This window comes from Aestuariimicrobium soli (assembly GCF_051192575.1).
Classification (GTDB): domain Bacteria; phylum Actinomycetota; class Actinomycetes; order Propionibacteriales; family Propionibacteriaceae; genus Aestuariimicrobium; species Aestuariimicrobium soli.
The window spans coordinates 55,755-110,317 of the sequence record NZ_JBPJSQ010000003.1; the positions used below are offsets into that span (position 1 = coordinate 55,755).

Sequence of the window (54,563 nt, forward strand, 5' to 3'; positions counted from 1 at the left end):
GCCTGCGCACCCACTCCCAGACCTCGGGCTGGTCGTTGACCGCCCAGGACGTCTACAACAACGTGGTGCGCACCTGCGTCGAGGCGATGGCCGCGACCCAGGGCCACACCCAGTCGCTGCACACCAACGCGTTGGACGAGGCCATCGCCCTGCCGACCGACTTCTCGGCGCGCATCGCCCGCAACACCCAGCTGTTCCTGCAGCAGGAGTCGAACACCACCAAGGTGATCGACCCGTGGGCCGGGTCGGCGTACGTCGAGAAGCTCACCCTCGAGCTGGCCCGCAAGGCGTGGGCGCACATCGAGGAGGTCGAGGCCGCCGGTGGCATGGCCAAGGCGATCGAGGCGGGCATCCCCAAGATGCGCATCGAGGAGGCGGCAGCCCGCACCCAGGCCCGCATCGACTCCGGGCGCCAGCCCGTGATCGGGGTCAACAAGTACCGCCTCGACTCCGAGGATCCGCTGGAGGTGCTGAAGGTCGACAACGCGTCGGTGCGGGCCGCCCAGATCGCCAAGCTGGAGCGCCTGCGGGCGAACCGGGACGAGGCCGCCACCCAGGCCGCGCTGGAGCGCATCACCTGGGCCGCCGCGAACCCCGACCCCAGCGACCCCGACAGGAACCTGTTGAAGCTGTCGATCGACGCCGCCCGGGCCCAGGCCTCGGTGGGCGAGATCTCGTCGGCCATGGAGAAGGTCTTCGACCGCTACACCGCGCAGATCCGTACGATCAGTGGCGTGTACTCCAAGGAATCCTCCGACACCCCGGCGGTGCAGCGCACCCGCGAGCTGGTCGAGGAGTTCGAGGCCGAGGAGGGCCGTCGTCCGCGCATCCTGGTGGCCAAGATGGGCCAGGACGGGCACGACCGTGGCCAGAAGGTGATCGCCACGGCCTTCGCCGACCTCGGCTTCGACGTCGACGTGGGCCCGCTGTTCCAGACCCCCGAGGAGGTCGCCCGGCAGGCCGTCGAGAGTGACGTGCACGTCGTGGGTGTCTCCTCGCTGGCGGCCGGACACCTGACCCTGGTGCCGGCGCTGCGGTCGGAGCTCGACAAGCTGGGTCGCGAGGACATGATGATCGTGGTCGGTGGGGTGATTCCCGAGCAGGACTTCGCCGAACTGCGTGCCCACGGGGCCGACGACATCTTCCCGCCCGGCACGGTGATCCCCGAGTCGGCGGAGCGACTGTTGACCGAGTTGCGGGAGCGGCTCGGCAGGCTGGGCTGAGCCGGCGATGGCGCGCAGGATCGACGTCGACGGCCTCACCGCGGGGGTGATCGCGGGGTCGCGGGCGCACCTGGCGAGGGCCATCACCCTGGTGGAGTCGACGCTGCCGGCGCACCGGGAGGCCGCCCGCGACCTGCTGGCGCGGGTGGCCGACAGCCCCCACACACGTGTCGGAGCCGCTCCCGCGGACGAGAGCGGCTCCGACACCCTTCAGTCGATCAGGGCCCAGTCGATCAGGGTCGGTGTCTCGGGGGTGCCCGGGGCAGGCAAGTCGACCTTCATCAACGCCCTGGGCCTGCGGCTGATCGACCGCGGGCACCGGGTGGCCGTGCTGGCCGTCGACCCGTCGTCGCCGACCACCGGCGGATCGGTGTTGGGCGACCGCACGCGCATGGGCGCACTGACGATGCACGAGGCGGCGTTCGTCCGCCCTTCGCCCACGGCCAACCATCTCGGCGGTGTGGCGAGGGCGACGCGCGAGGCGATGTTGCTGGTCGAGGCGGCCGGGTACGACGTGGTGATCGTCGAGACCGTCGGGGTGGGGCAGTCGGAGGTTGCGGTCGCCGACATGGTCGACACATTCCTGATGCTGGCTTTGGCCCGGTCGGGCGACCAGCTGCAGGGCATCAAGCGAGGCATCCTCGAGTTGGCCGACGTGATCGCGGTCAACAAGGCCGATGGTGACAACGCGGGCGAGGCGCGGGTGACGGCCCGCGAGCTCGCCATCGCGATGAAGCTCATCTCGGGCGACTCGCTCAAGCGGAGGGTGCCGGTGCTGACCTGTTCGGCTGTCGAGCGCGTGGGCCTTGATGAGGTGTGGGACGAGGTGCTCGCCCATCGGGAGTGGCGGGGGGAGCAGCCGGGTGGTCTGGTGGGGTTCCGCGCCGGTCAGCAGGAGCGGTGGATGTGGTCGATGGTGGAGGCGACGTTGCTGGACTCGTTGAAGGGTGACCCGGAGGTCAGGCGGTTGGCGTCGTCGTTGAGGTCGGGGTTGGCGTCGCACCGGGTGTCGGCGTTGGAGGGGGCCGCGCAGGTGCTGGAGGCATTTGCGAGGGCCGTTCCCGAGCAGTCGTGGGCCCCCCGCGACTGACTCAGGTCTCGTCGGTGATGATCAGCGATTGCTCGTGTTGTTTGGTGCGGTAGGCACTTCGTCCCATCACCTGGGTGGCGACGGGTGCGGTCACCAGCTGCAGCATTGCGGTGAGGGCGAGCATGAGGGTGGCCGAGGTGGTGCGCAGAATCAGGGCCAGTCCGATGCACAGCAGCACCAATCCCAGCGTCTGCGGTTTCGACGCGGCGTGCATGCGGTTGAGCACGTCGGGCAGGCGCACCAGCCCGATGGCGGCCACCAGGCACAGCAGGGCGCCAAGCACGATCAGCACGGCCCCGCCGATGTCGGCGGCACCCGACCAAGCGTTCAGTGTGATCATCGGATGCCCCGTTCCCGGCTGATCTCGGCGTCGGGTGAGGAGTCGAAGACCTCTTGCCGACCGGCGACGAACCGGGCCATCGAGACGGTGCCCGAGAAGGCCACGAGGGCCAGCACCAGAATGACCGGGATCGTGTAGGGGTGGCGGTTCACGGCGGCCTCGATGACCAGGCCGCCGACCACCGTGGCGATCAGCACGTCGGTCGCCACCACCCGGTTCGCGGCCCCGGGGCCACGGACGATCCTGACCACGGTCAGCACCGCGGCCACGGTGAACATCACCCCGGCGATCCACAACAGCACGGTCATGGGGCCCGCCCTTCCTCGGCCAACGCCCGTCGTTCCTCGTTCGACCCGAAAGCCCGGATCACCCGCGCCTCAGTCAGCTGCACGCCCAGTCTGGCCTTCTCGATGGCCGCCGGTGAGGAGGCATCGAAGACGTGCACCAGCAGGCCGTGGTCGTCGGAGTCGATCACGATCGAGCCGGGCACCAGCGTGGTCAACTCCGCGGTGATCGAACTGACGAACTGGCTCGAGGTGCGCAGGGGCACCCGGATCATGGCGTTGCGGGTGGGCCGCCGGAACGCCAGCACCTTCACCGCCACCGACACCGAGGCGGTCAGCAATCCCTGCACCGTGTGGGCCGCCAGGATCAGGAATGAGATCGGCCGGAAGTGCTCCAGCTCCTCCACCTCGGGCAGGGGAAAGGTGAGCTGCACGACCAACGCGGCCAGCAACCCGAACACCGCGGTGCCGAGGTTGATGCTGCCCCACAGCATGATCCAGACGGCCGTGAGGCCCAGCGTGGTCGACACATTCACTCGCCGCCGCAGCGGCATGCGTTCCATCATCGTGCGCCCCCGGTCACTTCAGGCCCTCCTTGACCGCGGTCACGTAGCGACCGTCGACCATGTCGCGGGCCGCCCGCTGGGCGTAGGCCGTCAGCGGTCCGGCGAGGAAGGTGAGCGCCACCGTGATGGCCACGATCAGCGAGGCGCCGGCGATCCAGATGCGCGGAATGGTGCGCAGGCTCGGGCGCAGCGCCACCCGACGCCCGGACTCCTCGTCATCGGGCAGGGGTCGCCAGAACACCCGGTTCCACACCCTGGTGACCGCCATCAGGGTGAGCAGGCTGGTCACCACCGAGGCGACCACCGCCAGAATCGCCAGCGGGCTCCCCTGCGCGAAGGCGGCCTGGATCAACGAGACCTTGCCCAGGAACCCCGAGAAGGGCGGGATGCCCCCCAGGTTCAGCGCTGGCACCAGGTACAGCACTGCCAGCACGGGCACGGCGGACAGCCCGCCGAGCGTGCGCATCGAGGTCGATCCGCCGACGCGCTCGATCAGCCCGACGACGATGAACAGTGCCGTCTGGATGAGAATGTGGTGGGCCACGTAGAAGATGGCCCCGGCCAGGCCCGCCTCGGTACCCAGCGCGATGCCGATCAGCATGTAACCGATGTGGCTGACCAGGGTGAACGACAGCAACCGCTTGATCTCCCCCTGGGCCAACGCGCCGAGGATGCCGATCACCAGCGACAGGATCGCCGCGATCAGCAGCAGCTCGGTGAGATGGCTGTCGGGGAACAACAGGAACTGCAGCCGGATGATGGCGTACACGCCCACTTTCGTCAGCAGGCCAGCGAAAACGGCCGTGACGCTGGCGGGGGCGATCGGGTACGAGTCCGGCAGCCAGGTCGACAGCGGGAAGACGGCTGCTTTGATCGAGAACACCACCAGCAGCAACAGTTGGATGGTCAGCTGCAGGCTCGCGGGCAGCGCGCCCAGCCGTTCCGACAGCTGCGCCAGGTTCACGGTGCCGGTCGCGCCGTAGACCACGGCGATGGCGATCAGGAACAGCGTGGACGACAGGATGCCGATCACCATGTAGGTCGCGCCGGCGTGCACCCGCTCGCGGGTGGCCCCTAGCATCAGCAGCACGTAGCTGGCGAACAGCAACATCTCGAATCCGACGAACAGGTTGAACAGGTCGCCGGCGAGGAAGGCGTTCGACACGCCCGCCGTGAGCACCAGATAGGTGGGGTGGAAGATCGAGACCGGCACCCCGTCGGGTGAGTCGGTGACGTCGCGCCGCGACGGGAAGATGACCACGATCGAGGTGACGATGCTCGACACCAGCACCATCAGGGCCGACAACCGGTCGGCCACCAGGGCGATGCCCAGGAAGCTGTCCCAGGCCCCCACCCACAGCACGATCGGTCCGTTGCGGTCGGCCGCGAACACCAGGGTCAGCGCGACCGCGACCACCAAGGTGAGGGCGACACCCGAGACGATGCGTTGCAGGTTCGGACGACGGGCCGCCGCCAAGGTGATGCCGGCCGCCACCAGGGGCAGGATCACCGGCACCGGCACGAGGTTGGTCAGGTCCATCAGGGTGCCTCCCCGGAGGTTGCATCGGACTCACGGGGATTCTCGGTGGCGTGAGCGGGCTCGTCCTCGGCGGCTTCGAGGCCACCGGTTTCGGTGTCGAGCGGCAGCTCGTCCGTCTCGTGCTGCGTGTACGACTCGCTGGTGAGGTCGCGGTCGGCCCGCCGGCGGACGATGCGGTCCTCGACGTCGTCGGCCACCTCGTCGTGCCCCTCCAACTGGAACGAGCGGTACGACATCGCCAACAGGAAGGCCGACGTGGCCAGCGTGATCACGATCGCGGTCAGCACCATCGCCTGCGGCAGCGGGTCGCTGATGCGGTACTTGGGCTCGCCGACGATCGGGGCCAGCCCGGCGGGCCCGGAGACCACCAGGTAGAGCAGGCTGACGCCGTTGGAGGCGAGCATGATGCCGGCCAGGATGCGCATCAGCGAGCGCTCGAGCATGAGGTAGAAGCCGCAGGCGAGCAGGGCGCCACCGGCGACGGCGAGCACGAGGCTGGGGGTCATCGGCTCTGCTCCCTCGTGAGCCCGGGGGTGCCCCGGTCGGAGGCGTACTGAGGCACCGGGGCCACGTTCTTCTCCGAGTGCAGGTCGATGCCGCTGCCCAACGAGCGGACGAAGTCGAGCATGGCGCCGATCACCAACAACCACACACCGATGTCGAAGATCAGCGTGGTCACCAGCTTCACCGTGCCCAGCGGACCGAGGGCCACCTCGATGGCGTACGACTCGCCGATGCGTCCCCCGATCAGTACCGGCCAGACGACACCGATGACCGCGGTCACCATGCCGCCACCGAGCAGCTTGCCGGGGTCGAGCGGCACCGCCTCCTCGAGCTCGGCGCGGCCGCCGGCGAGGTAGCGGATGGCCAGCGCGATGCCGGCGACCAGGGCACCGGCGAAGCCGCCGCCGGGCAGGTTGTGGCCGACCATCAGCAGGTACACCGAGACCAGCATCATCACGGGGAAGAGCAGCCGCGTCATCATCTCGAGCAGGGGGCTGGCGCGGTGCTCGTCCAACAACTGCGCGCCACGCAACCAGGTGCGTCGTTGGCTGGCGGGTGTCTGCGGGAGCATCGAGGCGGACGAGACCCGGCGGCGGACGAAGATCAGGCTGGTGACGCCGGTGGCGGCCGCGAGCAGCACCGAGATCTCGCCCAGGGTGTCCCAGGCACGGATGTCGACCAGGGTGACGTTGACGATGTTGTGGCCGTAGCCGAAGTCGTAGGCGCTCTCGTAGAAGCTCTCCGAGACCGGCGGGGCCGTGCGGGACTGCAGGGCGACCATCGCCGCAACCGCGGCGAGCGTGCCGACGGCGATCGCGATCAGCGCGCGCACGTAGCGGGTGGCCTTGAGCGGACGATCGGTGAAGTACTTGGGCAGCCGCCGCAGCACCAGCACCAGCAGCACCAGGAAGACGGTCTCGGTGAGCGCCTGGGTGAGGGCGAGGTCGGGGGCGCCGTGCAGCAGGAACAACAGGGCCGTGCCGTAGCCGGTGATCGACAGCAGCATGAACGTCTTCAGGCGACCGCGGGCGGCGGTGGCCAGCAGGGCCGCGACCATCATCAGGGCAGCCACGGCTGCCTGGGCGATCGAGTCGAACCAGCGCACTTGCCCCAGGGTCAGTCCGCCGGCCAGCAGGGCGACGCCGGGCAGGGCCACGAAGACCACCAGGATCGCCCCGATGTGCAGGGGCAGGGAGCCGGTTTGGACTCGTCCGGTCACCTCGACGGCCAGCCGGTCGATGCCCAGCATGGTGGCCGTGTAGCCCAACTCGCAGACGTCGTCGGGGTTGGGCTCCTTGCGGGACGATCGCTGGGTCAGGTGCAGCCCGATACCGGCGGCGATGGCGACCAGCGAGATCACCAGCGGCGCCGAGAAGCCGTGCCACAGCGCCAGGTGGGGGGCCTCGTGGCCGGGTGCGAGGGCGACATGGGCGTGCAGCAGTTCGCTGACCTGGTGGCCGGCGAAGGCCAGACCGAGGGTGGCCGCGGTGAGCACCAGCCCGGGAACGGTGAGGGGTCCGCGACGGCCGTCGACCGTGGCCTCGCCGGGGCGGCCGAAGAAGACGCCGATCACGAAGCGCAGCGCGTAGGCCACGGTCAGGGCGGCGCCGACCCCGATGCCCGCGAGGGCGATCCACCCGACCACCGTGATGCCCGGCTCGCGGGTGGCGTCGAGTGCGGCGCCGAGGGCCGCCTCCTTGGCGAGGAAGCCCAGGGTGATCGGCAGCCCCGACATCGACGCCGCCGCGATGATCGCGACGACTCCGGTGAGCGGAAGGGAGCGGAACAGGCCCCCGAGTGCGCGCAGGTCGCGGGTGTGCGTCAGCCGATCGACGATGCCGACCACCATGAAGAGGGTCGCCTTGAAGATGGCGTGGCCGGCGAGCAGGGCCAGCCCCGCCTGCAGCCCGGCCTGGGTGCCGAGCCCGATGGTGGTGACCAACAGCCCCAGTTGGCTGACGGTGCCGTGGGCGAGCAGCACCTTGATGTCGAGCTGGCGCAGCGCCCGCCACGCGCCGAGCAGCATGGTGACCACGCCGAGCACGACGAGCACCGGCCGCCACCAACTGAGGTCGGCGAACGCCGGGGTGAACACGGCGATCAGGAAGATGCCGGCCTTCACCATGGCGGCGGCGTGCAGGAAGGCCGACACGGGGGTGGGTGCCGCCATCGCTCCCGGCAACCAGAACTGGAACGGCACGATCGCCGATTTGGTGACCGCGCCGACCACGATCAGGGCGGCGGCCCAACCGGCCGCGACGCTCGTGGGGGCATCCGCCAAGGTGGCCGACAGCGAGAACGTGCCGGTGACCGAGCGCAGCAGCAGCACCCCGGTCATCATCGCCAGCCCTCCGAAGGTGGTGACGATGAGCGCCGTCATGGCGGCGCGTCGTGAGGTGGACGAGTGGTGGTTCAGGCCGACCAGCAGGTAGGAGAAGATGGTCGTCAACTCCCAGCCGACGGTCATCACGATCAGATCGTCCGCCAGTACCAACAGCAGCATGCTGGCGGCGAAACCGGTGAGCAGACCGACGGTGCGCGAGGCGAGGGTCTCGGAGTCGAAGTACCAGGCGGCGTAGGCGAAGATCAGGCCGCCGACACCGGTGACCACCATCGCCAACAGCCAACTGACCGAGGTCAGACGCAGGTCGATGGCGATGCCCAGGGTGGGGATCCATTCGAGGCGCTCGGTGCGCACGTGGCCGTGGGCGACGTCGGAGTACTGCAGGCCGAACCACACCGCCGAGGCCAGGCTGACGGCTGCGGGCAGCAGGAAGACGAGTCGTCCGATGCGCTGGCTCACCAAGGTCGCGACGACAGCCACGAGGGCGAAAACCGTCACGACGAGCAGCACGGGCGGGTCCTCTCAAGGTCGGGCAACCGGGAAACCGGCCTGAGGAGGTGCCAGTCTATCGGGTGGTGCCCGGGAACGGCAGGGCTTATCTCAGATGTGAGCTTTTTCGCGGGTTAGCTTGCCGCTGGTGAGTGTGTCTCGGGTGAGTGTGTCTCCCGCGAGGCCCACCAGCACACCCACCGCGACCCCGACCAGGTCGGCGACGGCGTCGAGGGGATCGCCGCTGCGGTGGGGAAGAACCGTGCCCTGCAGCAGCTCCGAGAGGGGACCGTGGGCGGCGAAGGCGGCGACCAGCCACCACCGGTGACGCCGGAAGCGCAGCCAGCCCAGGGCGACAGGCACACCGAACGCCACCAGATGCACCCACTTGTCGGTGTTCGGGGCGTCGCCGGGCAACTCGACGCGCGGCCAGTAGAGGCCCGCCAGGTGCACGGCGGTGACCCCGACGAACGCGAGGGTGAGCAGGTGCCTGAGGAGGCGGTTCACGGGTGTGCGGGCTCGCGCACCCGGGTGGCCAGCGCCCACGAGGTCTGCATCACCAGGATGGTGAGTCCGGTGAACACGGCGAGGGCGGCGGGCCCGTCGTGCCAGAAGAATCCGAGCACGAACCCGACGGCCCCTTGCACGAGCATGGTCGCCCCCAGGCGGGTGAAGAAGGGTTGGGCGAACGCCTTCGCGAAGGGCAGGAAGTGTGCGCCGACGGCCATCGTCACGATGGAGACCTGGAGGTGGGCGAGGCGGTCGGGGAGCAGGAGTCGTCCGATCACGAAGACGGCGACCATGGCGACGACCGAGGCCAGGTAGACGAGGCCGGCGCGCGGGGTCGGGGGAGTCAGCGGCAGCCAGTAGCGGCGCACCAGCAGGTTGCTGGCGAGGTAGCCGAGGATGGCGACCAGCCAGACCAGCAGGCAGATCAGCGGCCACGGCGCGGGCAGGGTGCCGCGATTGGCGAACACGAAGGCGCTGGCGGCAATCGCGCCGATCAGGGTGCCGAAGACGCGTGGGTCACCGAGGCGCTGCAGGCCGGGTTGCTGGCTGGGGGTCGTCATGGGGTCAGCATGCCAGTGGACGGTGCCGGGAAGAGTGGTTGGGGGGTAGCGGTGGTGCCTGTCTGGGTGGGGGTGAGCGTGGTGTGCTGGAGCCATGTACGGAGCAGTGATTCACGCACCCGGCGACGTCCGCTACGAGGAGCGTCCCGATCCCACCATCACCGAGCCCACCGACGCCCTCATTCTGGTGACCGCGGCCTGCGTCTGCGGGTCTGATCTGTGGCGCTACCGCGGCATCTCGCCCGTGCCCGAGCCCACCCCGATCGGCCACGAATGGTGTGGCGTGGTCGAGGCGCTGGGGTCGTCCGTGACCACCGTGAAGGTGGGCGACTTCGTGGTGGGCGGCTTCAATCCCAGCGACAACACGTGCCCGGTGTGTCTCAAGGGGGCCACCGCCAACTGCCAGCACAAGCAGGGCTACGGCGGCTGCCAGGCCGAGCTGGTGCGGGCTCCGCATGCCGACGGCACGCTCGTGGTCGTGCCCGCGGGCGAGGGCGGTCGGGTCGACGAGGCGCTCGTGCCGAGCATTCTCGCCCTCTCCGACGTGATGTGCACCGGCTGGCACGCGGCCGTCTCGGCGGGAGTGGCGGTCGGGTCGTCCGTGGTGGTGGTGGGCGACGGCGCCGTCGGACTGTGCGGGGTGCTGGCCGCCCGCGAGCTCGGCGCCACCACGATCATCGCGATGAGCCGGCACGCCGATCGGCAGGCGCTGGCGCGCGAGTTCGGCGCCACCCACGTCGTGGCCGAGCGTGACGAGGCGGGCATCGCCGCGGTGCGCGAGCTCACCGACGGCATCGGTGCCGACTGCGTGCTGGAGTGCGTCGGCACCGAGTCGGCCAGACTGCAGGCGGTGGGGGCGGTGCGCGACGGCGGCAACATCGGGTTGGTCGGCGTTCCCCACGGCGACCTGCCCGTGAACGAGTTGTTCTGGCGCAATGTCGGCATCAAGGGCGGGCCGGCGCACTGTCGTGCCTACCTCGACGAACTGCTCGCCAAGGTGATGTCGCGACAGATCGAGCCGGGCAAGGTCTTCGATCTCGACCTGCCGCTCAGCGAGATCGGTGAGGCCTACGCTGCGATGGACGAGCGCCGGGCCATCAAGTCACTGGTGCGTCCCTGAGGGGGTGCCCGGGGCGGGGTCAAGGGCCCGATCGAGGGCAGGAGGAGGAACCGATGGATGCCAAGGCCGAGGCGCGTGACTTCCTGATCACGCGACGCAACCGGCTCACCCCGGAGCGGGCCGGGCTGCCGTTCGTGGGCGGCAACCGGCGCGTGCCGGGGCTGCGCCGCGAAGAGGTGGCGATGCTCGCCGGGGTCAGCGTCGAGTACTACGTGCGGCTCGAGCGCGGCAACCTGGCCGGCGTCTCGGAGCAGGTGCTCGACGCGGTGTCGTCCGCTCTGCAACTGGACGAAGCTGAGCGCGCCCACCTGTATGACCTGGCCCGCAACGCGTCGACGCGGTCGCGCACCTCGGCTCCGCGGCGGGTGTTGCGTCCGCAGGTGCAGTGGCTGCTCGACCAGATGACTGGGTCGGCGGCCTACGTGCGCAACGGGCGGCTCGACATCATCGGCACCAACCCCCTCGGACGAGCGCTGTACGCCCCCGTGTTCGAGGCCGCCGGCGGCAACACGTCGCGCTTCATCTTCCTGTGTGAGGAACAGGCGCGGGAGTTCTTCATCGACTACGACCAGATCTCGGTGAACTCGGCGGCGATCCTGCGGTCGCTGGCCGGGGAGAACCCGCACGACCCGGCGCTGACCAGGCTGGTTGGTGAGCTGTCCACGAGGTCGGAGCGATTCCGGCAGCTCTGGGCCCGGCACGACGTCAGGCTGCATCGCTCGGGGGTGAAGCGGTTCCGACACCCCTTGGTGGGCGAGCTCGAGGTGAGCTACGAGTCGATGGACCTGGCGGCCGATCCCGGGTTGCGCCTGAACGCCTACGCCGCCGAACCGGGGACGGAGTCGGCGGAGCGGTTGGCGCTGTTGGCGAGTTGGGCGGCGTCGCCTCCGGTGGACGTGGAGGCCTGAGCTTCTTTCTGCGCCGGCCCGGGCCGCTCCCGCCCCCGCCGCACCCCCTCATGGCCCATCTGCCCACGTTGCTCGCATCTGCCGCCGTTGCAACATGCGACAGATGCGACCAACGTGGGCAGATGCGATGGGTGGGGGCGGGGGCCCGTCAGTCACGCATGTCGGGCGGCAGGCACTCGCGCAGCTCGGTCACCGTCAGCTCGTAGTTGCCTGGGACAAACGGCAACTCTGAGGTCAGACCGCTCCAGGTCTCTTGCGACAACAGTGCGAGTCCATTGCCATCGATCAACTCCATTCCGGTCTGCCGGGCGTACTCCTTGGCATCTGGTGAGTATCCGGCGGTCGTGATGAAGACCGTGCCATCTGCCTCGAGGAGGACGTTTGCACCTGCCAGCTTTTGCAGCAATGGCCGCCCGACAGACGTCCCCGGGCGGAAGTTCTTGCACTCTCCGACCAATCGTCGATTGCCCTTGGTCATCACCAGGTCGTATCCACCGTCCCGCGAGGCTGGTGACACCACCACCGACCAGCCTCGCGCCCGGAAGAGATCCGCGCAGAAGCCTTCGAAGTCCGTGGGCCGATCGCGAAACCGGGTGTAGATCTCTGATGCGGTGTCTGCACTCAGTTGCGCGCCGTGACGTCGGGAGGCCCACTCCCACTTGCCCTGCTCGAGGTGGTCCAGGACCACAGGATTGCCAGCTGCTCTGGCCTCGTGGACCAACCGGTAGATCCGCGTCGGGTTGTGCGAGACGAAGGTGAAGTGCCCGATGTTGAGGACGGATAGGCCCATGACAACCGGGTTGTAGCGTCTGCGGAGGTTCCGCGTGCCGTCCCTGTTGGCGAACTGCCAACGCGCGAATCGCAGAACGAAGTTTCCTGGCACCTCTGTCCGCCGCTTGTAGATGACCCTGACGCGGTCCAGGGACGCGATCCCCAGCTGGGAGACCGCCATGCGGCGAACGGCCGCGTTCCAGATCCGCTGAGCCACCCAACGGGCGAGCACAAGGGCAGCGATGAGAACAGCGATGGCCAGCACGGTGCCGCCATACCGGTCCCACAGCGACATGATCTTGGGAAGTAGATCAAACACCTGTGGTCTCCACCGTTGGCTCGCCGGCCAGGGCACGACGCCAGACCTGCTCGTGGCGGGAGCAGTGGTCGGCGACTCCGCCCCAATGGTCCCCGTGCCCTTCGGTGAACATCGTCCCCCAGGGTTCGCTGCCGGCGGCGTGGGATCGCTCCAGCAGCTCGAACATCGCCAGCGCCCGCACTCCCAAGAGCGCCGGCAACTCGGCCGCGAGCGCCTCGTCCGCCCCGTACCCCTCGAGGACGAGCGCGCGCAGACGGGTGGCGCCCTCGTCCGGTGATTGCTCCGGTCCGAGCCCGGCAAAGGCCTGGGCGGAGTAGGCGAGATCCCAGGCGCGGGTGCTGGGGCCGGCGCCGTCCCAGTCGATGAAGACCCAGCGGTCGCCGATCAGCAGGTTCCACGGGGTGGCGTCGTTGTGGCAGATCAGGTCGGCGGCGCCCGGCGGCGGGATCAGCCCGACGGGCCAGTCCGCGATCTCGGACGACGGCACCGTCGCCGCGCTCGCGTCATGGATCGCCCGCAGCATGCGGCCGACGCGCACCAGTTCGTCCGGCCGCAGCGGGGGAAGGTCGAGGGCGATCCTCCCCGGAACGAACTCGGTGACGGCGCGCCCCTGGTCGTCGCGTCCAAAACTGGACGGGAGGTCGATGCCCGCCGCCTGCAGGCGTGAGCAGAAGCGCTCGATCAGTGCCGAGTGGGACAGCCACGGCTTGCGAACAGTCGGGCCCCACGTGGGATCGTCGACCCTGACGACGCGCCCCGAGGCGTTCCCGCCGGTCAGCTGCTGCTCGTTCCCCACCCCATGAGCCTAGGCCGCTCGCTGGGCTGACATGTCCAGAAATGGACGCGCGACGGCGCCAGGCGCCAGTTCGTGGTCGCCGGCGCGATCCAGCGACCACTTTTGGACATGTCGGAATCGGCTCGACCCGGCGAGCCGCAACGCAGCAGGATGGCAGCCATGGCTCGCACGGCTCCCCCAACGCGAACGACTCCCTCAACGCGAACGACTCCCTCGACGCGCACGACTCCCATGGGCGCGTCAGAGCCGGTTGCCGCCCTGCACGTGCTCGGCATTCCCGTCGAACCCACCCTGCTGGAGCGCTGGCGCGGCTGGTACTGCCACCCCCAACAGCCCTTCCGCGTCGACACCCTCCCCGCTCGCTGGCGGCCAAGCCTGCCCGAGCCCACTCCGGGCGGCGTGCCGGCCGACCTCGAGGCCGTCGCTGAGACGCGGGACACCTTCTTCATGTACGGCGGGGGCGAGTGGGTCTGGCTGGGGGAGCGGGACCTCGCGGACGCCGACCCCGAGCTGCGTCGGTGGTTGGTCGCCGAGCGCCGCCGCCGCATCGTGCCGAAGCCGGCCCCGGTCTGGCCGTCGCATCCCGCCGTCACCGCCGCCCTGGTGCGCTGGATCGAACAGGGCTGTCGGACGAGCCTGCACTCCCTCGCCGCGGGCTCCCTCGCGGCGGCGGCAAAGGTGCTGCCCGGGGCGGCAGACCTGGCGGGGACGTTTCCGGACGGTTCGGGAGCCAATTGTTTCGGCACCGTGATGGCCGCGAGCGGGCAGTCGACCGCAGAATCATGGGTGGGCCCCGACGCCTTCACCGCGTGGCTCGATGACCACACCTCACCCGTGACGGCGGCCGCGCATGACGACGCCAACTCCCGCCCCGGCACGGTGCTGGTCTGGCATGAGCGCGGAGCCCTCGCCCATGCCGCGATCACGCTCGGTGAGGGCTGGGCGCTGCACAAGCCCTCGCAGGCCTGGTGCAGCCCGCGCATCGTCGTGCGCGTGGAGGAGTTGATTCACTCGTGGGTCTACCCGGGCGCGCGGCTCTCGCGCCACCGCCTGAGCACCTGACCGCCCGCGCGTGTCCAGAAATGGCCGCTCAACGGCTGTCGATGCCAGATCGTGGCCCCTGCCGCGATCCAGTGGCCACTTTTGGACATCCCGGAACCAGGTCGACCCGGCGTCACCCGACCCAGCAGGATGGCACCCATGTCACCGAAGGAGAAGCTCGCCGCCCTGCTGGTGGCCGTGCTGTGGGGGCTGAACTTCCCAGCCACCGCCTACGCCCTGCAGCACTACCCGCCGATCTTCGCCGTGGCACTGCGGTTCACGCTGCTGCTGATCCCGACGCTGCTGTTCATTCCCCGCCCCCAGATCAAGTGGCGCTGGCTGATCGGCACCGGGCTCGGCCTGGGCGTGCTGCAGTTCGGGTTCCTCTATGTCGGCATGGTCGCGGGCATGCCCGCCGGGTTGGCCTCGGTGGTGCTGCAGTCCTCCGCACCGTTCACCGTGATGATCGCGGCGGTGTTCCTCGGTGAACGGCTGCGCCGCCAGCACCTCATCGGGGTGCTGGTCGCCGTCGCCGGGCTCGGTGTCATCGCGTGGTACCGGGCCCACGCCGCCGCCCTGCTGCCGGTGGTGCTCACCCTGTGTGCCGGGCTCGGGTGGGCCATCGGCAACATCTGTTCACGTCAGGCACGCGCCCCCAAGCCGTTGCAGCTGACGTTCTGGCTCGCCATCGTGCCGCCGATCCCGATGCTCGCGCTGTCCCTGCTCGTCGAGGGCCCTCACCGCATCACCCGTTCACTCGCGACCGCCCTCACCCCGGAGGCACTCCCGGCGAACCTCGGCATGCTCTACATCGTGGTGTGCGCCTCGATCCTCGGATACGGCATCTGGAACTCGCTGCTGTCGCGCCACCCCTCGAGCCAGGTCGCCCCCTGGTCGATGCTGGTTCCCGTCATCGGTGTCTTCTCGAGCTGGCTGGCGTTCGGCGAGGCCCCGGCGGCAGTCGAGCTGATCGGCGGAGCGCTGGTGGTCGGGGGCGTGTTGTTCGCATCCCTTCGCCTCGGACGACCCGTACCCCGCGCCACCTCACAGCACCTCACCCCGTCACAGGAATGAGGGCAACCACCGGACGATCTCGACGATCACGACCACCCCGAACCACACCACCAAGGCGGCCGTGAACAGCCCCGAGTCGAGCCACCCGAGCACCCGCCGCTGCACCCCGGCCGGCAGATACAGGTTGCCCGCGCGCACATTCCACACCGTCATCGAGAAGAAGACGAACGTGGTCGACACGGTCACCAGCAGACACCACGGGCACAGGGCGCCGATCACGAAGGTCGACTGGAACAGCAACCAGTACGCGAAGACCACACCCAGCAGGTAGACCGCATTGGCGGTGAACATGAACCAGCGGGGGAACTTCGTCCCCGCCAACGACGCCACCGCGATGGTCATCACCACCGGCTCCGAGATCAACCCCAGGAAGGCATTGGGGAAGCCGAAGACATTGGCCTGCCAGGTCGAGCCCACCTTCACGCAGCTGAGAATCGGGTTGATGTCGCAGGCCAGCGTGATGGTCGGGTCGCGCGCGATCAGGATCGCGTCGTACGACAGCACGAACGAGGCGATCAGACTGAGCACCGCGAACACCAGCATCTCGGTGAACAGCACATACCTGATGCGGGGGCGCACGTCGGGTGAGGTCACAAGCCCCGACACTAGAACACGCCGGTCGGGCCGCCCGGGCCCGGGGTGGGTGATGCGCCAACCCGCGTGCGTGTCAGAGAGGTTGACTAGGCTCGCGACCATGACAGCGCACGAGGTCACCCTGTCGAATCCCGACAAGGAACTGTGGCCGGCCGACCACATGCCCGATGGCCGCGCCGTGACCAAGGCCGAGCTCGCCGAGTACCTGCGGGCGGTCGAGCCGGGGTTGTTGCAGGCGATCGGCGATCGTCCGGTGACCTTGCAGCGCTTCCCCGACGGCATCACCGGCGACCCGTTCTACTCCAAGCGCCCACCCAAGGGCATGCCCGAGTGGATGCGCACCGTGATGTGCACCTATCCCAGCCGCCGCAAGCACGAACAGCTGGTCGTCGACGACATCGAGGGCGCCATCTGGCTCGCGCAGATGTCGACCATCACCATGCATCCGTGGCCGGTGCGCACCGACAATCTCGACAATCCCGACGAGCTGCGCATCGATCTCGACCCGCAGCCCGGGCGCGGTTTCGACGATGCGGTCACGGCCGCCTTCGCGCTGCGCGACCTGATGACCGAGCTCGGGTTGACGCCCTGGGTGAAGACCTCCGGCAACCGCGGCGTGCACGTGTTCGCGCGCATTCGTCCCGACCACGAGTTCCTGGTGGTGCGCCACGCCGTGATCGGCATCGCCCGCGAACTCGAGCGCCGCCTGCCCGACCTGGTCACCTCGTCGTGGTGGAAGGAGGAGCGTGGCGAGCGCATCTTCGTCGACTTCAACCAGGCCTGCCGAGACCGGACGATCGCTGGCGCGTACTCGCCTCGTCCGCTGCCCGGGGCGCCGGTCTCGTTCCCGGTCACCTGGGACGAACTGCGCGACTGCCAACCCGGCGACTTCACGGTGCGCACCGTGCCCGGTATCGTCGCCGACCGCGGCCACGCGTGGGCGCTGCCGGGCAACGCGATGGACGATTCCGTGGGCACGATCGAGGGTGCCCTCGCGTTGTGGGACGACCAGCTGGCCCGCGGCCTGGGCGAACTGAACTTCCCGCCCGACTACCCCAAGATGCCCGGGGAGCCTCCGCGGGTGCAGCCCAGCAAGCGCCGCAAGGATCGCGACGACGAGGAGTACATGGCCCCCAAGGCCGAGCGCGATGCCCACTGGGGTGTGCCGGTGGTGCCGCCGTTCGGACCCATGCTGGCCAAGCCCGTCAAGGAGTTCCCGAAGGCCGATGTCATCTTCGAGCCCAAGTGGGACGGGTTCCGCTCGCTGATCTGGCGATCGGGCGACGAGGTCGAGATCGGATCGCGCAACACCAAGCCCATGACCCGCTACTTCCCCGAACTGGTCGAGGCGATCAAGGCCAACTTCCCCGACCCGTGCGTGATCGACGGCGAGATCGTGATGGTCGACCCCGAGCACGGTGACCGACTCAACTTCGAGGCGCTGCAGCAGCGCATCCATCCGGCGGCGAGCCGGGTGAAGAAGTTGTCGGCGTCGATGCCCGCCTCGTTCGTGGCCTTCGACCTGCTGGCTCTCGGTGAGATCAACTACACCGAGCGGCCCTTCGAGGAACGCCGGGCCGCCCTCGAGAAGGCGCTGGCCAAGGCGAAGCCGCCCATTCACCTGACTCCGGCGACCCGCGACCGCGAGGTGGCGAAGCGCTGGTTCACCCAGTTCGAGGGGGCCGGGCTCGACGGGGTGATCGCCAAGCCGCTCGACGTGCTGTACCTCGAGGACAAGCGCGCCATGTACAAGATCAAGCACGAGCGCACGGCCGATTGCGTGGTCGCCGGCTACCGGACCCACACCTCGGGGGACGACCGCATCGGCTCGTTGCTGCTCGGGTTGTACGCCGACGACGGCACCCTCAACTCGGTGGGGGTGATCGGTGCGTTCCCGATGGAGCGCCGCAAGGAACTCTTCGCCGAGCTGCAGCCGCTGGTCACCACGCTGAAGGGGCATCCCTGGAACTGGGGTGGCGAGGGTGAGGGCGACCTGGACGACGTCGCCGCCGACGCGCTGCCCGACAATCGTGACCAGTCCTTCCCGCGCACGCCCACGTCGTCCGCGCACTCACGCTGGAATGCCAGCAAGGATCTGTCGTTCACGCCGCTGCGCCCCGAGCGGGTGGTCGAGGTGCGCTACGACCACATGGAGGGGAATCGCTTTCGGCACACGGCGCAGTTCGTGCGCTGGCGCGACGACCGCGACCCGGAGTCGTGCACCTACGACCAGTTGGACGAGCCCGTCAGCTACGACCTGGACGAGGTGCTCAACGCCCGCGCCTGACGGCCAGGGTCAGGTGGCGATGCCGACGTCGTGGCCGTGGTGCACGAGGTCGTGCAGGAAGTACGCCGCGAAGGTCTCCACCGTGAACTGGGAGCCGTTGCTGCGCAGGCTCCGCCGCCCCCACTGATCCGGGGTCACCTGGTCGAAGGCGGCCGACGTCAGGGTGGCCTCGTCCGCGAACTGCTCCGCGACGATGCGCGGGTCGAGCGTCCAGTAGCGCCCCTCGATCGCGGCCTGGTCCTGGTCCCAGTTGGCGAAGGTCGGGTCGTCCTCGCGCAGCATCAGCGCCAGTCGCTCCCGGAACAGCGCGCACACGTCGCGCACGTGGGCGCCGTATTCCAGCGGTGACCAGGTGGTTTCGGCCGGACGATCCCGGGCGTCGGGTCGGGCCAACCGCTCGCGCCAGGCATCGATGCCGGCGCGTACCCGCGGGCCGACCTCGGTCACCGACGTCGGGGTGAAGCCGCAGTCGGGGCAGCCGTCGGTGGTGACGAAGGTCCAGTCCTTGTCATCGGGCACGGGGACGGCCGGCTCACTCATGGTCGGGAACCTCGTTGGCCAGCTCGTCGACCGGCAGCCCCGGGTCGTGCTCGGGAGGGGACCAGCCGGGGTCTCGTCCGATCAGGGCGATCAGCCGGTCCTGCGGGGAGTGGGACGAGTCCAGCAGCACCGGGTTGCCGAACTGGCCGCTGGTGCGCAGCATCTCGACCTGGTCGCTCATGCCGTCGACGAGGGCCTGCGTGGTCGGCGGGTCGAGCTCGAGCGGCTGACCGGTCGCGCGAGCGAGGTCCCAGGCGTGCATGAACACGTCGGGCACGTAGTACTGGGCCAGCAGATCTTCGAGAGCGACCTCGTCGCCCTGGAAGTTGGTGACCCGCTGGCCGGCCGTCGCGGGGTCGTCGAGCAGGGCCTGCACCCGGCCGTCGAGCTCGCGCCAGGCCTCGACCGGGTCGTCGGAGGTGACGTCGGGCAGGTCGACACCGAGCCCGCGCAGCATGCCGGGGAGCCACGTGGTGAGGTGCTCGACGACGTCGTGGGCGCGCCACTCCTCGACCGGCGACGGCGCGTTCCAGTCGGTGGTGCCCTCCACGAGGCGGGTGAAGGTGGCCGCGTGCGCGCGGTAGGCCTCTGCGGTGCTCATGGCAACAAACTAGCCCGTCTCACCCGGTGCCATCGGGGTCGGTCGGCAGACGGCAGGCCCGCCACCTTTCACCCGCTACAAACTTCTGCACCGTGGCTCGGCCCACCCCCCCAGAACGGGGGTCAGCTCAGCCCGCGTGTAGATCTTTGTAGCGGATCGTGGTGGACACCGAGCCAAGCGGCCGGGGAACAAGTCGCCCCGGTCTCGGCGTTGCCCCCAGCGTGAGCTCACTCTTCGCACCCATCACCCTGCGCGGCACCACCATCCGCAACCGCATCTGGCTCGCGCCGATGTGCATGTACTCCGTCGAGTTGCAGGACGGTGTGCCCACTGACTGGCACCTGGCCCACCTCGGCGCGCGCGCCCAGGGCGGGTTCGGTCTGGTGATGACCGAGGCCACCGCCGTGGTGCCCGAGGGTCGCATCAGCCCGCAGGACACCGGCATCTGGAACGACGACCAGGTCGCCGCCTGGCAACGAATCACCGCCTTCATCGCCTCCCAGGGGGCCACCCCCGCCATCCAGCTGGCGCACGCCGGCCGCAAGGCCTCGACCCGGCGCGGCTTCCCCGGCGAAGCCACCGGCATCGCCCCCGCCGACGAGGGCGGCTGGACCCCGGTCGGCCCCTCCGGCGCCCCGTTCCCCGGTCTGCTCGAACCCACCGAACTGACCACGGACGACCTGGCCGCCGTCGTGCGCGCCTTCGCCGAGGCCGCCGGGCGGGCGGTCCGCGCCGGCTTCGAGGTGCTCGAGGTGCACTCCGCCCACGGCTACCTGCTGCACCAGTTCCTCTCGCCGCTCAGCAACCACCGCACCGACTCCTACGGCGGCCCCTTCGCCAACCGCTCCCGGTTGCTGCTCGAGGTCGTCGACGCCATCCGCGCCGAGGTCGGCGAGGGCGTGCCCGTGATCGTCCGCATCTCGGCGACCGACTGGGTGGACGACCAGCCCGCCTGGACCCTCGAGGAGTCCGTCGAACTGGCCGCCGAGCTGAGCCGTCACGGCGTCGACCTGGTCGACGTCTCGTCGGGCGGCAACGCGGTGGTGCCGATCGAGGTCGGCCCCGGCTACCAAGTGCCGCTGGCCACCGAGATTCGCAACCGGGGCGGGGTGCGCGCCGGCGCCGTCGGCCTGATCACCACCCCGCGACAGGCCGAGCAGGTGATCGCCGACGGTCATGCCGATGTCGTGCTGCTCGGACGAGCCGCCCTGCGCGACCCTCACTGGCCCCAGCGCGCGGCGCACGAGCTGGGGGTGGAGGTCGACCCGGCCCAGTTGTACCCGCCGCAGCACGTGCGGGGCGCCTGGCGCTGAGCCGGGGCCGGGTCACTCGCGGCCCCGTCACTCGCAGCCCACTCACAAAGGGCGCACAGGGACCGCACAGACCCGACCGATTCCCTGAGGAGTGTCGCCGAACCCGGTGGCGCCAGACCGACTCCCCAGGAGCAAGCCATGAACCAGCCGACCAACACCACGCCAACGGAAGCCCGGCCCACCTTCGAGGGCCGCGTGCTCCCGCGCCCCGACGACGAGGTGCAAGACCAGGGGCTCGCCTTCGACGTCACCACCCTCTTGCACCGCCGCGGCCTGCTGGGGCTGGTCGGCGCCGGCGCGGGGGCGGTCGCGCTGGCCGCCTGCGGGGTCTCCTCGGCGACCTCGACCACGGGTGCCAGTTCGACCCAAGCATCGAGCGCGACCAGCGATTCGCCCAGCACCAGCACCACCGGCTCGGCCTCCTCGTCCGACGTCACCGAGATCCCGGACGAAACCGCCGGCCCCTATCCGGGCGACGGCTCCAATGGGCCCGATGTGCTGGAGCAGTCGGGGATCGTCCGCGGTGACATTCGGTCGAGTTTCGGGTCATCCACCACGACCGCCGAGGGCGTGCCGCTCACCATCGAGCTGACGGTGACGAACCTGCAGAAGAACAATGCGCCGTGGAGCGGCGTCGCGGTCTACGCCTGGCACTGCGACCGCGAGGGGCGCTACTCGATGTACTCCGAGGGGGTCACGGGCGAGAACTACCTGCGCGGCGTGCAGGTGGCCGATGCCGACGGGGTCGTGCGGTTCACGTCGATCTTCCCGGCCTGTTACACCGGACGATGGCCGCATGTTCACTTCGAGGTCTACGAGACCGTGGCGGGCATCACCGACTCGACGAACGCCATTGCCACCTCGCAGCTCGCCTTCCCGAAGGACGTCTGCGACACCGTCTACGCCACCGCCGGGTACGAGCAGTCGGTGTCGAACCTGTCGCAGCTCACCCTCGAGTCGGACAACGTCTTCGGCGACGACGGCGGGGTGCACCAGTTGGGCACCGCGACGGGCGACGTCACCTCGGGCTACACCATCGCCCTGACCGCTCCGGTCGACCTCTCGACCACCCCTACGGGTGGGAAGATGGGCAGTCGTTGACGCGCTTCCCGCTCGACGGCGCACCGATTCGGTAGGTTGCCGAGCACGTGCGGCGGGTGCCTCTCCCGCCGCCGGAGTGAGGAGAAACATCATGTGGATCGGACTCGGCATCTTCCTGGTCGTCGTCGGCGCCATCCTGGCGTTCGCCGTCCAGGTCAACATCCCCGGGGTCAGCGATGACACCCTCGGCTGGATCCTGATGATCGCCGGTGTGGCGGCCATCATCCTGTCCTTCATCCTGCAGGCCCAGCGCCAGCGCACCCGCCACGAGGTCGTCCGCGACGAGCACGTCGAGCGCGAGGTGCGCTGACCCGAGTGAGACGGTTCGCCCTGATCGTCAGTCCTTGATGGTCAGGGCGCAGCCGGCCACCACCAGCACCACCCGGTCGCTGACCCGGGCGACGGCCTGGTTCGTCCAGCCCAGCCAGTCGGTGAACAGCCGACCGGATCGCTCCATCGAGATCAGCGACTGACCGACCTCATTGGTGACCACCACCAGGGGGTGGGGGCAGCGGGCGATGGCGCGCTCGAGCTCGGTGATCCTGTCGCGCAGGTCGGGTTCGAGGGATTCGCTGGAGCGCTGCCACGCGTCGAGGCCATCGAGCTGTGCCGTCAGCCAGGTGCCCAGGCAGTCGATCAGCGCCGGAGTGGTCAGCGCATCGATCGCGCTCACCAGGTCGGGGGTCTCGAGGGTGGTCCAGGCGGCGGGGCGGCGCTCGCGGTGGCGTCGCACCCGGTCGTTCCAGTCGGCATCGTCGGATGTCGGCCCGCAGGCCACGTAGGTCACGGGGGAGTGCGGGTCGAGCAGACCCTCGGCGACGGCCGACTTGCCCGAACGGGTGCCGCCGGTCACCAAGGTCGTCGTCCCGGTCGTCGTGGGGACGCTGTCGGTCACGGCAGGCCCCCCGCCAACACGGCCACACTGGCCGCCGTCAGGTGCAGCTCGATCGCCGCCCCCATCACGTCGCCGGTGACCCCGCCGAAGACCCGGGTCGAGCGCCAGAGCAGCCAGGCCACCACCGCCAGCCCGGCCACGGACGACGCCACCCCCGTCCACCACGGCAGTCCCACCGCGACCGCCACGCCGACGAGCGCGGCCGCGGCGAGCGTCGTGCAGAGCAGGGTCAGCCAGCGCGGCACCACCGAGGCGACCTGCTCGGCCAACCCCGACTGGGGAGCGGCCGGCAGGCCGCGGGTGGCGGCCACGGTGGCGGCGACTCCCGAGGCCGTGACCAGGGCGGCCACGACCACGGCCGCGCGCCACGCCGGCAGGCCGCCGGCCAACGCCGCCCACGAGGCCGCCTGCAGCCCGACGACCAGCACGACCGCCACCACCCCCATCGGCCCGGCGTTGCCCAGGTGCATCACTTCGAGGGCGCGCTCCCGGTTCCAGCCGGCGCCCAGCCCGTCGACGGTGTCGGACAGCCCGTCGATGTGCATGCCACGGTTGCCGAGGGCGATCGCGGCGACGGCCAACAACCCCGCGACCAGCGGCGGCAGGCCGACCAGACCCGCCAGCCAGATCACGGCACCCGCCAGCAGCCCGACGATGGCGCGGGCGACGGGAGCGGCCAGCATCGCCACGCGCGCCGAGGCCGGGGTGGGGTCGGCGATTCGTCCGACGGGAACGACCGTCAGCAGCCCGACGATCAGTCGCAGCCCCTCAGTCGAGGGCACGGACGACCTCGCCGACGACGCAGACGGCCGGCGGCGCGATGGCGGCCTGCTCGGCCAGGGTGGCGATGGTGGCCAGGGTGCCGTCAATGCGGCGCTGACTGGGGAGTCCGCCGTCGGCGACCACCGCTGCCGGGGTGTCGGCGGGCAGGCCCTCGGCGACCAGGGTGGCGGCGATCGCGGGCAGCGAGGCGACCCCCATCAGGATCACCAGAGTGAGACCGCTGGCGGCCAGCGCCGACCAGTTGGCCTGGTTGCGGGGGTCGTCGGGGGGAATGTGGCCCGAGACCACCACGAAGCCCTGGCTGACGCCGCGGTGGGTGACCGGAATGCCCGCCAGTTCGGGTACGGACACCGCCGAGGTGACGCCGGGGATCACCCGCACGTCGACGCCGGCCGCGGTGCAGGCCAGCCACTCCTCGCCGCCACGGCCGAAGACGAACGAGTCGCCCCCCTTGAAGCGGACGACGTCGCGCCCCCGGCGGGCGTGCTCGACGAGCAGCCGGTTGATGGTCTCCTGCGGGGTGAACTCGCCGCGCGGAATCTTGCCGACGTCGATGATCTCGGCGTCGGGGTTGAGTTCGGCGATCAGGGAACGCGGGGCCAGGTGATCGGTGAGCACCACGTCGGCGGCGATCAGCGCCGCGGCACCGGCCCGGGTGACCAGCCCGGGGTCGCCAGGGCCGCCGCCGACCAGGGTGACCCGCCCGGCCGAGGGGGAGTGCAGGGCGCGGTTCTCGTCGGGTGACCCGGGGGACTCGGCGCTCGCCGTGGCCCGGTGGTCGGCTGGGGAGGCGGGCACCTCCGCGTCAGCAGCGAGCGGGCCGTCGGGAGTCAGGGGCTGGTCGGGCACGGCCCCACTCTAGGTCTCGCGCCGCACCTTTCTCACTCCGCATCCGTTCCCAGCCAGCCCCGTTCTCGCTCAGGCCGATGTCCAGAAATGGCCACTGGAACGCGATCCGGTCCAGAAACTGCGCCACCGGCTCGTCCGGCGACCAATTCTGGACATCACGCGCCGAAGGCCCGGCTAGCGTGGGGCCGAGCAGACCCCGCCGGGGTCGCGGAGGGAGACGGACGTGAAGGTCGGCATCATCATCGGGTCGGTGCGCGAGGGTCGCAAGGCCGAGGCAGTGGCGCATTGGGTCAAGGACCAAGCCGATGCCCACGAGGGTGCGCGGGCCGCCGGCCTCGAGTTCGAGCTGATCGATCTGGCGCAGTTCGCGCTGCCGGTGCTCACCTCGTCCACGGTGCCCGGGGCCGCCCAGCGCCACTACGACTCCGACAACGTGACCCGCTGGGGAGCAGCGATCGACGCCTGCCAGGCGTTCATCTTCGTGACCCCCGAGTACAACCACTCCGTGCCGGGTGCCTTCAAGAACGCCTTCGACTCGATCGGCCCCGAGTGGACGCTCAAGCCCGTGGCCTTCGTCAGCTATGGCGCCGACAACGGGGTGCGGGCCGTCGAGCACTGGCGGTCGATCGTGTCGAACTTCCAGATGGTCGACGTGCGTCAGCAGGTGTCGATGAGCGCCTTCACCGAGTTCCCCGACGGGGTGTTCACGCCCAACGAGCTGCGACCCAAGGCCATGACGACGCTGCTCGACCAACTCACCCATCTGACCGGCAAGCTCCATGGCTGACGACACGCCGGCCATCGTCGCGGCCCGCGAATCCGGCATCGCGTTCACCGTCACCCGCCACGGGCGGGTCGCCAGCCTCGAGGAGGCCGCCGCCGCCCGCGGCATCGCCCCGCGCGACCTGGTGAAGACGCTGGTGGTGAAGCTGCCCGACGACAGCTTCATCTTCGTGCTCGTGCCCGGCGACCAGCAGTTCAGTTGGCCCAAGCTGCGCACCCTGCTCGACACCAATCGGCTGTCGATGCCCGACGCCGCCACCGCCCGCGAGGTCACCGGCTACGAGCGCGGCACGATCACCCCGTTCGGCTCGGCGCGGGCGCTCCCGGTGTACTTGGACGCCTCCCTGCCCGGGCGCACGATCTCGATCGGCGGCGGCGCCCACGGGGTGGGTCTGACGGTGGCCGCGGACGACGTCGTGCGCCTGTTCGACGCCACCGTCGCCGACCTCTCGGACTGAGGCCGCTGGTCTGCGGGGCTCAGCTCGACTCGCGCACGACCAGTTCGGGATCGAATCGGACGACCTGCGGCCCCGACTGCGGGTCGGCGAGCTGCCGCACCAGCAGTTCGACGGCGCTGCGTCCGATCTCGCGCGCCGGCTGGCGCACCGAGGTGAGCGGCACCACGGTCGCGGCGGCGAAGTCGATGTCGTCGTAGCCCACCAGCGCGAGGTCGTCGGGCACCCGCACGCCGCCGCCCATCACGAGCGCCTGCAGCGCCCCGACGGCCAGCAGGTCATTGGCGCAGAAGAGGGCATCGGGGCGCCGTTCGGGGGCGCGGGTCAGCAGTGACTCGGCGGCGGCTCGTCCCTCGAGCACGGTCAGGGCAGCGCGCTCGATCACCTCGATGGTGGCCTCCGGGTGGCGGGCCACGGCGGCACGGGCGCCCTCGAGCCGGTGGCTCACCTGCGGCAGGCTGAGCGGCCCGCCGATGAAGGCCAGCCGGCGTCGTCCGCGGCTGAGCAGGTGGCCGGCGGCCAGGTCGCCGCCCAGGGTGTCGTTGACGGCCACGGACGAGAACCCCGGCGCTCCAGAATCGGCCAGTTCGCGGTCGACCAGCACCACGGGAATGCCCCGGGACTGCAGGCGTTGCAGGCGGGTCGGGTCGTCCGTGGTGGGGGTGATCAGCACCCCGCTGACGCGCTGTTCGTCGAACAGGTCGAGGTAGGCGGATTCGCGGGTCGGGTCTTCGACGGAGTTGCCGACGAGCACCGTCAGGCCGGCGTCGGCGGCGGCGAGTTCGGCCCCGCGGGCGACCTCGGCGAAGAACGGGTTGCCGGCGTCGAGCACGACCAACCCGAGGCTGCGGGATCGTCCGGCGCGCAGCTGGCGCGCGCCTTCGTTGCGCACGAACCCCAGCCGTTCGATGGCGGCCTGCACGCGGGCGAGGTTGTCGGCCGAGACCCGGTCGGGGTGGTTGAGGGCGTGGCTGACGGTGCCCACCGACACCCCTGCCTCGGCGGCGACATCGCGCACGCTCACCACGGCGACACCCTAGCCCGCGTCAGTTGGCGCGCGGTGGTGTCGGGACAGGGCTGGGGCGCCGCCACCCCCTTGACCGCCCTCGAGAACCCTGCGTAGGCTCCACTTGAAACGATTCAACCACCCGCAGACGCAACCCCAGGAGGCCGCCGTGGCCGTGCTCACCGCCGAGATCCTGACCCAACTCGAGGGTCAGCAGATCGAACTGCCCAGTTGGGCGTTCGGCAACTCCGGCACCCGCTTCAAGGTGTTCGCCACCCCCGGCACCCCGCGCGACCCGTTCGAGAAGGTCGCCGACGCCGCCCGCGTGCACGAGCTCACCGGCCTGGCCCCCAGTGTCGCCCTGCACATTCCGTGGGACCTGGTCGACGACTTCGGGGCCCTGCGCCGCCACGCCGAGGGCCTGGGGGTGCGGCTGGGCACCATCAACTCCAACACCTTCCAGGACGACGCCTACAAGTTCGGGTCGCTCACCCACGTGGACGCCGCGGTGCGCCAGCAGGCGATCGACCACCACCTGCGCTGCCTCGAGGTGATGGACGCCACCGGGTCGCGCGACCTCAAGATCTGGCTGGCCGACGGCTCCAACTACCCCGGGCAGACCGACCTGCGCGGGCGTCAGGATCGCCTCGCCACCTCGCTGGCCACCATCTACTCCCACCTCGGCGACGAGCAGCGCCTCGTGCTGGAGTACAAGTTCTTCGAGCCGGCGTTCTACCACACCGATGTTCCCGACTGGGGCACGGCCCTCACCCAGGTGCTGGCCCTCGGCGAGCGTGCCGTGGTCTGCCTCGACACCGGCCACCACGCTCCCGGCACCAACATCGAGTTCATCGTCATGCAGTTGCTGCGCGCCGGACGACTCGGAAGCTTCGACTTCAACAGCCGCTTCTACGCCGACGACGACCTGATCGTGGGCGCGGCCGACCCGTTCCAGCTGTTCCGCATCCTCGCCGAGGTGATCCGTGGCGGCGGCTTCAACTCCCCCGATGTCGCGTTCATGCTCGACCAGTGCCACAACATCGAGAACAAGATCCTCGGCCAGATTCGCTCGGTGCTGAACGTTCAGGAGATGTCGGCGCGTGCCCTGCTGCTCGACCGGGCCGCGTTGGCCGAGGCCGAGGCCGCCGGTGACGTTTTGCTGGCCAGCGAGATCTACACCGACGCCTTCCACACCGACGTGCGCGCCGACCTCGCCGACTGGCGCGAGAGCCGCGGCCTGCCCCGCGACCCGATGCGTGCGCAGCGCGAGTCCGACCACCAGAGCCGCATCGAGTCCGAGCGCGTGGGTGGCACCCAGGCGAGCTGGGGAGCCTGAAGCATGACCACCATCGACGACCTGATCGCCCGCTCCCACCGGCTGGGCGCCGACCCCACCACCACCAACTTCGCCGGCGGCAACACCTCGGCGAAGGGCACCGCCACCGACCCCGTGACCGCCGACGACGTCGACCTGCTCTGGGTGAAGGGCTCCGGCGGCGACCTCGGCACGCTCACCGAGAACGGGCTGGCCGTGCTGCGCCTCGACCGGGTGCGCGCCCTGGCCGACGTCTACCCGGGCGTCGACCGTGAGGACGAGATGGTTGCCGCCTTCGACCACTGCCTGTTCGGCAAGGGCGGGGCCGCCCCCTCGATCGACACCGCCATGCACGCCCTGGTCGACGCCCCCCACGTCGACCACCTGCACCCCGATGCCGGCATCGCCATCGCCACGGCCGCCGACGGCGAACGCCTGACGCGTGAGATCTTCGGCGACGAGGTGGTCTGGGTGCCGTGGCGTCGTCCGGGGTTCCAACTCGGGCTCGACATCGCCGCCATCCGCCGCGACCACCCGGCCGCCATCGGCTGCATCCTCGGCGGGCACGGCATCACCGCCTGGGGCGACACCTCGGACGAGTGCGAGGCCCGCTCCCGCCGGATCATCTCGGCGGCCGCCGCCCACATCGCGGCCCACGGCAATCCCGAACCGTTCGGCGTCGTCAGGCCGGGTTTTGAGGCGTTGGACGAGCCCGAGCGCCGCGCCCGCGCCGCCGCCCTGGCCCCCGTGATCCGTGGGCTGGCGAGCACCGATCGTCCGATGGTGGGCCACGTCACCGACAGCGAGGTGGTGCTCGACTTCCTGGCGCGTGACCAGAGCCCCCGCCTGGCCGAGCTGGGCACGAGCTGCCCCGACCACTTCCTGCGCACCAAGGTCAAGCCGCTGCTGCTCGACCTGCCCGCCACCGCCTCCCTCGACGGCCAGGTCGCCCGGCTGCGCCAGTTGCACGAGCGTTACCGCGCCGACTACGCCGCCTACTACGAGGCGCACGCGTCGTCCGATTCGCCGGCCATGCGGGGTGCCGACCCGTTGGTGGTGCTCGTGCCGGGCGTCGGCATGTTCAGCTACGGCCAGAACAAGCAGACCGCGCGGGTCGCCGGCGAGTTCTACGTGAACGCGATCAACGTGATGCGGGGCGCCGAGGCGCTGTCGACGTACACGCCCATCAGCGACGCCGAGAAGTTCCGCATCGAGTACTGGGCGCTCGAAGAGGCGAAACTGCGTCGGATGCCCGAGCCGAAGTCGCACGCCACCCGGATCGCGCTGGTGACCGGTGCGGCGTCCGGCATCGGGAAGGCGACCGCTGCCAGGCTGGCCGCCGACGGGGCATGCGTGGTGATCGCCGATCTCGACCTCGACCGCGCGCAGCAGGGTGCGGCCGAACTGGGATCGACCGACGTGGCCGTCGGGGTGCGGTGCGATGTCACCGACCCCGAGCAGGTGCGGGCGGCCGTCGACGAGGCCGTGCTGGCCTTCGGCGGGCTCGACCTGGTGGTCAACAACGCCGGACTGTCGCTGTCGAAGCCGCTGCTCGAGACCACCGTGGACGACTGGGACCTGCAGCACGACGTGATGGCGCGGGGCTCGTTCCTGGTGGCGCAGGCGGCGGCGCGGGTGCTGATCGACCAGCGAATGGGCGGCGACATCGTCTACATCGCCTCGAAGAACGCCCTGTTCGCGGGCCCGAACAACATCGCCTACTCGGCGACCAAGGCCGACCAGGCCCATCAGGTGCGTCTGCTGGCGGTCGAACTCGGCGAGCACGGGGTGCGGGTCAACGGCATCAACCCCGACGGGGTGGTGCGGGGCTCGGGCATCTTCGCCTCGGGGTGGGGCGCGAATCGGGCGGCCACCTACGGGGTGCCGGAGTCGGAGCTGGGCGCCTTCTATGCCCAGCGGACGATCCTCAAGCGCGAGGTGCTGCCCGAGCACGTGGCCAATGCCGTCGCCGTTCTCACCGGACCCGACCTCTCGCACACCACGGGGCTACACGTGCCGGTCGATGCCGGGGTGGCTGCGGCCTTCCTGCGATGAGTGGGTCCGCCTGGAGAGGGTCCGGCAGGCGTGGCCGATTCGCCGCCGTCGACCTGGGCGCCTCCAGCGGGCGGGTGGTCGTCGGCGGGCTGACGACGTCGGACGAGGGCCCGGTGCTCGCGATCGAGGTGGTGTCGAGGTTCACCCACGACGCGGTGCGCCGGCCGGCGGACGAGGGTGGGCGCCTCACCTGGGACCTGCCGGGGCTGTTCGAGAGCGTTCTGGACGGCCTTCGTCGGGCCGTCCCCGCGGGCTCTGAAGCCCCGGTGGCCTCGATCGGGATCGACTCCTGGGCGGTGGACTTTGGACTGGTGGGCGGGGGTGGCCCCGGCGGGTTGCTGGCGCCGGTCGTGCACTACCGCGACGAGGGCCACCAACGAGGGGTCGAGCGGGTGCATGCCGTGGTGGGGCCCGAGGAGTTGTACGCCCGCAACGGGCTGCAGCACCTGCCATTCACGACCCTCTTCCAACTGGCCGCGCTCGCGTCGGCCACGGGAGACGCGGGCGTGCTGCAGCGGGCTGATCAGCTGCTGCTGGTGCCCGACCTGCTGGCCTCGTGGTTGTGCGGGGCTCGGGTGGCCGAGCGCACCAACGCCTCGACCACCGGCCTGCTCGACCCGCGCACGGGGGAGTGGAACCTCGACCTGGTCGCCCGCCTCGGGTTGCCCCCACGCCTGCTGCCGCCGTTGGTCGATCCCGGCACCCCACTGGGAGCCGTGCTGCCCGACGTCGCGCGGCGGCTCGGTTACTCGTCCGAGGTGGTCGCGGTGGCCAGTCACGACACCGCCAGCGCCGTGGTGGCGGTGCCGGCCGCTGGCGAGCGGTTCGCCTACATCAGCTGCGGCACGTGGGGGCTGGTCGGGCTCGAGCTGGCAGCGCCGGTGATCACTGAACAGGCCCGGGTGGCGGGGTTCACCAACGAGCGTGGGGTGGGCGGCACCACCCGTTTTCTGCACAACGTGATGGGGCTGTGGGTGCTCAACGAGTGCGTGCGGGCGTGGCAGGAAACGGGGCCGGTCGATCTGCCGGCGCTGCTGGCCGAGGCCTCCCGGCGTCCGGTGCCCGCGGGCCTGGTCGACGTCGATGACCCGCGATTCCTGGCACCCAACGACGGCGGTCACGGGTCCATGCCCGAGCGGATCGCGGACTGGTGTCGGGAGCACACGGTGGCGGTTCCCGACGACCGGGCCGGCTGGGTGCGGCTGGTGGTGGAGTCGCTGGCCGAGGCCTTCGCGCGTGCGGTGCGGGCGGCGGCCGACCTCGCCGATCGCCAGGTCGACGGGGTGCACCTGGTGGGTGGCGGTGCCCAGAACGAGTTGCTCTGCCGGCGCACGGCGGCGCGATTGGGGGTGCCCGTGGTGGCCGGACCCGTGGAGGCCACCGCGATCGGCAACCTGCTGGTGCAGGCCCGGGCGGCCGGGCTGGTGGGGGAGTCGGCCGACGACCTGCGCGCCGTGGTGAGGCGCAGCGTGTCGACCGTGACCCACCTTCCCGGCCGATGACGCCGGCGTGACGTGTGGGAAATGAGCGTCTGAAACGGGGTTCGCGTCTCGCTTGGGACGTGAACCCCGGTTCGGGTGCGCATCGTGCACACATTGCTTGAGAGAATCACACCTATGAACGAGCCGGGGGTGAACCAGCCGGGGGCAAGCACCGATGCGCGGGCGCACCGGCGCATCCACCTGCTGCGGCACGGTCAGTCGACCTGGAACGCCCAAGGGCTGATGCAGGGGCAGACCCCGCACCCCCCGCTCACCGAACTCGGGCGCGAGCAGGCCGTCGCCGCGGCGGTCGAGCTGGCCGGGCTGCTCACTCGGGCGTCAACGCTGGTGTCGTCCGACCAGGTGCGGGCCCGCCAGACCGCGGACATTCTCGCTGGCGGACTGCGCGAGCTCGTCGGTGACGTGCACACCGATCTGCGCCTGCGCGACCAGTTCGTCGGCGACTGGCAGGGCACACCCGTCGCCGACCTGCCCACCCTGCTGGCGCCCCGCGGGCTGCACGTCTCGGAGTTGCGTCACGGTGGCGGTGAGTCGACCGCCGACGTCTTCGGACGAGCCACCCGCTTCCTGGCCGACTGGCGCCATCGCGGCGCGGGCGATCTGGTGGTGGTGACCCACGGGGTGGTGGTGCGGTGCCTGCTGACGGTGATCGACGGGGGCAGCGCCCGTGACGTGCCGGGGCCGGGGATCGGCAACGGGACGATCCTCACCCGCGACCTCACCTGAGGCCGACCAGACCCCTTCGCCGACGACGGGCTCGCGCAGGGCCGCGGGGAGGCACACCGTCAGGCCTGCTCGGCCAGGGTCTGGTTGAACCGCACCATGTTGCCCGCCGGATCGCGGAAGGCGCAGTCGCGCACCCCGTAGAACTGGTCCTCGGGCTCCTGCAGCACCTCGGCTCCGGCCGCCTTCACCGACGCGAACACCGCGTCGACGTCATCGCAGGAGAACACCAGGGCCGACAGCAGACCCTTGGCGAGCAGGTCAGCCTGGGCGCGCTTGTCGTCGTCCGACATCGGCAGGCCGCCGATGCCGATCTGCTGCACGACGATCTCGAGTTCGGGCTGGGTGGGGGTCGAAAACGTGAGCCAGCGGAAGTCGCCGTTGCTGACGTCCTTGACGACGGCCAGGCCGAGCACGTCGCGGTAGAAGGTCAGGGCCGCCGCCGAGTCGTCGACGTACACGAAGCAGTTGGTCAGGGTGAGGGGTGTGGTTGTCATGGTGACCACGCTACGAGCCATCGGGCGCCGATGGCTTCTCCAAATCTGACCAGTTCCGAATCCAGTCAGCTGCGGCGCGGACGGATCGCGTGCTTCGAGAAGCAGCCCGGAATGCCCGCCCATTCGTCGTGCGACGAGGCCTTGTACTGGCTCGGGGTCATGCCCACGAGTTCGGTGAACCGCGCCGAGAACGACCCCAGCGAGGTGGCTCCGACGGCCAGACACACCTCGGTGACGCTCATCGTGCCGTGCCGCAACAGGGCCTGGGCGCGCTCGACCCGACGGGTCATCAGATAGGAGTGCGGAGTCTCGCCGAACGCCGCCTTGAACTGGCGCTGGAAGTGCCCGACCGACATGAACGCCTCGGCGGCCAGGGCTGGCACGTCGAGGCGTTCGGCGTAGTCGCGGTCGATGCGATCACGGGCTCGCCGCAACCGCACCAGATCGTCGCGTTCCATGCCCACCAGTATGGGGGCGGTCCCGCGTCGCCACTGAGACCGGGACGTGTGAGGGGTCAGCGGGTGACGCGGGCGAGCAACTGCTCGAAGGGGGTGAACCCGGGCACCTCGTCGGGCGCCAGCGGCTCGGTGCTCGCGGCCGGGGCGGCGAGCGTTCGTCCGACGACTCGGGCGGCCAACTCGCCGGCCGCCCGCGCCGCCCGATCGGCCACCTGCGAGCCCGCGGCGTCCCCGAAGTCGCTGGTCGCCGCGAACACGCCCGTGCGCACCGCGTCGGCGCCCAGGTAGGCGAACAGCGGACGAAGGGCATGGTCGATCATCAGCGAATGGCGCTCGGTGCCGCCGGTGGCCGCCAGCAGCACGGGCTTGTCGGCGAGCGCCCCGGCCTCGATGACGTCGAAGAAGCTCTTGAACATGCCGGAGTACGAGGCGGAGAACGTCGGGGTGACGACCACCAGGCCGTCGGCCGAGGTGACCTGGCCGATGGCCTGCTCGAGGGCCTTCGAGGGAAAGCCGGTGAGCATGTGGTCCATCACGGCGTGGGCGTGGGTGCGCACGTCGACGACGGTGATCTCGACCTCGTCGCCGGCGAGCACGAAGGCGTCCTGCACGGCGACCTTGAGTTCGTCGGCCAGCATGGCCGTGGTCGAGGGGTTGCGGAGTCCGGCCTGGACGATGGTGATGCGGCGCATCAGTGGTTGCCCTTCTGGGTGGTCGAGTTCTGGGTGGTGGGGTCGGTGAGGTGGTTGCCGTCCTCGGCGCGGGTTCCGGTCCACTCGTCGCGCTTGACGGAGTCGTCCGCGGTGTCGCGTGGGCCACCGGCGGCCTCGACCAGCGAACGCCTGGTCGGGGCGTCCGGCACGTCGGCCGGCTTGAGGGCGGCGAACTCCTTGCGGAGCACGGGCACGACCTCGGTTCCGAGCAACTCGATCTGCTTGAGCACGGTGGTCAGCGGCAGGCCGGCATGGTCCATGAGGAACAGCTGGCGCTGGTAGTCGCCCACGTATTCACGGAAGCCGAGCACCTTCTCGATCACCTGCTGGGGGCTGCCGACGACCAGGGGGGTCTGCTCGGTGAAGTCCTCCAGCGAGGGGCCGCCGCCATAGACGGGGGCGTGGTCGAAGTAGGGGCGGAACTCCTTGACGGCCTGCTGCGAGGTGGGGGCGATGTAGGCCTGACCACCCAGCCCCACGATCGCCTGGTGCGCCCTGCCGTGCCCGTAGTGCTCGAAGCGTCGACGGTAGAGGTCGACCATCTGGGCGGTGTGGCTGGCGGGCCAGAAGATGTGGTTCGAGAAGAACCCGTCGCCGTAGTAGGCGGCCTGCTCGGCGATCTCAGGGCTGCGGATCGAGCCGTGCCACACGAACGGGGCCACCCCATCCAGCGGGCGAGGCGTCGAGGTGAAGCCGTGCAGCGGCGTGCGGAAGCTGCCCTCCCAGTTCACGACGTCCTCGCGCCACAGGCGGTGGAGCAGGTTGTAGTTCTCGATGGCCAGCTCGATGCCCTTGCGAATGTCCTTGCCGAACCACGGATAGACCGGCCCGGTGTTGCCGCGGCCGAGCATGAGGTCCATGCGGCCGTCCGTCAGGTGCTGCAGGGTGGCGTAGTCCTCGGCGATGCGCACGGGGTCGGTGGTGGTGATCAGCGTGGTGGCCGTCGACAGCACGATGTTCTTGGTCTTCGCCGCCACGAACGCCATGGTGGTGGTGGGCGACGAGGCCACGAACGGCGGGTTGTGGTGCTGGCCGTAGGCCATCACGTCGAGGCCGACCTGATCGGCCATCACGCCGATCTCGACCTGGGCCTTGATGCGCTCGTACTCCGACGGGGTGCGGCCCGTGGTCGGGTCGGTAGTGACGTCGGCGACGCTGAACAGTCCGAACTGCATGATTTCCCCTGTGCTGGTGGGCACCCGTCTGGGTGCCTTGTCATCGCTCTCAACGCCGGGCGCGGCCCGAATCATTCCAACTAGTTGAAGATTCAATCACAGACTCGCGTCGCTCCATCCTCTCCCCGATGACCGTTTCTGGACATCTAGGCTGGGCAGCGTGCAAGCCCGAGCCGTCATCTGGATTCGCTGGGCCCTCCATGCCCTGGTGGTGGGACTGGCGCTCTGGTCGGCGATCGCGCTCCCGGACGACGCCCGGGTCGCCCAAGCCTGGGCCGCGGCCCTGGGGTTGGTCGCCGTCTACGTCGCCGGGGTGGCGCTGCTGCCCGAACTGCGCGACGCGCGCTCCATCGGTGGGCACCGGCGCACCCTGCTGCGGGTGTGGTTCGTGCTGGTGCTGCTCGCCTGGTGCCTGCTGTTGTGGCTCGCGCCGGTCGCCGCCTACATCGCCTTCCCGCTGTTCTTCCTGTCGCTGCACCTGCACGGGGTGGTGCTCGGGCTGGCCACCGTGGCGCTCGAGCTGGTCGCCTCCGTCTTCGGGTTGGCGCACCATCAGGGCGCCCTGACCTGGCCGCTGGTGCTCGGACCCACCCTCGGAGCGGCCGTCGCCGCCGCCACGGTGATCACCTTCGACTCCCTCGTGGCCGAGAGCAACCACCGCCAACGCCTGATCACCGAACTCGAGGCCACCCGGGCCGACCTGGCCTCGGCCCAGCACGATGCCGGCGTGATGGCCGAGCGCGAGCGCCTTGCCGCCGAGATCCACGACACCCTTGCCCAGCAGTTCCAGGGCATCAGCCTGCTGCTGGCCTCGGCCGAACGGTCACTGCCCGCCGACCCCGATCGCGCAGGGGAGTGGGTCACCCAGGCCCGCGAGTCGTCGCTGGCCGGGCTCGCCGAGGCCCGCCAGTTGGTCGCCGCCCTCGTGCCGGCCGACCTCACCCACACCACGCTGCCCGCCGCGCTCGAGCGCCTGGCCGCGCGCACGTCGACCCCCGACCTTCGGGTCACCTTTGTCGACGAGCGCAGCGGACGAGGGCTCTCGTCCGAGGTCGAGGTGGTGTTGCTGCGGGTGGCGCAGTCGGCGCTCGCGAACGTCGTGCACCATGCGGGGGCGGCGCGGTGCACGCTGACGCTGACGGACACGGGGCTGACGGTCACCGATGACGGCCACGGGTTCGACCCCAGCGCACGCCGGCCCGGCTACGGGCTGGACGTGATGCGGCGGCGCCTGGCGACCGTCGGCGGTGAGCTGACCATCGACTCGGACGACACCGGAACCCGGCTCGTCGCGATCGTCGGGAATGATTGAGGCTTCAATCGTGTTGGACGACGTGGAAGACACCACCGGCCACGCCCGAACCCCCGAGGGCGGCCCCCTTGAGAGGAACACATGTCCACCATTTCGGTCGTCATCGGAAGCACCCGCCCGGTTCGCGTCGGCGAGCAGGTCGCCCGCGAGCTGCTGCCCCTGCTGCAGGCCAACACCGAGCACGACGTGCGCATCGTCGATCTGTTGGACCAGCGGCTGCCGCTGGCCGAGGAGACCCTGCCGCCGCGGATGGGTCGCTACGAGCTCGACTCGACCAAGGCCTGGGCCGAGGTCGTCGACGAGTCCGACGCCTTCATCTTCGTCAGCCCCGAGTACAACGGGGGCTACGCGGCCTCGCTGAAGAATGCCCTCGACCTGGTGTTCGCCGAGTGGGGCGACAAGCCCGCCGGCATCGTCGGCTACGGCTGGGGCGGCGCCGGTCGCGCCACCTCGCAGCTGGCCGCCATCGTTCCCAACTACGGCATGCAGCTGGTGGGTGAGCCCGTCGGCATCGCCTTCGGCGACAACGCCCCCGGCGAGAACGGCCTCGTGGCCGACCCCGCCGCCCTGGTGGCCCCCGCCGCCGAGCTGGTGCTGACCCAGCTGCGTGGCATCGAGCGCGAGCTCGCCGAGCAGGCCGCCGTCGCGGACGCCGAGGAGTCGGCCGCCTGAGCGACCTCCTGCTCCCTGGCTGACGGGATCACCCGCCCAAACAACAGAAGAAGACACGGTCCAAAAATGGGCGCCGGATCACTCCGGTGCCCATTTTTCGTGCCCGAACGCGGTCCAGCGTCCATTTGTGGACACGCCGCCCGTCGGCCCCTTCAGGCCCGCCGCCGTGCGAGTGTCAACCAGACGATGGACGCGGCCCCCGCGCCCGGGCTGCCCCGCCGCACCTAGCCTCGAGGCAGGCTCGGAGAATCCGGGCCCTGACGAGGAGGAACGCAGATGGATCGGGTGGCACGCGTGCTGACGGGGAAGGTCAGCGCCTGGCTGGTGCTGATCGCCTACGTGGTGGTCTTCGGGGGTCTGAGTAGTGCCCTCGGGTCACTGTCCACGGCCAGCCGCGACCAGAATCTGCCGGCCGAGGCCCAGTCGGCCATCGCCGCCGCCCAGCTCAAGCAGTTCCCCGGCTCAGACAAGCAGCCCGTGCTGGTGGTCACCACCCGCACCGACGGACAGCCCCTCACGGCCGCCGACCAGCAGTCGATCGCCACCGTCGCCGCCACTCTGACCACTCCCACGGGCGGTGGCTCCACAGGGGGCCGTCCGACGGGGGCCACCGTCAGTGAGGACGGCCGGGCGGCCATCACCATCGTTCCGGTCACCAGTTCCGACGACGACTCCAGCAACAAGCAGGTGGTGGCCGACCTGCGCACCACCATCGCCGACCACCTACCTTCCGGGCTGACCATGCAGGTCACCGGCGGCCCCGCCTTCGGCGCCGACATCGCGGCCAGCTTCGCCGGTGCCGACGTCACCCTGCTGCTGGTCACCGTCGGCATCGTGGCCGTGCTGCTGCTGATCACCTACCGGTCGCCGCTGCTGTGGCTCGTCCCGCTCGCCGTCGTCGGGCTGGCCGATCGCCTCGCCGGCACCCTCACCAACCTGTTGTCGCTGGTGACCGGATGGCACGCCGAGGGCGGCATCGTCAGCGTGCTCGTGTTCGGCGCCGGCACCAACTACGCCCTGTTGATGATCAGCCGTTACCGCGAGGAACTGCACCACCACACCGACCACCGCGAGGCCCTGCGGGTGGCCTGGCGGCGCAGCATTCCGGCCATCCTGGCCAGCAACCTCACCGTCGTCGGCGGCATGCTCACCCTGCTCGTCGCCCTGCTGCCCCAGACTCGGGGGCTCGGCCTCTCGTCCGCCGCAGGCCTGCTGACCGCCCTGGTGGCCGTGCTCGTCGGGCTGCCGGCGGCGCTCGCGATCGTCGGTCGAGGCATCTTCTGGCCGTTCGTGCCCCGCGCCGACGCCAGCGGCGCCGCCGACGACCGCCCCGGTTTCTGGGGACGCGTCGCCCACACCGTCACCGCCCGTCCCGTCGTCTCATTGGTGGCCGGGCTCGCCCTGCTCGGCATCTTCGCCTCGGGCCTCGCCTCGGTGCGCATCGGTCTCGACCAGGCCGACCAGTTCCGGGTCGCGTCGGAGTCGGCCTCGGGCCTGCGCACCGTCGCCGCCCACTTCCCGGCCGGCGAGACCTCGCCGTTGACCGTGGTCGGACGAGCCGATCGCACCGCCCAGCTGCAGCAGGCGATCGCCGACACCCCCGGAGTCGTCCGGGTGGTGCCATCGGGTCAGGACGCCACCCACGGACGCGTCGCCCTCACCGTCACCGGCAGCGCCGAGCCGGGCTCGGACGCCTCGTTGCAGCTCGTCCGCGACCTGCGAGCCGCCACCGCGACCGTCGACGGGGCCGAGGCCGTGGTTGGCGGCCAGACCGCCCAGGATCTCGACCGGCGCGATGCCCAGACCCGCGACTTCTTGCTGATCGCCCCGCTGATCCTGCTGGTCTGCTTCGTCGTGGTCGGGCTCCTCACCCGCTCGCTGCTGGCTCCGCTGCTGCTGCTGACGGTGAATGCCGCCAGTGCCGCGGCCGCCGTGGGCGCCGGCTGGTGGCTGAGCCGGGCGATCCTCGACACCCCCGCCTACGCGATCGAGGTGCCGCTGTTCGCCTTCCTGTTCCTGGTGGCGCTGGGCGTGGACTACACGATCTTCCTGGTCGAACGGATTCGCCACGAGGTCGTCGTCGGCGCCACCACCCGCGAGGCCACCGTGCTGGCGGTTCGCCACACGGGCGCCGTGATCACCTCGGCGGGAGTCGTGCTCGCCGCCGTGTTCGCCGCCCTGGGTGTGCTGCCGCTGGTGGTGATGGGCCAGCTCGGCATCATCGTCTGCCTAGGCGTGCTGGTCGACACCCTGGTGGTGCGCACCGTGATCGTGCCGGCGCTGTTCGCCCTGGTCGGCGAGCGCATCTGGTGGCCGTTCAGGGCCTCCGTCGGGTCCGGTTCGCGAACCACACGCTGAACCCGCCCAGCAGCAGCCCGAACCCAGCCAGACCACCGATCAGCGGCCAGTTCTTGCCACCGCCGGACGAGCTGTCGTCCGGGGTGGTGGACGAGCCGCTCGTCGGCGTGGCGGCCGGGGTCGAGGCCTGGCCCGAGGGGGCGCCGGTCTCGTCCGTGGCCTCGGCGGACGGGGTGGGGGAGGCGCTGCCCTCGGGCGAGCTGGGCTCCTCGTAGGTGGGGGCGCCGGTGGCGGCCTTGCCGATCGCCGACAGCGTCAGCGTGATCGGGATGGCGTTGGCGGGTGAGCCCGGCTCCTTCGAGAGGGTCACGACCACGTAGTAGTCGCCGGCCAGCCCCGCGGCCACCGAGCTCTCGTCGACCGCGTGCCGGTTGTTGTAGCGCACCTCGCGGGTGCCGGCGCCGAGCTGGGTGCCCTTGTACCAGAGCAGGTCGGAGTCGCCGTACGGTGCCTTGTCGAAGCGGGCATTGGCCTCGCCGCCCAGCGGTGCGAGCAGCATCAGCTCCATCTTGTCGGCCGCCCCGGAGCGCCGGTACTGGGGCAGCTCGCCGGTGGTCAGCATCGCCTGCAGCCGCTGACCCCAGCCCACCGGCACCTTCATCACCCGGAACTCACCGGGCACGATGTCGAAGGTCACGGTGCCGGGCTGCACGGTCGGAGCCTTGGTGAGGCTGGTCGAGGTGGCCACCTTGGTCGCCTTGCCGTGCTTGACCGCCGTCCAGGCCAGCTTCTGGTCATCGGGAACGGCCTCGGGCAGCGCGTCGGCGTTGGCGGCTGGCGGCTCCTCGAAGACGTTCAGCTGGAACTTCTGCTTCGACAGGTCGGGTGCGTCGTCGGCGTCGTCGGCCTCGATCGACAGCACCAGCTGCTTGGTCTGGCAGTCGGCGACGGCGTCGGCCCGGCGGCCCGCCGAGGTGGTGCGGCCGGTCATCATGCCGGCGGTTCGTCCGCGGGAGGTCCAGGCGTAGGGGTAGCTCGAGCCGCAGGTGGGGTACTCCTCGTCCTGCGGCACGATCTTCATCACGGTGAACGCGAAGTTCTTGTCGGCCGACAGGGTGGGGGTCATCGTCAGCCCGGCCCAGAACGTCGAGCGGGTCATCGTGCGCTCGAGCCGGTAGTACTTCTTCTGGCCCGGAGCGGGCATGGTGTCAGACCAGGTGGCGGCCGTGATCGCGGGGGCCTTCGCCGGGTCGGCGGAGCCGGTCACCGGGGTGCCCGAGACCTCGAACGGTTCCGAGGCGCGCTTCTTGGCCTGGTTGAGCTGGTCGGTGAGTTCCTTGGTGTCCTTGACGTCGGTGTACTGCCCGCGGCCGACCTTGGCGACACACTGCAACTGCTGCTTGGCCTTGCCGGCCACGTCGAAGCCGACCACGTCGATGCGCACGTCGATGCCCTGGTTGGCGAGCTTCTGGGCGGCCACGCACGGGTCGGTGGTGCACGTCTCCTCACCGTCGGAGATGAGGACGATCGACCGCTGACCGCTGGCGCCCACGTCCTTGCCCGCCTGCTCGAGCGCGTAGCTGATCGGGGTCTCGCCGTAGGGCTTGAAGCCGCCGATGGCCTTCTTGAGGGCGGCCTTGTTGTTCGTGCCGATCGGCACCACCAGCTGCGAGTCGGCGCAGGCATTGCCCGACTTCTTGTCGAAGACCTTCGCGCCGTAGACCCGCAGCCCCACGTTGGCGTCGGCCGCGAGGGTGTCGACCACGGTGGTCATGGCGGTCTTCGCGGCCTCCATGCGGGTCTTGCCGTCGCCGGCCTTCTCGGCCATCGAACCGGAAGAGTCCAGCACCAGCAGCAGCTTGCCGGGGGTCTCGGCGCGGGCTGGGCCGGCGCCCAGCACGGTGGTGCCGATCACGACGAGCATCGACAGCAGCACCGTCACCGACGCGCGCACCAACGTGCCGGGTCGGGCAACTGTTTGTGGTTGTGCAGGGGTGCGGGGTCGGGCAGGGGTGAGCAACGACATGAGCGAGCCTTCCGCGTCTCGAAACGCTCCGAGGCTACTCGTGGCGAGGGTCGGGTGCGGGGGTCGGGGGCGGGGGTCGGCCTAGAGTGGGCGCGTGACCCCGACCGCTCCCGTTCGCGTGCTGCTTGTCGATGACCACCCGGTGGTGCGCCAGGGCCTGACCGCCCTGCTCGAGGGCGAGCCCGACCTCACCGTGGTCAGCCAGGCGGCCACGCTCGACGAGGCCGTCGCCGCCCTCGAGCAGACCGAGCCCGACGTGGTGGTGACCGACCTGCGGTTGGGTGAGTCCTCCGGCGACGGGGTCGATCTGGCCGCCAGAATTGCCGGACGAGTGCCGGTGCTCGTGTTGACCACCTATGACCATGACCGCGACATCGTGCGCGCCGTCGAGGCCGGGGCCGCGGGCTATCTGCTCAAGGACGCCCTGCCCGACGAGATCATCGCGGCGGTGCGGGCGGCCGCCGCCGGGGCCGACGTGTTCTCCGACGACCAGACCCGCCGGGTCACCGCCAGCATGTTGGTGCCGCGACCCGAGTTGTCCGACCGCGAGCAGGCGGTGCTGCGGCTGGTGGCCGCAGGCTCGTCCAATCGTCAGATCGCCAAGCAGCTGTTCGTCACCGAGGCCACCGTGAAGACCCACCTCGTGCGGGCGTTCGCCAAGCTCGGGGCCGACTCGCGCACCGGCGCCGTCGCCCGGGCCCGCAAGCTGGGGCTGCTCGACTGAGGCGCAGCCGTGCGCTCAGGTTGGGCATCACCCCTAGTCAGAAAGCGCTTTCGTGAGTGGTCGTGCTGCACCTCGGCTTCCAGCGGTTCCTGGTGACGGGGCTGACCTCGGGGTCGGTCAAGTAGCTCAGTGGGTGAGCTTGAGGCCCACGATGCAGCCCACCAGGCCGATCAGCAGCAGCAGGCGCACCACACTGACCGGTTCGGCGCCGGTCGCCATCGCCCATCCGACGGTGGTGGCCGCGCCGATGCCGACCCAGATCGCGTAGGCGGTGCCGGTGGGCAGGCTGCGCATGGCCCAACCGAGGCCGAGCATGCTCGCGACCACGGCGACGCCGAAGACGATCGACGGGGTGAGTTTTGACAGTCCTTCGGACTTGCCGAGGGCGGTGGCCCACACGGCCTCCAGCAGTCCGGACAGGACGAGAACGATCCATGCCATCAGGCACTCTCCTTGAAGTTGAGTCGTGATGGCCGTCTTGTCGTCACCGGGTACGGCTCCCTCGTCCGGAGGCTCCACGATCTCACACCGGGGGGCGGGTGGCATCTCGGGGCAACGGCGCAGCTCTCAGCGGCCCAACTATCAGCGACGCAGCTCCAGGGTGCAGCACTTCACGGAACCGCCGCCCTTGAGCAGCTCGGGCAGGTCGACGCCGATCACCGTGTGACCCTGGGCCTCGAGCGCGGCCGTGAACTGCGGCGCGCGGTCGGTGAGGACGATGTGGCTGCCGTCGCCGAACGAGTTGAGGCCGAGCACTCCGGCCTCGTCGGCGCCGACCTCGAGGGCATCGGGGTAGCGGCGGCGGATCTCGTCGCGGCTGGCCTCGTCGAAGGCCTCGGGCAGGTAGGCCACGGAGTTCGCCACCACCGACATGGCGGTGTCGAGGTGGTAGTAGCGGGGGTCGACCAGGCGCAGGCTGACCACCTCGCGGTCGAAGATGGCGCGCAGTTCGTCGTGCGAGCGGGGGTCGGTGCGGAATCCGTGGCCGGCGAGGATCACGTCGCCGACGATCAGGAAGTCACCCTCGCCCTCGTTGGTGCGCCGGGGAGTGCGGCAGTCGAACCCGAGGTCGGCCAGGCGGCGCAGATAGGCCGGGCCCTCCGGCTGGCGCTGCGGGTGGGTGAACGAGGCGCCGTAGGCGATGCCGTCGAGCGTGAACGCACCGTTGGCCGCGTAGACCATGTCGGGCAGCCCGGGGATCGGGTCGATGAACGTCACCTCGAAACCGAGGCCGCGATAGGCCTCGACCAGGCGGGTCCACTCGGCCACGGCCGCGGTCGACGAGGCCCCCTTCGAGGGGTCCATCCACGGGTTGATGGCGTAGCTCACCTCGAAGTGTCGGGGCTCGCACATCAGCACGGAGGTGGGGCGCGGGGGCACGGCCCGAGTGGCGGAGGAGGCCACGGCAGAAGTCGTCATGGGGCCGAGTCTGGCACGAATGTTGGCGGCCATCCAGAGTCAATGCCTAAGAATATTTCGTGAACAGTGCTGTCTGGTGGAACATCTGGCGCCGACGGCGCTGGTCGGCGCAGATCGGCGGCGGTCAGCCCTCCCGGCGACGGACCATCTCGGTGATCCAGATCGGCGCGTAGGGCGAGGTGCAGTTCGGCGGCGTGGGGTAGTCCTTCAGCACCCCGAGCGCGGTACCGATGGCCAGGGCCCGCTCCCGATGCTCGGGGTGGTGAATGCCGATCTCGGCCAGGGTCTGGTTCATGGCCCACTGCAGCCGCTCGGGGGCGGCCACCATCTCGGCCTCGATCTGGTCGAGCAGGCCCACCAGATCGAGGGCCTCGCGGGACGCGTCGGCACCGGCAGATCCACGGACGATGCGCTCGCTGGTCAGAGCCCAGCCGGCCGAGGCGACCGCCGCGTCGGGGTCGTCGAACCACCGCTGACGCAGTTGCTCGGCGTGCGGCCCCTTCTTGACCACGTAGTTCACCAGCCAGTCCTGCACCTTGGGGGTGCGCGCCTCGCGGAGCATGCCGTCGAGTTCGTCGGCGGTGTACAACCGCGGACGACAGATCAGCAGGGCCAGCAGGCGGGCATTGCTCGACCCCGTCGCCCACAGCTCGCGGGTCAGGTCGGGCTGCACCTTCACGCGCTTGGCGATCGTCCGCAGGTCACCGAGCTTCACGGTGTGGTCATCGCCGTGGGCGGCATTGACCGCGGCGGTGCGCTCGTCGGCGAGGGCGTCGAGTTCGGCGAGCAGGGCGGCGGCGTTCTCCATGGAACGAGAGTAGGGGGAGACGAGAGTAGGGGGAGAGGGGGTTCTCACCCCTGAGGCTGGGGCGGACCGACGAGGCGCGCGCTACGGTGGAGGCACAACGCAGTCGCGGCGTCGTCCCCCGACCAACGGACCGAGGGCGGCACCGCACGATCCAGGAGGTAGCCGATGGGTGTCGAAGACAAGCTGGAGAACGCGAAGGACCAGGCGGTCGGCCAGGGCAAGGAAGCCATGGGCAAGATCACCGATGACGAGTCGCTCGAAGCCGAGGGAAAAGTCGACCAGAGCAAGGCCGATCTCAAGCAGGCGGGCGAGAAGGTGAAGGACGCCTTCAACCGCTGATCACCCTCAGCACGAACGAAACGGCGGGTCGCCCCAGATGGGGGCGGCCCGCCGTTCGTTGGTCCACTGGTGGGTCGTCGTGGGTTCAGGCGTCGGGGTGCTCGTGGTCGTGGTCGCGACCGGGGAACCAACCGTCGTTACCCTCGGCGGTGGCCATCACCGTCTCGCAGATCGCGCGCAGCTGGGCAAGTTGCTCGCGGTTGAGCGGATCGATCACGAGCGCGCGCACCGCCTCCACATGCCCCGGGGCGGCCGAGACGAGCGCGGCCATGCCGGCGTCGGTCAGGGTCGCGTGGATCGCGCGCCGATCCTCGCGGCTGCGACGCCGCGACACCCAACCCCGGTTCTCGAGCTTGCCGACGACCTGCGACAGGCGTGACAAGGAGCCGTCCGAGAGCTGCGCCAGATCGCTCATGCGCAGCGTCTGCTCGTCGGCCTCGCTCAGGCACGAGAGCACCGTGTACTCGAAGTGGGTCATGCCCGAGTCGCGCTGCAGTTGGGCACTCAACAGGGCAGGCAGGCGCACCAGCATCCGCGCCAGCGGCAGCCAGGCGTGTTGCTCGTTCTCGTCGAGCCATCGGGGCTCGGGAGTGGGTTCGTCCGCGTCCATGATGCGCTCACTCTAGGTGCTGACGGCTCAGCTCCGGGCCATGGTCGGGAATGGCTGGACGATCAGCAGCCGTCGGGGCCGCAGGCCTCGGCATTCTCCGAGCCTGCCAGGGTGATCGGGCGCAGTCCCGAGGCCGGATGCGCCTCGTCCCACACCTGCCGCAGGGCCTGCTCGAACACCTCGGCGGGCTGAGCTCCCGAGACGCCGTACCTGTCGTGCAGCACGAAGAACGGCACCCCGTTGACACCGAGCTGGGCGGCCGTGTCGATGTCGGCCTGCACCTGGGCGTCGCGTTCGTCCGACTCGATGGCGGTGCGGGTGGAGTGCTCATCGAGCCCTGCCTCACGGGCCAGGCGGACGAGCACCTCGGCCTCGCTGATCGACTCGCCGTCGACGAAGTGGGCCTGCAACAGGGCGCGCTCGAGCGCGTGGTCGTCGACGCCGGCGGTGTCGCGGGCGGCGTGCAGCACGCGGTGCGCCCGGCGGGAGTTGGCCACCTTCACGGTGTCGAAGTTCAGGTGCAGGCCCTCGGTCGCGGCGGCCTGGTTGACGTGGCCGAACATCTGCTCGACCTGAGCGGCGGGCAAGCCCTTGCGCTGGGCCAGGTACTCGATCTCGGTGCCGTCGAACGACTCGGGCAGCGTGGGATCGAGCTGGAACGAATGCACCGTCACCTCGACCCCGTCGGCGTGCTCGAAGTTGGCCAGCACGCGCTCGAAGCGGGTGAGCCCGATGTAGCACCAGGGGCAGGCAATGTCAGACCAGATGTCAACCTTCACACCGGGGCAACCCCGCGAGCGGGTGGTTCATTCCCAACCACTGTCGGCAGCCACGGTCCAAAAATGGTCGCCGGATGACTCCGCTGCCCGGTTTTCGTGTCCGGAGCCACTTCCGCGTCCATTTTTGGACACGCCATCGGGGTGAGGTGGTCGTAGGGTCGGGGTATGAGTGAGACCAAGCAGCCCGACCCGACCCTCTACGTGCTCTTCCCGGGCATCGCCCGCGAGGCCATGGAGTTCTACCACGGGCTGTTCGGCGGTGACCTCGTGCTCTACACCTACGCGGAGTTCTCCCGCACCGACGGCCCCGGCGATGCCATCGCCCACGGGCTGCTGTCGGGTCCGGTCACCCTGTTCGGGTCGGACGCCGGCGCCGACGAGGACGCGTTCGCCATGACCGGCGGCATGCTGGCCCTGCTGGGGTCGTCCGATCCCGCGACGCTGCACCGCTGGTTCGACGCGTTGGCGGACGGGGGTCGGGTGCTCGACCCGCTGGCGAAGAAGCCCTGGGGTGCCAGTGACGGGCAGGTGGTCGACCGCTACGGGCTGCGCTGGCTGATCGGTTACGAGGACTGATCGGTCACAGGGACGGAGCAGGTCCCGGGCCGTCGGCCAGCAGCACCTCGGCCGCGGCCAGGGCGTGCGTGGTCATGGAGTCGACCAGCGGCACGGAGGCGTCGTCGTCCCCCAGCAGCAACATGATCTCGGTGCAGGCGAGCACGATCGCCTGCGCGCCTCGGGCGACCAGCTCGTCGACCGCGCTGCGGTAGTACGCCCGCGATTCCTCCCGGACGATGCCCCGGGTGAGTTCGTCGAAGATGATCCGATCGATCTCGGCGTGGCGGCTCGGGTCGGGGCTGACGGTGGCGACGCCGTGGCGGGCCAGGCGTTCGGGGTAGAAGGTCTCGGCCATCACCCAGCGGGTGCCGAGCAGGCCGACGGTCTGGAGTCCCTCGCGGGCGGCGCGAGCGCCGACGGCGTCGCCGATGTGCAGCAGGCTCGCGTCGGTGGCGGCCTCGACGGCGGGCGCCACCTTGTGCATCAGGTTGGTGGCGATCATCACCACGTCGGCACCGGCCCGCTCGAGGCGCCGGGCCGAGTCGGCGAGGTGGCGGCCGGCGCCCTCCCAGTCCTCGGCCAGCTGCAGGTCACGGACGGTCTGGAAGTCGAGCGAGTCGATCAGCACCGGAGCGCTGTGGTGGCCGCCCAGGCGCCTTGCCACGGTCTCGTTGATGACGCGGTAGTACTCGATGGTGGAATGCCAGCTCATGCCGCCGATCAGGCCCAGGGTTGTCATGACCACCACTGTGGCCGCTCGGGTGCGGCCGCGGTAGCCGGGTGATGGTTGGCGCAGCCATAAGCTCAGCTTGTGGATGTTCGCCGACTACTCATCTTTCGGTCCGTGCTGCGGGCGGGGTCGATCTCGGCCGGTGCCCGCGATCTCGGGTGGACCCAGCCGGCCGTGAGTCAGCACCTGCAGGCGTTGGAGCGTGAGTTGCGCACGCCCCTGCTGCTGCGCGGTCCGCGTGGCGTCGAGCCGACGCAGGCGGGTCTGGCGCTGGCCCGGCACGCCGATGCGATCGCCGCCCGGTTGAGTGATGCCGAGGCCGAGGTGGCCGAGCTGAAGTCCTTGGGGGTGGGGTTGGTGCGGCTGAGCGCCTTCCCGTCGGGGGCGGCGGTGCACGTGCCGCCGGCGTTGGCCCGTCTGGCGGCTCGCGCCCCCGGCGTCGACGTGCGGCTGCAGGTGGAGGAACCGCCGGAAGCGTTGGCGCGGCTCCGCGCCGGCGAGTGTGACCTCGCGCTGGTCTTCGACCACCCGGACGACGGCCCCGCCTCGAGCGAGGCCGACCTGCGCAGCATCCCGGTGGTGGTGGAAGACCTGGTGATGGTGGTGCCCGGCGACCGGCGGGTCGTCGAGGGGGTCGATCTCAGTGCGTTCGCGGATGAGGCCTGGATCGCCGGCTGTGTGCGCTGTCGTCAGCACCTGCTGGTGGCCGCGGGTCGGGCCGGGTTCGCGCCCGACATTCGCCACGAGACCGATGACTACGTGGTGGTGCAAGGCATGGTGGCCCACGGTCTGGGGGTCGCGCTACTACCTAGAACGGCCCTGCAGGCCTTCCATCACCCGGGTGTACAGGTGGTCGAGGTGGTCGGCGCGGGTCGGCGCGCACTGTCGCTGGTGCACAGGTTGGGGGCCGAGCGGGTGCCGGCGGTGGCGGCGCTGGTGGCGGCCTTCGGCTGAGGGGGCGGCGTTCGTCCAGCTGTGTTCGTCCAACTGTGTTCGTCCAAAAGGGACCACTGGCGGACGGATCGGAGCAGGATGGGTGCCGAATCGCCGTTGAGCGTCCATTTCTGGACGGGCGGCGGACGAAGGTTCGGCCCACGAGGATTCGGCCCACGAGGATTCGGCCCACGAGGATTCGGCCCAGGAGGCGTGATGGTGACGCAGGAAGCCCCGGTGCGGCGGACGATGCTGCGCCGGGTACTGATCAGGCTCGCGATCGGGGCGGCCGGTGGGGTGCTGGCCTGGCTGGTTTCGACCCTGGTCGCTGACCTACCATGGGTCGCCGATCTGCTGGTGGGCTATGTCGCCTTCGGGTTGGTCTTCGCCCTGCCGATGCTGGTGGTCGACCTGCGCCTGGATGCCGCGCAGACCGAGGCCCGGATGGGGTCCGACAGTGCCGATGCCGGGGTCGCCGATCTGGTGGTGATCCTCTCGGCCCTGGCCAGCCTGCTGGCCGTGGGCGATCTCGTGCTGGGCACCTCGGCGGGCGGCAAGCAGGCGGTGGTCGAGGCGGTGATCGGACTCGTGGCGGTGGGCGTGGGCTGGGTCTGCATCCACACCGTCTACGCCCTGCGCTACGCGCGCCTGCACTACTACGGCGACATCGCCGACATCGACTTCAACACCGACGAGCCGCCGCGGTTCTCGGACTTCGCCTACTTCTCGTTCAACCTGGGCATGACCTACCAGGTGTCCGACACCGCCACCCGCACCTCGGCCCTACGGCGGATCGTGCTCGGCCACTGCGTTCTCTCGTGGCTCTATGGGGTGGTCATCATCGGCACCACGATCAACCTGGTGGTCTCGGCGGGCAGCGGCGGCTGACCGTTCGCCGGACAGCGGTGGCGTCGAGGGCGCAGACTGGCGCCATGATCACCCCCTACATCTGTTCCCCCGACGCCCGCGCCGCGCTCGACTGGTACCGGGAGCGCCTCGGCGCGCGGGTCACGGTCGAGCCCATGCTCGACGACGGGCGCGTCGGGCACTGCGAGTTCGAGGTCTTCGGCGGGCGGGTGATGATGTCGGACGAGTACGCCCTGGCCGATGTCGCACCCCCGGAGCCCCAGCGGGGTGCCGCCGTGACGCTGGTGGGTGAGGCGGACGATCTGGAAGCGATCGCCCGGGCTGTGACCGAGGGTGGCGGACGAATCACGCGCGGCCCCGAGGAGGGCGGCCCCACGGGCAGGATCCTGGTGTTCCGCGACCCGTTCGGGCATCGCTGGATGCTGCTGGGCTGACGGAAACCGAGTGGGGTGGGGGACGCTCGTCCGGGGTCGGCTCAGGGTTGGCGCGACCTGGCTCCGACCCGAGTGGTGCTGGCGCGCAGACCCCCGGGCGATGTGCGTCAAAGCGGCGCTGACAATACTGGATGCATGCTCACTTCATCCATCACCACCGCCTTGGTCGTCGTCGGAATCGTGCTCGTCATCGCCATGGCGGTGCTGCCCACCTGGTGGGAGTGGCAGGACTCGTGACGAGGTCGTCAGTACAGGGGCCGCTCAGCCCTGCATGTCGACGAACCGTGAGTAATGCCCCTGGAAGGCCACCGGCACCGTCGCCGTGGGGCCGTTGCGGTGCTTGGCCACGATCAGGTCGGCCTCGCCCACCCGGGACTCCTTGTCGTAGAGATCCTCGCGGTGCAGCAGGATCACCATGTCGGCGTCCTGCTCCAGTGATCCCGACTCGCGCAGGTCGCTCATCATCGGTCGCTTGTCGGTGCGCTGCTCGGGCCCGCGGTTGAGCTGCGAGAGCGCGATCACGGGGATCTCGAGCTCCTTGGCCAGCAGCTTGATCTGTCGGGAGAACTCCGAGACCTCGAGCTGGCGGCTCTCGACCTTCTTGCCCGAGCTCATCAGCTGCATGTAGTCGATGATCACCAGCTTGAGGTCGTGACGCTGCTTGAGGCGGCGGGCCTTGGCGCGAATCTCCATCATCGTCAGGTTGGGGGAGTCGTCGATGAACAGCGGCGCCTCGCTGATCTGCTGGGTCTTCGCGACGACGCGGTCCCAGTCCTGGTCGCTGAGCTTGCCCGAGCGGATCGCGTGCAGCGCCACCTGCGCCTCGGCCGACAGCAGGCGCATCACGATCTCGGTGCGGCCCATTTCGAGGGAGAAGAAGACGCTGGTCAGCCGGTGCTTGATCGAGCACGCCCGCGCCAGATCGAGCGCAAAGGTCGACTTACCGACGGCCGGCCTGGCCGCCACGATGATCATCTGCCCGGGGTGCAGACCATTGGTGAGCTCGTCCATCTCCTGGAAGCCCGTGGGCACCCCACTCATCACGCCATCGCGGGACTCGATCGCCTCCATCTCGTCGATGGTCGGCTCGATCAGCATCGACAGCGGCATGAAGTCGTCGGCCACCTTGCCGGTGGAGACGTTGTAGACCTCCTGCTGCGCCGAGTCGACGATGTCGTTGACGTCCCCCTGACCCGTGTAGCTCATCTGGGCGATCTTGATCGAAGCCTCGACCAGCCGCCGCAGGGTCGCCTTGTCGCGCACGATCTCGGCGTAGTACGTGGCGTTGGCGGCCACGGACACACTCTGCAGCAGGTCGACCAGGTAGACGTGGCCGCCGGCGCGCCCCAACGTGCCCTTCTTGTTCATCAGGTCGGCCACGGTGATCGGGTCGGCCGGCTCGCCTCGCGCGAACAGTTCCACGATCGCGTCGAAGATCGCCTCGTGGTTGGGCCGGTAGAAGTCCTGCGGCTGCAGAATCTCAGTGACCTCGGCGATGGCGTCCTTGCTCATCAGCATGGCCCCGAGCACGCTCTGCTCGGCGGCGAGATCCTGGGGAGGGGTGCGGTCGATGCCGCCCTCGGCGAAGTCGTCCTGACTCATCGACTCCCCTTCCGTCGTCGTCATGGGTGCGTTCCGTGGCCCGGCGATCGTTCCGGATGACCCCAGTCTGCCGGGTGGCTCCGACATTTCCCGGCGAGCGGGTCCCGGCGTGCGGGCCGGTGGCCACACCGCGATCCCGGCACACGCTATGCATCGCCGCGGTGTGGCGCAACACCCGGTCCCGAAAGTTTTCCACAGGGGCATGTGGACAGGCCGGTGGGGCTGTGGGCAGCTTGTGGACAACTGTGCACAACTGTGGGCGTGTCGGGGTCGCGGCTGTTGACAACTCGTTCACCTGAGCGGCCATTCGACCCCTGACTAGGGGAAACAAGAAATCCCCCGAGAATGTGACCAACTCGCCAGTGCCGCGCCCCCAGGGCGGACGACCCCCGCGAGCACCCCGACGAGCAGCAAACGGGGGTGCCGCCGCGAACGAGCGCGGAGCGGCGGTGGCGTCGTCCACAGGGGTTGTCCACAACCGGACAGATTCACAGTTGATCATGGTCGGTGTCGCGTTCGTCAGGCATTCGAGTGTTCGCAGCATCGAAGTTGATCATGGAACCATCGCCTGTCGGCGCCCCCGTCAATACCCCCGCCCCCTATTTGACTCCCATACCCCCATGGGGTACTGTCGACGGCAGGAGGAACCATGACCCACGCATCGACCGACAGCTCGTCCGACACCCAGGTGCACGGATACCACGACACCAAGGCGGCGCACCTGCGCCGGCTCAAGCGCATCGAGGGTCAGGCCCGCGGCCTGCAACGGATGATCGAGGACGACAAGTACTGCATCGACATCCTCACCCAGGTCTCGGCCATGACCAGCGCCCTCGAGTCGGTGGCCCTCGCCCTGCTGGACGAGCACCTCAACCACTGCGTCGCCGAGGCCGTCAAGCACGGTGGCGACGAGGCCGACGCCAAGGTCAAGGAGGCGATGGGCGCCATCGCCCGACTCGTCAAGAGCTGAGTCACGCCGGTTCGTCCGCCATCCCCAACCAACCACCAACCAACACCTCAACACACACAGGGAGCACCCCATGATCAGCACCTACACCGTCACCGGCATGACCTGCGGCAACTGCGTCAACCACGTCACCGAAGAGGTGAGCGAGGTCGACGGCGTGCAGGCCGTCAACGTCGACCTGGAGTCCGGCCGGATGACCGTCGAGTCCGAGACCGCTCTCGACTTCTCCGTCATCGAGGCCGCCGTCGCCGAGGCCGGCGACAAGTACGCCGTCACCCCAGCCTGATCCACGGCCTGAGCCCCGGCCTGACCCACCACCCCACGCCCCGGAGAGGGAACCATGAGCACCACCACCCCTGACACCCGCCAGTCGATCGAGCTCGACATCGACGGCATGACCTGTGCCAGTTGCGCAGCCCGCATCGAGAAGAAGCTGAGCAAGGTCGAGGGAGTCGACGCCTCGGTGAACTACGCCACCGAACGCGCACTGGTGCTCGCCCCCACCGGGCTCACCGCGGCCGATCTGATCGCCGTGGTCGAGAAGGCCGGCTACGGCGCCCACGTGCCCGAGCCGGATGCCGTGCCCGTCGACCACGCGGCGGCCTACCTGCGCCGCCTCGTGGTCGCCGCGGTCTTCGCCGTGCCGGTGATCGCGCTGGCCATGATCCCCGCCCTGCAGTTCGACTACTGGCAGTGGGTCTCGCTCGCCCTGACCCTGCCCGTCGTCACCTGGGCCGCGTGGCCGTTCCACAAGTCGGCGTTCGTGAATGCCCGCCACGGCGCCACCACCATGGACACCCTGATCTCCATGGGGACGATCGCGGCCACGCTGTGGAGCACCTACGTGCTGCTGTTCACTTCCGGTGGTCACCCGGCCTTCCGGCACCACTTCGAGCTCAGCCTGAGCCGCCACCACGCCGGCACGGCCATCTACTTCGAGGCCGCGGTCGGCATCATCACCTTCCTGTTGCTCGGCCGCTTCATCGAGGCCAGGTCGCGCCGCGACGCCGGAGCCTCGCTGCGCGCCCTGCTGACCATGGGCGCCAAGGAGGCCAGCGTCGTCCGTGACGGCGTCGAACAGCGCGTGCCGATCGCCGAGGTCGCGGTCGGGGACTCCTTCATCGTCCGCCCTGGCGAGAAGATCGCCACCGACGGTGAGGTGCTCGAGGGGCACTCCGCCGTGGACGCCTCGCTGGTCACCGGCGAGTCGGTGCCCGTCGAGGTGGGCCCGGGGTCGGCCGTGGTGGGCGCCACCATCAACACCTCCGGACGCCTGCTGGTGCGCGCTCTTGCCGTGGGCTCCGACACCCAGTTGAGCCACATCGCGCGGCTGGTCGAGCAGGCGCAGACCGGCAAGGCGGCCGTGCAGCGGCTGGCCGACCGCATCTCGGGCGTCTTCGTGCCCGTCGTGCTCGGGCTCTCGCTGCTCACCCTGCTCGGGTGGCTGGTCGCCGGGGCCGAGGTCGGCTTCGCCTTCACCGCCGCGGTCGCCGTGCTGATCATCGCCTGCCCCTGTGCGCTCGGGCTCGCCACCCCCACGGCGCTGCTGGCCGGCACCGGTCGCGGCTCCGAACTCGGCATCGTCATTCGTGGCCCCGAGGTGCTCGAGCAGGCCCGCGCCATCGACACCGTGGTGCTCGACAAGACCGGCACGCTGACCTCGGGCGAGATGTCCGTGGCCTCGCGGTTCGCCGTCGAGGGCGTCACCGCGGACGAGCTGACCCTGATCGCCGCCGCCCTCGAGGACCACTCCGAGCACCCGATCGGTCGCGCCGTCGTCACCGCCGCCGAAGGCCGGGACCTGCCCGCCGTCGTCGACTTCGCCAACCAGCCCGGTCGCGGATTGGTCGGCACCCTCGACGGGGTCGTCCACCTCGTCGGCAACCGGCGCCTGCTGGACGACCACCAGATCGTGGTGCCCGCCGACCTCGAGGCTGCCGCGAACGCCGCCTCGGGGCGGGGCGAGACGCTGGTCTTCGTGGCCGCCGGCGCGAAGGCCCTGGGCGTGATCGGTGTCGCCGACACGGTGAAGCCGACCTCGGCCGAGGGCATCCGCCAGCTGAAGGCGCTGGGGCTGACCCCGGTGATGGTGACCGGCGACCACGAGGCGGCTGCGCGGGCCGTGGCCGACGAGCTGGGCATCACCGAGGTGCGGGCCTCGGTGCTGCCGGCCCACAAGGTCGACATCGTGCGCGAGCTGCAGGCGTCCGGACGACGGGTCGCCATGGTCGGCGACGGCGTGAACGACGCCGCCGCCCTCACCCAGGCCGACCTGGGCATGGCCATGGGCTCGGGCACCGATGCGGCCATCGCGGCCAGTGACATCACGCTGATGCGGCCCGACATGCTGCTGGCCGCCGA

57 protein-coding genes and 1 riboswitch (2 of these 58 cut by a window edge) are annotated in these 54,563 nt (G+C 70.1%); of the genes, 28 read left to right on the forward strand and 29 right to left on the reverse strand.

The features are described from left to right. Both scpA and meaB read left to right on the forward strand, forming a co-directional pair. Nucleotides 1–1,223: the 3' portion of a methylmalonyl-CoA mutase gene (gene scpA, locus ACSDQ9_RS03970; RefSeq protein ID WP_435143912.1), read on the forward strand. 979 nt of this gene lie to the left of the window's left edge; only the last 1,223 of its 2,202 coding nucleotides appear in the window; its start codon lies beyond the left edge, outside the window; it ends in the stop codon at nt 1,221–1,223. A gap of 7 nt (nt 1,224–1,230) precedes the next feature. Further along, on the forward strand, nt 1,231–2,313 hold the full coding sequence (gene meaB, locus ACSDQ9_RS03975) for a methylmalonyl Co-A mutase-associated GTPase MeaB (protein ID WP_435143915.1): 1,083 nt from the start codon (nt 1,231–1,233) through the stop codon (nt 2,311–2,313). Between the two features lies 1 nt (nt 2,314). On the opposite strand, the gene mnhG is transcribed toward meaB, so the two are convergent. The 8 genes from mnhG to ACSDQ9_RS04015 form a co-directional block, all read right to left on the reverse strand. Then, entirely contained in the window at nt 2,315–2,653 is a 339-nt protein-coding gene (gene mnhG, locus ACSDQ9_RS03980; RefSeq protein ID WP_435143917.1) for a monovalent cation/H(+) antiporter subunit G, read from the reverse strand. After that, complete coding sequence (locus tag ACSDQ9_RS03985) at nt 2,650–2,961, reverse strand: monovalent cation/H+ antiporter complex subunit F (RefSeq protein ID WP_435143920.1); 312 nt, start codon at nt 2,959–2,961, stop codon at nt 2,650–2,652. The genes mnhG and ACSDQ9_RS03985 overlap by 4 nt, the downstream gene beginning before the upstream one ends. Then, nucleotides 2,958–3,503, reverse strand: a complete 546-nt coding sequence (locus ACSDQ9_RS03990) for a Na+/H+ antiporter subunit E (RefSeq protein WP_435143922.1) — start codon at nt 3,501–3,503, stop codon at nt 2,958–2,960. Before ACSDQ9_RS03990 ends, ACSDQ9_RS03985 begins: the two co-directional genes overlap by 4 nt. Before the next feature lie 13 nt (nt 3,504–3,516). After that, the gene (locus ACSDQ9_RS03995) at nt 3,517–5,043 is read right to left on the reverse strand and encodes a Na+/H+ antiporter subunit D (RefSeq protein ID WP_435143925.1); all 1,527 of its coding nucleotides are present in this window, start codon (nt 5,041–5,043) and stop codon (nt 3,517–3,519) included. After that, nucleotides 5,043–5,549, reverse strand: a complete 507-nt coding sequence (locus ACSDQ9_RS04000) for a Na(+)/H(+) antiporter subunit C (protein ID WP_435143928.1) — start codon at nt 5,547–5,549, stop codon at nt 5,043–5,045. The genes ACSDQ9_RS03995 and ACSDQ9_RS04000 overlap by 1 nt, the downstream gene beginning before the upstream one ends. Then, complete coding sequence (locus ACSDQ9_RS04005) at nt 5,546–8,401, reverse strand: Na+/H+ antiporter subunit A (protein ID WP_435143930.1); 2,856 nt, start codon at nt 8,399–8,401, stop codon at nt 5,546–5,548. Before ACSDQ9_RS04005 ends, ACSDQ9_RS04000 begins: the two co-directional genes overlap by 4 nt. A gap of 90 nt (nt 8,402–8,491) precedes the next feature. Beyond that, nucleotides 8,492–8,887 carry a VanZ family protein gene (locus tag ACSDQ9_RS04010; protein WP_435143933.1) on the reverse strand — a complete coding sequence of 132 codons (396 nt, stop codon included), beginning with the start codon at nt 8,885–8,887 and terminating at the stop codon, nt 8,492–8,494. Then, nucleotides 8,884–9,450, reverse strand: a complete 567-nt coding sequence (locus tag ACSDQ9_RS04015) for a hypothetical protein (RefSeq protein ID WP_435143936.1) — start codon at nt 9,448–9,450, stop codon at nt 8,884–8,886. Before ACSDQ9_RS04015 ends, ACSDQ9_RS04010 begins: the two co-directional genes overlap by 4 nt. A 94-nt stretch (nt 9,451–9,544) precedes the next feature. Here ACSDQ9_RS04015 and ACSDQ9_RS04020 point away from each other — a divergent pair, with 94 nt between their 5' ends. Together ACSDQ9_RS04020 and ACSDQ9_RS04025 are read left to right on the forward strand one after the other, a co-directional pair. Then, the gene (locus tag ACSDQ9_RS04020) at nt 9,545–10,570 is read left to right on the forward strand and encodes a zinc-binding dehydrogenase (protein ID WP_435143939.1); all 1,026 of its coding nucleotides are present in this window, start codon (nt 9,545–9,547) and stop codon (nt 10,568–10,570) included. A 53-nt stretch (nt 10,571–10,623) separates the two neighbouring features. Then, the gene (locus tag ACSDQ9_RS04025) at nt 10,624–11,478 is read left to right on the forward strand and encodes a helix-turn-helix transcriptional regulator (protein WP_435143942.1); all 855 of its coding nucleotides are present in this window, start codon (nt 10,624–10,626) and stop codon (nt 11,476–11,478) included. Nucleotides 11,479–11,626: 148 nt separating this feature from the next. Here the strand turns inward: ACSDQ9_RS04025 and ACSDQ9_RS04030 are convergent, their stop codons facing one another. Both ACSDQ9_RS04030 and ACSDQ9_RS04035 read right to left on the reverse strand, forming a co-directional pair. Beyond that, on the reverse strand, nt 11,627–12,544 hold the full coding sequence (locus ACSDQ9_RS04030) for a restriction endonuclease (RefSeq protein WP_435143944.1): 918 nt from the start codon (nt 12,542–12,544) through the stop codon (nt 11,627–11,629). A gap of 16 nt (nt 12,545–12,560) precedes the next feature. After that, nucleotides 12,561–13,364, reverse strand: a complete 804-nt coding sequence (locus ACSDQ9_RS04035; RefSeq protein WP_435143947.1) for a phosphotransferase — start codon at nt 13,362–13,364, stop codon at nt 12,561–12,563. Between the two features lie 231 nt (nt 13,365–13,595). On the opposite strand from ACSDQ9_RS04035, the gene ACSDQ9_RS04040 reads away from it, so the two are divergent. Together ACSDQ9_RS04040 and ACSDQ9_RS04045 are read left to right on the forward strand one after the other, a co-directional pair. Next, nucleotides 13,596–14,426 (forward strand): hypothetical protein, encoded by an 831-nt coding sequence (locus tag ACSDQ9_RS04040; RefSeq protein WP_435143950.1) that lies wholly within the window; start codon nt 13,596–13,598, stop codon nt 14,424–14,426. A gap of 138 nt (nt 14,427–14,564) precedes the next feature. Further along, entirely contained in the window at nt 14,565–15,479 is a 915-nt protein-coding gene (locus tag ACSDQ9_RS04045) for an EamA family transporter (protein ID WP_435143953.1), read from the forward strand. On the opposite strand, the gene ACSDQ9_RS04050 is transcribed toward ACSDQ9_RS04045, so the two are convergent. Further along, entirely contained in the window at nt 15,468–16,073 is a 606-nt protein-coding gene (locus tag ACSDQ9_RS04050; RefSeq protein WP_435143956.1) for a vitamin K epoxide reductase family protein, read from the reverse strand. The genes ACSDQ9_RS04045 and ACSDQ9_RS04050 overlap by 12 nt on opposite strands. A 100-nt stretch (nt 16,074–16,173) precedes the next feature. Between ACSDQ9_RS04050 and ACSDQ9_RS04055 the strand changes: the two genes are divergently transcribed. Continuing rightward, nucleotides 16,174–18,360, forward strand: a complete 2,187-nt coding sequence (locus ACSDQ9_RS04055; protein WP_435143959.1) for an ATP-dependent DNA ligase — start codon at nt 16,174–16,176, stop codon at nt 18,358–18,360. A 9-nt stretch (nt 18,361–18,369) separates the two neighbouring features. Here ACSDQ9_RS04055 and ACSDQ9_RS04060 read toward each other — a convergent pair whose 3' ends face one another. Continuing rightward, nucleotides 18,370–18,900: a DinB family protein gene (locus ACSDQ9_RS04060; protein ID WP_435143962.1), complete on the reverse strand. Its 531-nt coding sequence runs from the start codon at nt 18,898–18,900 to the stop codon at nt 18,370–18,372. Continuing rightward, a complete protein-coding gene (locus ACSDQ9_RS04065; protein ID WP_435143965.1) occupies nt 18,893–19,501 on the reverse strand; it encodes a maleylpyruvate isomerase family mycothiol-dependent enzyme in 609 nt (202 codons plus the stop codon). Before ACSDQ9_RS04065 ends, ACSDQ9_RS04060 begins: the two co-directional genes overlap by 8 nt. A 221-nt stretch (nt 19,502–19,722) precedes the next feature. Here ACSDQ9_RS04065 and ACSDQ9_RS04070 point away from each other — a divergent pair, with 221 nt between their 5' ends. From ACSDQ9_RS04070 to ACSDQ9_RS04080, 3 genes are all read left to right on the forward strand, one after another. Continuing rightward, the gene (locus ACSDQ9_RS04070; RefSeq protein ID WP_435143967.1) at nt 19,723–20,814 is read left to right on the forward strand and encodes an NADH:flavin oxidoreductase/NADH oxidase; all 1,092 of its coding nucleotides are present in this window, start codon (nt 19,723–19,725) and stop codon (nt 20,812–20,814) included. 138 nt (nt 20,815–20,952) lie between these two features. Then, a complete protein-coding gene (locus tag ACSDQ9_RS04075; protein WP_435143969.1) occupies nt 20,953–21,915 on the forward strand; it encodes an intradiol ring-cleavage dioxygenase in 963 nt (320 codons plus the stop codon). A 91-nt stretch (nt 21,916–22,006) separates the two neighbouring features. Continuing rightward, nucleotides 22,007–22,225 carry a DUF6458 family protein gene (locus ACSDQ9_RS04080; protein WP_435143971.1) on the forward strand — a complete coding sequence of 73 codons (219 nt, stop codon included), beginning with the start codon at nt 22,007–22,009 and terminating at the stop codon, nt 22,223–22,225. Nucleotides 22,226–22,252: 27 nt separating this feature from the next. Here ACSDQ9_RS04080 and ACSDQ9_RS04085 read toward each other — a convergent pair whose 3' ends face one another. The 3 genes from ACSDQ9_RS04085 to cobA are packed head-to-tail and all read right to left on the reverse strand — an operon-like array spanning nt 22,253 to nt 24,316. Next, the gene (locus tag ACSDQ9_RS04085; RefSeq protein WP_435143973.1) at nt 22,253–22,810 is read right to left on the reverse strand and encodes a bifunctional adenosylcobinamide kinase/adenosylcobinamide-phosphate guanylyltransferase; all 558 of its coding nucleotides are present in this window, start codon (nt 22,808–22,810) and stop codon (nt 22,253–22,255) included. Then, nucleotides 22,807–23,592, reverse strand: a complete 786-nt coding sequence (locus tag ACSDQ9_RS04090; RefSeq protein WP_435143976.1) for an adenosylcobinamide-GDP ribazoletransferase — start codon at nt 23,590–23,592, stop codon at nt 22,807–22,809. Before ACSDQ9_RS04090 ends, ACSDQ9_RS04085 begins: the two co-directional genes overlap by 4 nt. Further along, nucleotides 23,579–24,316 (reverse strand): uroporphyrinogen-III C-methyltransferase, encoded by a 738-nt coding sequence (cobA, locus tag ACSDQ9_RS04095; RefSeq protein ID WP_435144909.1) that lies wholly within the window; start codon nt 24,314–24,316, stop codon nt 23,579–23,581. The genes ACSDQ9_RS04090 and cobA overlap by 14 nt, the downstream gene beginning before the upstream one ends. Nucleotides 24,317–24,665: 349 nt before the next feature. Here cobA and ACSDQ9_RS04100 point away from each other — a divergent pair, with 349 nt between their 5' ends. Both ACSDQ9_RS04100 and ACSDQ9_RS04105 read left to right on the forward strand, forming a co-directional pair. Next, a complete protein-coding gene (locus tag ACSDQ9_RS04100) occupies nt 24,666–25,229 on the forward strand; it encodes an NADPH-dependent FMN reductase (protein ID WP_435143979.1) in 564 nt (187 codons plus the stop codon). After that, nucleotides 25,222–25,683: an aminoacyl-tRNA deacylase gene (locus ACSDQ9_RS04105; RefSeq protein WP_435143982.1), complete on the forward strand. Its 462-nt coding sequence runs from the start codon at nt 25,222–25,224 to the stop codon at nt 25,681–25,683. Before ACSDQ9_RS04100 ends, ACSDQ9_RS04105 begins: the two co-directional genes overlap by 8 nt. A 19-nt stretch (nt 25,684–25,702) precedes the next feature. Here ACSDQ9_RS04105 and ACSDQ9_RS04110 read toward each other — a convergent pair whose 3' ends face one another. Then, nucleotides 25,703–26,707 carry a LacI family DNA-binding transcriptional regulator gene (locus ACSDQ9_RS04110; protein ID WP_435143984.1) on the reverse strand — a complete coding sequence of 335 codons (1,005 nt, stop codon included), beginning with the start codon at nt 26,705–26,707 and terminating at the stop codon, nt 25,703–25,705. Nucleotides 26,708–26,810: 103 nt separating this feature from the next. Here ACSDQ9_RS04110 and rhaI point away from each other — a divergent pair, with 103 nt between their 5' ends. From rhaI to ACSDQ9_RS04130, 4 genes are all read left to right on the forward strand, one after another. Then, nucleotides 26,811–28,022 (forward strand): L-rhamnose isomerase, encoded by a 1,212-nt coding sequence (gene rhaI, locus ACSDQ9_RS04115; protein WP_435143987.1) that lies wholly within the window; start codon nt 26,811–26,813, stop codon nt 28,020–28,022. Between the two features lie 3 nt (nt 28,023–28,025). Further along, nucleotides 28,026–30,056 carry a bifunctional aldolase/short-chain dehydrogenase gene (locus ACSDQ9_RS04120; protein WP_435143990.1) on the forward strand — a complete coding sequence of 677 codons (2,031 nt, stop codon included), beginning with the start codon at nt 28,026–28,028 and terminating at the stop codon, nt 30,054–30,056. Beyond that, nucleotides 30,053–31,558 (forward strand): rhamnulokinase, encoded by a 1,506-nt coding sequence (locus tag ACSDQ9_RS04125; protein WP_435143991.1) that lies wholly within the window; start codon nt 30,053–30,055, stop codon nt 31,556–31,558. Before ACSDQ9_RS04120 ends, ACSDQ9_RS04125 begins: the two co-directional genes overlap by 4 nt. 114 nt (nt 31,559–31,672) lie before the next feature. Beyond that, a complete protein-coding gene (locus ACSDQ9_RS04130; RefSeq protein WP_435143994.1) occupies nt 31,673–32,284 on the forward strand; it encodes a histidine phosphatase family protein in 612 nt (203 codons plus the stop codon). 59 nt (nt 32,285–32,343) lie between these two features. On the opposite strand, the gene ACSDQ9_RS04135 is transcribed toward ACSDQ9_RS04130, so the two are convergent. From ACSDQ9_RS04135 to ACSDQ9_RS04150, 4 genes are all read right to left on the reverse strand, one after another. Further along, nucleotides 32,344–32,778: a VOC family protein gene (locus ACSDQ9_RS04135; protein ID WP_435143997.1), complete on the reverse strand. Its 435-nt coding sequence runs from the start codon at nt 32,776–32,778 to the stop codon at nt 32,344–32,346. Nucleotides 32,779–32,843: 65 nt separating this feature from the next. Then, on the reverse strand, nt 32,844–33,236 hold the full coding sequence (locus tag ACSDQ9_RS04140) for a helix-turn-helix transcriptional regulator (protein WP_435143999.1): 393 nt from the start codon (nt 33,234–33,236) through the stop codon (nt 32,844–32,846). Between the two features lie 56 nt (nt 33,237–33,292). Further along, nucleotides 33,293–33,928 carry a CE1759 family FMN reductase gene (locus ACSDQ9_RS04145; protein WP_435144001.1) on the reverse strand — a complete coding sequence of 212 codons (636 nt, stop codon included), beginning with the start codon at nt 33,926–33,928 and terminating at the stop codon, nt 33,293–33,295. Beyond that, a complete protein-coding gene (locus tag ACSDQ9_RS04150; protein WP_435144002.1) occupies nt 33,928–35,124 on the reverse strand; it encodes an LLM class flavin-dependent oxidoreductase in 1,197 nt (398 codons plus the stop codon). Before ACSDQ9_RS04150 ends, ACSDQ9_RS04145 begins: the two co-directional genes overlap by 1 nt. 160 nt (nt 35,125–35,284) lie before the next feature. Here ACSDQ9_RS04150 and ACSDQ9_RS04155 point away from each other — a divergent pair, with 160 nt between their 5' ends. The 3 genes from ACSDQ9_RS04155 (at nt 35,285) to ACSDQ9_RS04165 (ending at nt 39,466) form a co-directional block, all read left to right on the forward strand. Continuing rightward, complete coding sequence (locus ACSDQ9_RS04155; protein WP_435144005.1) at nt 35,285–36,436, forward strand: sensor histidine kinase; 1,152 nt, start codon at nt 35,285–35,287, stop codon at nt 36,434–36,436. Nucleotides 36,437–36,517: 81 nt separating this feature from the next. After that, nucleotides 36,518–37,108 carry an NADPH-dependent FMN reductase gene (locus ACSDQ9_RS04160; RefSeq protein WP_435144009.1) on the forward strand — a complete coding sequence of 197 codons (591 nt, stop codon included), beginning with the start codon at nt 36,518–36,520 and terminating at the stop codon, nt 37,106–37,108. 276 nt (nt 37,109–37,384) lie between these two features. After that, complete coding sequence (locus ACSDQ9_RS04165) at nt 37,385–39,466, forward strand: MMPL family transporter (protein WP_435144012.1); 2,082 nt, start codon at nt 37,385–37,387, stop codon at nt 39,464–39,466. Here ACSDQ9_RS04165 and ACSDQ9_RS04170 read toward each other — a convergent pair. Continuing rightward, a complete protein-coding gene (locus tag ACSDQ9_RS04170) occupies nt 39,426–41,432 on the reverse strand; it encodes a vWA domain-containing protein (protein ID WP_435144015.1) in 2,007 nt (668 codons plus the stop codon). The two genes, ACSDQ9_RS04165 and ACSDQ9_RS04170, sit on opposite strands and share 41 nt — an antisense overlap. Nucleotides 41,433–41,526: 94 nt before the next feature. Here ACSDQ9_RS04170 and ACSDQ9_RS04175 point away from each other — a divergent pair, with 94 nt between their 5' ends. Further along, nucleotides 41,527–42,156, forward strand: coding sequence for a response regulator transcription factor (locus ACSDQ9_RS04175; protein WP_435144017.1), 630 nt, complete (start codon nt 41,527–41,529; stop codon nt 42,154–42,156). A 126-nt stretch (nt 42,157–42,282) separates the two neighbouring features. Here the strand turns inward: ACSDQ9_RS04175 and ACSDQ9_RS04180 are convergent, their stop codons facing one another. From ACSDQ9_RS04180 to ACSDQ9_RS04190, 3 genes are all read right to left on the reverse strand, one after another. After that, complete coding sequence (locus tag ACSDQ9_RS04180) at nt 42,283–42,597, reverse strand: DMT family transporter (RefSeq protein WP_435144019.1); 315 nt, start codon at nt 42,595–42,597, stop codon at nt 42,283–42,285. Between the two features lie 27 nt (nt 42,598–42,624). Beyond that, nucleotides 42,625–42,684: riboswitch (guanidine-III (ykkC-III) riboswitch) on the reverse strand. A gap of 54 nt (nt 42,685–42,738) precedes the next feature. Beyond that, complete coding sequence (gene ddaH, locus ACSDQ9_RS04185) at nt 42,739–43,575, reverse strand: dimethylargininase (protein ID WP_435144022.1); 837 nt, start codon at nt 43,573–43,575, stop codon at nt 42,739–42,741. Between the two features lie 124 nt (nt 43,576–43,699). Then, nucleotides 43,700–44,383, reverse strand: a complete 684-nt coding sequence (locus ACSDQ9_RS04190; RefSeq protein ID WP_435144024.1) for a DNA alkylation repair protein — start codon at nt 44,381–44,383, stop codon at nt 43,700–43,702. Nucleotides 44,384–44,548: 165 nt separating this feature from the next. Here ACSDQ9_RS04190 and ACSDQ9_RS04195 point away from each other — a divergent pair, with 165 nt between their 5' ends. Beyond that, complete coding sequence (locus ACSDQ9_RS04195; RefSeq protein WP_435144027.1) at nt 44,549–44,722, forward strand: CsbD family protein; 174 nt, start codon at nt 44,549–44,551, stop codon at nt 44,720–44,722. Between the two features lie 85 nt (nt 44,723–44,807). On the opposite strand, the gene ACSDQ9_RS04200 is transcribed toward ACSDQ9_RS04195, so the two are convergent. Then, nucleotides 44,808–45,332 (reverse strand): MarR family winged helix-turn-helix transcriptional regulator, encoded by a 525-nt coding sequence (locus ACSDQ9_RS04200; protein ID WP_435144030.1) that lies wholly within the window; start codon nt 45,330–45,332, stop codon nt 44,808–44,810. A gap of 62 nt (nt 45,333–45,394) precedes the next feature. After that, nucleotides 45,395–46,111 (reverse strand): DsbA family oxidoreductase, encoded by a 717-nt coding sequence (locus ACSDQ9_RS04205; RefSeq protein ID WP_435144033.1) that lies wholly within the window; start codon nt 46,109–46,111, stop codon nt 45,395–45,397. A 165-nt stretch (nt 46,112–46,276) separates the two neighbouring features. Here ACSDQ9_RS04205 and ACSDQ9_RS04210 point away from each other — a divergent pair, with 165 nt between their 5' ends. Further along, on the forward strand, nt 46,277–46,687 hold the full coding sequence (locus ACSDQ9_RS04210; RefSeq protein ID WP_435144036.1) for a VOC family protein: 411 nt from the start codon (nt 46,277–46,279) through the stop codon (nt 46,685–46,687). A gap of 4 nt (nt 46,688–46,691) precedes the next feature. Here the strand turns inward: ACSDQ9_RS04210 and ACSDQ9_RS04215 are convergent, their stop codons facing one another. Further along, entirely contained in the window at nt 46,692–47,408 is a 717-nt protein-coding gene (locus ACSDQ9_RS04215) for an aspartate/glutamate racemase family protein (RefSeq protein WP_435144039.1), read from the reverse strand. Between the two features lie 72 nt (nt 47,409–47,480). Here ACSDQ9_RS04215 and ACSDQ9_RS04220 point away from each other — a divergent pair, with 72 nt between their 5' ends. The 3 genes from ACSDQ9_RS04220 to ACSDQ9_RS04230 all read left to right on the forward strand — a co-directional run bounded on the left by ACSDQ9_RS04220 (nt 47,481) and on the right by ACSDQ9_RS04230 (nt 49,633). Then, on the forward strand, nt 47,481–48,353 hold the full coding sequence (locus tag ACSDQ9_RS04220; protein ID WP_435144042.1) for a LysR family transcriptional regulator: 873 nt from the start codon (nt 47,481–47,483) through the stop codon (nt 48,351–48,353). Nucleotides 48,354–48,548: 195 nt separating this feature from the next. Further along, entirely contained in the window at nt 48,549–49,220 is a 672-nt protein-coding gene (locus ACSDQ9_RS04225; protein ID WP_435144045.1) for a DUF1345 domain-containing protein, read from the forward strand. Between the two features lie 44 nt (nt 49,221–49,264). Further along, on the forward strand, nt 49,265–49,633 hold the full coding sequence (locus tag ACSDQ9_RS04230; RefSeq protein ID WP_435144048.1) for a VOC family protein: 369 nt from the start codon (nt 49,265–49,267) through the stop codon (nt 49,631–49,633). Between the two features lie 261 nt (nt 49,634–49,894). Here the strand turns inward: ACSDQ9_RS04230 and dnaB are convergent, their stop codons facing one another. After that, nucleotides 49,895–51,235 carry a replicative DNA helicase gene (gene dnaB / locus ACSDQ9_RS04235; protein WP_435144912.1) on the reverse strand — a complete coding sequence of 447 codons (1,341 nt, stop codon included), beginning with the start codon at nt 51,233–51,235 and terminating at the stop codon, nt 49,895–49,897. Between the two features lie 649 nt (nt 51,236–51,884). Here dnaB and ACSDQ9_RS04240 point away from each other — a divergent pair. The 3 genes from ACSDQ9_RS04240 to ACSDQ9_RS04250 form a co-directional block, all read left to right on the forward strand. After that, nucleotides 51,885–52,205, forward strand: coding sequence for a metal-sensitive transcriptional regulator (locus ACSDQ9_RS04240; RefSeq protein ID WP_435144049.1), 321 nt, complete (start codon nt 51,885–51,887; stop codon nt 52,203–52,205). A gap of 70 nt (nt 52,206–52,275) precedes the next feature. Next, nucleotides 52,276–52,488 (forward strand): heavy-metal-associated domain-containing protein, encoded by a 213-nt coding sequence (locus ACSDQ9_RS04245; protein WP_435144052.1) that lies wholly within the window; start codon nt 52,276–52,278, stop codon nt 52,486–52,488. Between the two features lie 54 nt (nt 52,489–52,542). After that, a protein-coding gene (locus ACSDQ9_RS04250) for a heavy metal translocating P-type ATPase (RefSeq protein WP_435144054.1) crosses the window boundary here: on the forward strand, nt 52,543–54,563 show its 5' portion. It continues 199 nt past the right edge of the window; the window shows 2,021 of its 2,220 coding nt (coding positions 1–2,021); its start codon is at nt 52,543–52,545; its stop codon lies beyond the right edge, outside the window.

Excerpts from the sequence above, each read along its gene's own strand:
- meaB (WP_435143915.1), top strand. The coding sequence starts at position 1,231 with ATGGCGCGCAGGATCGACGTCGACGGCCTCACCGCGGGGGTGATCGCG.
- mnhG (WP_435143917.1), bottom strand. The coding sequence starts at position 2,653 with ATGATCACACTGAACGCTTGGTCGGGTGCCGCCGACATCGGCGGGGCC.
- ACSDQ9_RS03985 (WP_435143920.1), bottom strand. The coding sequence starts at position 2,961 with ATGACCGTGCTGTTGTGGATCGCCGGGGTGATGTTCACCGTGGCCGCG.
- ACSDQ9_RS03990 (WP_435143922.1), bottom strand. The coding sequence starts at position 3,503 with ATGATGGAACGCATGCCGCTGCGGCGGCGAGTGAATGTGTCGACCACG.
- ACSDQ9_RS03995 (WP_435143925.1), bottom strand. The coding sequence starts at position 5,043 with ATGGACCTGACCAACCTCGTGCCGGTGCCGGTGATCCTGCCCCTGGTG.
- ACSDQ9_RS04000 (WP_435143928.1), bottom strand. The coding sequence starts at position 5,549 with ATGACCCCCAGCCTCGTGCTCGCCGTCGCCGGTGGCGCCCTGCTCGCC.
- ACSDQ9_RS04015 (WP_435143936.1), bottom strand. The coding sequence starts at position 9,450 with ATGACGACCCCCAGCCAGCAACCCGGCCTGCAGCGCCTCGGTGACCCA.
- ACSDQ9_RS04020 (WP_435143939.1), top strand. The coding sequence starts at position 9,545 with ATGTACGGAGCAGTGATTCACGCACCCGGCGACGTCCGCTACGAGGAG.
- ACSDQ9_RS04025 (WP_435143942.1), top strand. The coding sequence starts at position 10,624 with ATGGATGCCAAGGCCGAGGCGCGTGACTTCCTGATCACGCGACGCAAC.
- ACSDQ9_RS04030 (WP_435143944.1), bottom strand. The coding sequence starts at position 12,544 with ATGTCGCTGTGGGACCGGTATGGCGGCACCGTGCTGGCCATCGCTGTT.
- ACSDQ9_RS04040 (WP_435143950.1), top strand. The coding sequence starts at position 13,596 with ATGGGCGCGTCAGAGCCGGTTGCCGCCCTGCACGTGCTCGGCATTCCC.
- ACSDQ9_RS04045 (WP_435143953.1), top strand. The coding sequence starts at position 14,565 with ATGTCACCGAAGGAGAAGCTCGCCGCCCTGCTGGTGGCCGTGCTGTGG.
- ACSDQ9_RS04055 (WP_435143959.1), top strand. The coding sequence starts at position 16,174 with ATGACAGCGCACGAGGTCACCCTGTCGAATCCCGACAAGGAACTGTGG.
- ACSDQ9_RS04060 (WP_435143962.1), bottom strand. The coding sequence starts at position 18,900 with ATGAGTGAGCCGGCCGTCCCCGTGCCCGATGACAAGGACTGGACCTTC.
- ACSDQ9_RS04065 (WP_435143965.1), bottom strand. The coding sequence starts at position 19,501 with ATGAGCACCGCAGAGGCCTACCGCGCGCACGCGGCCACCTTCACCCGC.
- ACSDQ9_RS04075 (WP_435143969.1), top strand. The coding sequence starts at position 20,953 with ATGAACCAGCCGACCAACACCACGCCAACGGAAGCCCGGCCCACCTTC.
- ACSDQ9_RS04080 (WP_435143971.1), top strand. The coding sequence starts at position 22,007 with ATGTGGATCGGACTCGGCATCTTCCTGGTCGTCGTCGGCGCCATCCTG.
- ACSDQ9_RS04105 (WP_435143982.1), top strand. The coding sequence starts at position 25,222 with ATGGCTGACGACACGCCGGCCATCGTCGCGGCCCGCGAATCCGGCATC.
- ACSDQ9_RS04120 (WP_435143990.1), top strand. The coding sequence starts at position 28,026 with ATGACCACCATCGACGACCTGATCGCCCGCTCCCACCGGCTGGGCGCC.
- ACSDQ9_RS04125 (WP_435143991.1), top strand. The coding sequence starts at position 30,053 with ATGAGTGGGTCCGCCTGGAGAGGGTCCGGCAGGCGTGGCCGATTCGCC.
- ACSDQ9_RS04130 (WP_435143994.1), top strand. The coding sequence starts at position 31,673 with ATGAACGAGCCGGGGGTGAACCAGCCGGGGGCAAGCACCGATGCGCGG.
- ACSDQ9_RS04135 (WP_435143997.1), bottom strand. The coding sequence starts at position 32,778 with ATGACAACCACACCCCTCACCCTGACCAACTGCTTCGTGTACGTCGAC.
- ACSDQ9_RS04140 (WP_435143999.1), bottom strand. The coding sequence starts at position 33,236 with ATGGAACGCGACGATCTGGTGCGGTTGCGGCGAGCCCGTGATCGCATC.
- ACSDQ9_RS04145 (WP_435144001.1), bottom strand. The coding sequence starts at position 33,928 with ATGCGCCGCATCACCATCGTCCAGGCCGGACTCCGCAACCCCTCGACC.
- ACSDQ9_RS04150 (WP_435144002.1), bottom strand. The coding sequence starts at position 35,124 with ATGCAGTTCGGACTGTTCAGCGTCGCCGACGTCACTACCGACCCGACC.
- ACSDQ9_RS04160 (WP_435144009.1), top strand. The coding sequence starts at position 36,518 with ATGTCCACCATTTCGGTCGTCATCGGAAGCACCCGCCCGGTTCGCGTC.
- ACSDQ9_RS04165 (WP_435144012.1), top strand. The coding sequence starts at position 37,385 with ATGGATCGGGTGGCACGCGTGCTGACGGGGAAGGTCAGCGCCTGGCTG.
- ACSDQ9_RS04170 (WP_435144015.1), bottom strand. The coding sequence starts at position 41,432 with ATGTCGTTGCTCACCCCTGCCCGACCCCGCACCCCTGCACAACCACAA.
- ACSDQ9_RS04180 (WP_435144019.1), bottom strand. The coding sequence starts at position 42,597 with ATGGCATGGATCGTTCTCGTCCTGTCCGGACTGCTGGAGGCCGTGTGG.
- ddaH (WP_435144022.1), bottom strand. The coding sequence starts at position 43,575 with ATGACGACTTCTGCCGTGGCCTCCTCCGCCACTCGGGCCGTGCCCCCG.
- ACSDQ9_RS04190 (WP_435144024.1), bottom strand. The coding sequence starts at position 44,383 with ATGGAGAACGCCGCCGCCCTGCTCGCCGAACTCGACGCCCTCGCCGAC.
- ACSDQ9_RS04195 (WP_435144027.1), top strand. The coding sequence starts at position 44,549 with ATGGGTGTCGAAGACAAGCTGGAGAACGCGAAGGACCAGGCGGTCGGC.
- ACSDQ9_RS04200 (WP_435144030.1), bottom strand. The coding sequence starts at position 45,332 with ATGGACGCGGACGAACCCACTCCCGAGCCCCGATGGCTCGACGAGAAC.
- ACSDQ9_RS04210 (WP_435144036.1), top strand. The coding sequence starts at position 46,277 with ATGAGTGAGACCAAGCAGCCCGACCCGACCCTCTACGTGCTCTTCCCG.
- ACSDQ9_RS04215 (WP_435144039.1), bottom strand. The coding sequence starts at position 47,408 with ATGACAACCCTGGGCCTGATCGGCGGCATGAGCTGGCATTCCACCATC.
- ACSDQ9_RS04225 (WP_435144045.1), top strand. The coding sequence starts at position 48,549 with ATGGTGACGCAGGAAGCCCCGGTGCGGCGGACGATGCTGCGCCGGGTA.
- ACSDQ9_RS04230 (WP_435144048.1), top strand. The coding sequence starts at position 49,265 with ATGATCACCCCCTACATCTGTTCCCCCGACGCCCGCGCCGCGCTCGAC.
- dnaB (WP_435144912.1), bottom strand. The coding sequence starts at position 51,235 with ATGAGTCAGGACGACTTCGCCGAGGGCGGCATCGACCGCACCCCTCCC.
- ACSDQ9_RS04240 (WP_435144049.1), top strand. The coding sequence starts at position 51,885 with ATGACCCACGCATCGACCGACAGCTCGTCCGACACCCAGGTGCACGGA.
- ACSDQ9_RS04245 (WP_435144052.1), top strand. The coding sequence starts at position 52,276 with ATGATCAGCACCTACACCGTCACCGGCATGACCTGCGGCAACTGCGTC.